Genomic DNA, 57,308 nt, shown 5'->3' with positions numbered 1-57,308 from the left:
TTTTTCAAATAGGTCGATTTTCCGGTTTTTCTTGCGCCCCAAAGAAACGCCGACTGTCCTGGGGGAAGAGCCATTTCGAGCAGTCTCTTGATCGGTTCCATGCCAGGACTCTATTCCGAAATAGTCGAACTATTTCGTAGTCTAGTCCGAATAGGTAAAACACTCAACCGGCCACTTTCAACCACTACGGGTCCAATTTCCAGCGCTCTGATTCGTGGATCTCTCGATTCTGGATTGTTCGGTCACCGCATCACTCTGTCGGCCCTCGCCAGCACGTTGGGCGGAACCGTGAGGCCGATTTGCTTCGCTACGCTCACCAGAGGTCGAAAATCCAAAATTCCCTTACGTCAGCTCAAAGCACGGCAGCTTGATCTCCGGATTGTGCGTCTGCTCGTAGCGCACCTTTACTCGGTCGCCGATTTTTATATTTTCCTTATTTTCGCCGAGTAAGCGGCTCTCGATAATGACTCCTTCATCCAAGATCACGTTGATGTAATAGATCGGCAGCTCATCTTTAAACGCCGGGTTACGCGGCACTCGCACGAGAGTAAAAGTATGGATCTTGCCGGTGCCCTTCGCCTCGATCCAGTCCAATTCGCCGAAGCAGTCGACGCAGGCGACGCGCGGAAAAAACTGCACCTTGCCGCAGCTCTTGCATTTCTGGAGGAGAAACTTTCCGTTCGCCGCCCCTTCCCAGAACGGCCGGTCGACGGGATTGATCTTCGGCAAACTTTTTTGCGGCGCTCTTGCTTCAGCCATTACTTTCTCCTTTCCATGACGAGCGCGGCGGTGGTGCCGAGATTGCGCCCGTAGTTGAGCCAGCCGATGCCCGTGACCAGCGCGCGCCCCGCTTTCTTGACTTGATGACCGTCAGCCTCGCCGCGCAGTTGCCTGAGCGCTTCGACGACGTGGAGAAAGCCGCCGGCGAGACCCGCCTGACCGACCGACAATTCACCGCCGCCCGTGTTCACGGGGAAGTCGCCGTTGTAAGTCAGATCATGCGCGTCGGCGAATTTGCCGCCGTCGCCCTTCTCGCAGTAGCCGAGATCTTCGATCTGGATCATCACCGCGATCGGATAGTCGTCGTAAATCTCGAAGAGATCGATATCTTCGCGTTTCACTTCGGAAAAGATTTTCTCGCCCACCACTTTCATCCCGAATGTAGTCTTCTCCGGCAGCATGTTGGCGACTTGATAATGCACCTTCTCGGCGTCCGTAACTAAATAAACGAGTTTGTCGGTGATCTGCTTCGCTTTCTCCTCCGAGGCGAGAACCAGACATTCCGCGCCCGAGCATGGCATGACACAATCGAAGAGCCGGATCGGATCGGAGATCATCCGCGAGTTGAGATAGTCCTGGATCGTCATCGGCTCGCGAAACAGCGCTTGCGGGTTGTTCATCGCGTTGAAGCGTTGCGCCATGGCGATCTTACCGATCTGCTCCAGCGTGGTACCGAAGTTTTCCATGTGCAGCCGTTGGATCAGCGCCATCAAGGAATTGGGACCGCCGTAGCCGTAAACATCGACAAAATTGCCGCGCTGATATTCCAACGGCCGCTGGTGCGCCACGCTCCGGTCGAAAGAATTGCCGCCGACCAATAGCGCGACGTCGAGATGGCCGCATTCGATGGCATCCGCGGCGCGCCGCACCGCGCCGACCCCGCCGGCGCCACCGTAATCGGCGTTCAATACCCAATCCAATTCAAAACCCAGCTGCTCCGCCACATGCGGCGCGGTATCCGGACTCGCCTGGGTCGTGATCGACAGCCCATGAATGTCTTTCTTGTTGAGGCCGGTCTGATTCAACGCAGCGCGAATCGCCGTCGCATAATGACCGAGTTGCGACTCCTCGGATTTCCGCGAATATTCAGTCGAACCGTAACCGACAAAACAAACTCGCTTCCGCCTCAAGTCTCTCTCCTCTCTGCGCTCTGCCCTCAGCTTTCAGCAATTAGCCATCAGCCAACCCTCACCCTTGCCCTCTCCCTCAGGGAGAGGGTTGGGTGAGGGAGTCCTCCACTCCGAATTTCGCCTCTCCCATCCTCCTATCGATCTCCGCTTCCCGTCCATAGAGCAGGCGCATCAGCCGCGCTTGGCGGTAAAAACTCTCGAAAGGGAATTCTTTGGCAACGCCGTAGCCGCCGTGGATCTGGATCGCCGTATCCGCCGCCTCGAACGCCATTCGCGCCGCGCGTTTTTTGGCTAACGCCGCGTCGTGAAAGTAAGGCAACCCCTGGTCCGCCTTCCACGCCGCTTCCAGCGTCAGCCAGGTGCAGGTGCGGAGACCGACCGCGAGGTCGGCCAACATCCACTGGATCGCCTGCCTGGAAGAGAGCGGCCTGCCGAAGGTGACGCGGTTGCGCGCGTGTTCGAGCGAGTCGTCCAGGCAGCGCATCCCTATGCCCAGCGAGCGGGCGGCGATGCGAAGCTGCTCCGAGGCGATGATTCCTTCGACGTCCTCGCCGGTACCGACGTAGCGATCGCTCGCCAAACCGCAAGCATGTAGCGTAAGGCGCGCCACAGTCTGGTCGTCGGTGAGGTCGGTGTCGCCTTCGATCCGGACTCCAGGCGCGTTTTTCTCCAGGAGAAAAACGCCGGCGTCGTCGCCGCCCTCATATTCCACCGCCGGCAGCAGAAAGAGATCGGCGTCGGGATGGATGACGTCCATGCCGTCGCTGTAAAGCTCATAACTATCCGCGCCGCGCCGGTAAGCGGCGCGGATCGCGCTCAAATTCCCCGTCTTGTGAACTTCGTCGAAAGCGAGCGTGAGGGATAGCTCGCCGTTGACGAGCTTGAGCGCGTAAGGACTGCGCGCGACTACGGCTGGAATCGAAGGAGGCTCGAACGGCAGCGCCGTCCTGCCGAACTCGCGGTAGATGAGAACTCGCGCGACTTGCCCGACATACGATCCGCCGGCGGTTTCGGGCAGCTCTAGAGCCCAGAGCCCGATGCGCTTCGCCTTCTCGATGAGAGACTTTTTGATCTCGCCGTCGAGCTCTCTTCGCGCTGGGTCGCCGGGAGGGACGAAAGCCTCCTTCTGTTTGAGAAACGCCCCCTCGCGCGACAACAGCTCCTTCGCTACGAACTGAGCCGCGGTGTCGCGGACGAGTCTTTCCTCTTCGCTCAATCTCAGATCCATGGTCTAGTCTAGGACGGCTACGTCGTAACCAAATGGGAGTATCTCGCGCAAAGGCGCAAAGGCCGCCAAGAAAAATTTCTTTTAACTTTGCGTTCTTGGCGTCTTGGCGCGAGTAAATTCTCGTGTTGCACTGTCAGGAATACCCTACTCCAATTCCATGCACGCTATCCCTTCCCTAAACAGCGCCCGCTGGAGCATGTGGCGCTGGATTTCAGAGGCGCCCTCAACGATCCGCCGCGGCCGGGCATAGCGGAAGGCGCGCGCGATGGCGTGCTCTTTTCTGAACGCTTCGGGACCGGCTGCCTCCAGGGCAAAATCGACCACGCGGTGGAGCAGCTCGGTGCCGAAGAGCTTCACGCAGGCCGCTTCAAAGCGAACGTCGAGCCCATGATCGGCCTTCCACGAGCCATGATAGGTGATGCTGCGAAGCGCCTGCAGCTCGCCCCAGAAGTGGCCAAGAGAAGGCGAGAAGCTCTCGCGTTCGCGTGCGTCTCGCCGGAGCAACTCTCCGACGCGGCGCAAAACGCGCTGCGCGGTCCCATGGCAGCGGATTCCAACTTGAAAACGCCGGGCGCCGAGCCAGGCTTGGTTCAACTCCCAACCTTTGCCCACCTCGCCCAGGACTTGGCTTTTCGGAACCCGGCAGTTGTCGAAGACCAGCTCGCAGGGCTCGCTTCCCGCGATGGTTTCAATGCTGCGCACGACCCGATAGCCGGGATGGCCCGTGTCCACCAGAAAACAGGTGACCCCTTCGCGCCCTTTCGTTTCCGGCAATCTGGCAAAGACCTGGACAAAGTCGGCGACGTCGCCGAACGTGGGAAACATCTTGGTTCCGTTGATCGCGAAATAGTCTCCGTCGGGAGTGGCGGTGGCCGCCATCATTGAAGGATCGGAACCGGCCCCAGGCTCCGTGAGGCCGAAGCAGGCGGTCTTCTCTCCCCTGATGCACGGCAGCAGAAAGCGCTCTACCTGCTCGCCCTTGCAGGCGTAAAGAATATTGGAGACATGGTTGCCGAGTTCGAAGGGCACCGATGCCTTTTCCAACTCCTCCGTGACGGCGATCATCGCCACGTTGCTGACTTCCCGCCCGCCGTACCTCTTTGGCACGTCCAGATGCCAAAGATCTCTGGCTTCCGCCTTTTTCTTCAGCCCTTCCATGATGGCGATGTAGCGCTGTACCTCCGGGTCGCGGCTGAGTTTAGCCCGGCTTTTCCAGCGACTTCCCTCAAAGATATCGGGCGCGCCGTCGAAAACAGGCTCCAACGGGATAAGCTCCTCGCGCACAAACTCCTCAACCTCTCGGCGTAGCGCTTCTTCTTCCGGACTCAGGCGGAAATCCATGGCCGACCTATAAATTTTCCAGCCCCCTCCTATCACACCCTTATAGGCCCTGAAAAGCTAGCGGAGGCCTGGTGATGGACGATCTATTGACGCGGAGCTAGCTTGACAAGCAGCGCTGCTTATTGAAGAATCTCGGAGGCTTCGCAAACGTTCTGTCAAGGAGGCACATATGTCGAGCGCAAATGTTCATTTACAACCTTCGGAGGCGGCTCAAGAGACGACTCCGATCAAAATCAAGAAGATCGGTCACGTGGTGTTGAGCGTGAGCGACATCGAGCGCAGCACCAGGTTCTGGACCGAGATCATGGGATTTAAATTCTCCGATAAGAACGAAAACGGCATGATGTTTTTTCGCAACGCGACGGACCATCACACGGTCGCGCTGATCCAAGCCAAGGAGAAAAACGAGCTGCCCAAGCGCGGGCAGGTGGGCTTCGACCATATGGCGCTCGAGGTCGCGACCGTTTCGGAGCTTTTCAAGGTTCGCGATTTTCTCCGTTCCAAGGGCGTCGAGATTTTTTACGAAGGGCGCCGCGGGCCGGGCGGCAATCCGGGCGTCGAGTTCTACGATCCCGACGGCTACAAGATCGAGATCTATGCCGCGATGGATCAAATCGGCGCCGACGGCAAGAGCCGGCCGTCCAACGAGTGGGCGCGCGCTAAGACGCTAGAAGAGGCTATGGCCAACCCACTCCCGGGCGCGAAATACACATAGGCTGAACCACAATGTCGTTGCGCACGTGTCCTCCGGTTCCCTCTCCCGATACGGGAGAGGGCGAGGGTGAGGGTTACATGCGTGCGCACCACCCTCACCTCTATCCTCTCCCTCCGAAGGAGGGCGAGGAAGTTATAAAATAGCCAAGTCGCAAGTCTGCGATGAGATACACAGCGGCGCGATGATCTCGGTACATAATCTCACCAAACAGTTCGCCGTCAGCGGCGGCAAGGTAGCCGCCATCAAAGATCTAAGTTTCGAAGTCGCCGAGGGCGAATTCTTCGTCATCGTCGGCGCCAGCGGCTCGGGCAAAACGACGCTACTCCGCTCGGTCGCCGGCCTGGAGCTTCCCGATCGAGGCGCGATACGCATCGCCGGCCAGGTCGTTTCGGCGGACGATCCGCCGACGTGGATTCCACCGCAGCAGCGCAAGCTCGGGATGGTCTTTCAATCCTACGCCGTGTGGCCCCATCTCACAGTGTATGAAAACGTGGCGCTGCCTCTCGCCGAAGGGGCGCAGCGCGTGCGTCGGAGCGAGGTCGCTAGCCGCGCGCGCGAGGCGCTCCGTCTGGTCCAGCTCGAAGAAGTCGCCGACCGTCCGGCGACGCTGCTTTCCGGCGGGCAGCAGCAGCGGGTCGCGCTGGCGCGCGCCATCGCCGTCAATCCGAGAATTCTTCTGATGGACGAGCCGCTCTCCAACCTCGACGCGCGCCTGCGTGAAGAGGTGAGGGGGAAAATCCGCGAGCTGGCCAAGCAGCTCGGCTCCACGGTCCTTTATGTGACGCACGACCAGGTCGAGGCGATGGCGATCGCGGACCGGATCGCGTTGATGCAGGCGGGAGAATTCCTCCAGGTCGGATCTCCGACGGAGCTTTACCGCGATCCGGCCGGAGCCGAGGTGGCGGAGTTTTTCGGTCTAATCAACTGGGTGAAGGGAACGATCACGCAGCCCGGATTGGCCGAGACGCCGATCGGACCGTTGCGCTTCAACGGAGTCGCCATCGCCACAGGCGAGGTCCTTCTCGGGTTTCGTCCTGAATGCGTCGCGATTTTGGAACAGAATTCTCATCCCGCAGCGAATGCCTTTCGGGCCACGCTCCGTTCGAGCATGTTTCTGGGCGACCAATTGATCTGTCATGTCGCAGTGGGCGACCATCTTTTTGCGGGAAAGTGCCGCACCGTTGCCGTGACTTCCGGCGGCGGCGTACAGATCCATGTCGATCCTGACGACGTGATGGTTTTTTCCGCCGGTCATCGAATCGGCCGGGAAGAAGCTGCCGCGCAGCCATTGGCTTCCCTCACGACAGCCGGTTAAGCGAGCGTTGCATTCCCGCCCGCCTTCGCGATAAGGTCCCGCCAGAACGCACTGATTATTAAGGAGGGCTTCCGTATGTCCGCACAACGTCATAGCGCAAAACGGATGCTGATTTCCGCGACGGTTTCAGCGTCGGTCTTTTTGACTTTAGCGCTGCCCGCGCGCGCGGCGGCCCCCGCCCAGCTCGCGCAGACGATCGAAGGCGCAAAGAAAGAAGGCACGATCCGGGGCCAGTGGTCGCAAAACAGCTACGGCGGCAGCGAAGGCTTCGCGGAAATCGTCGCCGGTATGAACAAGAAATACGGTCTCAACCTCAAAGGCCAGTTCACGCCGGGCCCGGACATGCAGGCGCTGATGGTGCGCATCGTGCAGGAGGCGGCCGCGGGGCAGCCGGCCAGCACCGACGTCTATCTGGGAAACGCCCAGGCGATGCTCGAAGCGCAGAAGAGCCAGGTGCTGAAGCCCGTGGAATGGGCGGCAATTCTGGACCGGCGCCCGCCGGGCGAGACCGGATTCGACGCAATCGCGTCCGATCCCAGCAGCGTCGCTTTCGCCACCGCGGTCGTCGGCATCCAATACAACACGAACTTCGTCAAGGGAGCGGACGTGCCGAAAAAGTTGGAGGACGTTCTCAATCCCAAGTGGAAGGGGAAGATCGCTTCGACGCCGTACGCGGCGGGGATGCGCGAGCTCGCGATGCCGGGACTCTTGGGACGCGAATACATCGTCGAGTTCACCAAAAAACTTTCTCAGCAGATCGGCGGGCTCACCCGCTGCGGCGAAGCGGAGCGGCTCACGAGCGGGGAATTCGTCATGCTCGTGTTGACCTGCGGCGGCAACGATTCCACGGTGCTGCAAAGAAAAGGCGCGCCGCTCGCCCATACGGTGGTTCAGGAAGGCACGATCCTTCATATGAGATACGGCGGTGTGCCGAAGAATTCTCGATCGCCGAACGCAGCCGCCCTGTTCGCGTCCTATTTGCTTACGCCCGAAGGACAAGCCCTGCTCTGGAAGCACGACGGCCTGGATCTGCATCTCTTTCCCGATTCCCACATGAAGAAAGACGTGGACGCGGTCCGCGCCGCCGGCGGCAAGGTCGTCGTCAACACGCCGCAGTGGCTCGGGTCGCTCAAGGGCTACCAGGAGATGCAGAAGGAACTGGAGAAGATTCTGAGAGAAGGCGGAAAATAAAAAGGACTGAGCAATGAGTGCTGAGCAATGAGGTGAGAGACTGAATATTCCGTAACTCAGCACTCAGTCCTCAGCACTCAGCACTTCCATGAAGCAAGCTGCACTCAAGCTGCCGGTCACTTTCGCCTGGAGACTGCAAACCTCCCCCGCGCTGCTCGGACTCGCGGCGCTGCCGATCGTTGTCATTCTTGTCCTCGTCGCCGTGATGCTCTGGGTCAGCATCCAGCGCGGCATCCTGGGCACGGCCCAGGCGATCTACACGCTGGAAAATTACGCGAGCATCGTCGCCGATCCGTTTCTCTATCGCGTGCTCTGGAACACTGCGATCTTCACTTTCACGACGACGTGCGTCGCGCTCCTCATAGGTCTTCCCATCGCATGGCTGGCCGAGAGAACTACCATACCAGGCAAGACGTTGATCTACGCCGTCATGACTCTCGGCCTCTTGATCCCAGGCATCTACACGGCGATGGGATGGACGTTTATCGCCCATCCGCGGATCGGATTCCTGAACCGCTGGCTGGTCGATCTGTTCGCTCTCGAAAACGCGCCCATCAATATCGCCACGCCGATCGGCATGGGGTTTGTCCAGGGGCTCAATCTCGCCGCGGTGACGTTCATCCTCACGGCGCAGATGTTTCGCGCGATGAACCCAACGCTGGAAGAAGCGGCGCGCGTGCACGGCATGAGCTTCGGCAAAACGCTCCGCCGGGTCACTCTGCCTCTGGCGCTCCCGGGCATTCTCGCCGCGGTGATTTATATCGTCACGATCGGCATCGCCACGTTCGATATCCCGGCGATTCTCGGCCTCGGCAACCGCGTGTACATGCTGAGCACCTTCATCTACATCAAGGTCCACCCGCAGGGGAGCGGGCTCCCTGAATACGGCATCACCGGCGCGGTCGGAACTTTCATGATCGTCGTCGCCGGTCTGCTCACGGTTTTGTATAGCCGGGTGCTCAGCAGCGGCCACCGCTTCGAAGTGGTGACGGGCAAGGGCTACCGTCCCGCGCTGCTCCAGCTCGGCGGCTGGACGATCGCCGGCTGGTGCTTCATCGGCTTGTACGCGTTCGTTTCCAAGCTGTTGCCACTGCTGCTCATCGCCTACGCGGCGCTGACGCCTTACTTCGCGCCGCCGTCGGCCGAGATGATGCGGCAGCTTTCGCTGGAGCACTTTTACAACATGGACTGGGAGCTGGTGCTCCGCGGCGCGCGCAACACGGCGCTGCTGGTGTTCGTCGTCCCGCTTCTCGTGCTGCTTTTTTCTTTTTCGATTTCCTGGCTGGTGGTGCGCTCGCGGAGCCGCGCGCGCTACGCGCTCGAATTTTGCGCTTTCCTCCCGCAGGCGCTGCCGGAAGTGATTCTCGCGATCGGTGCTCTGCTGCTCGCGCTCTTTGTCCTGGGCGACCATGTGCCGCTCTACGGTTCGGTCTGGCTGATCGCCGTCGTCTACGTTGCGGCGCGGCTGGCGTTCGCGACGCGCGCTTTCAACGGCTCGCTCTTGCAGATTCACAAGGAGCTTGAAGAGGCCGCGTTCGTCTCCGGCCTCTCTACGCTCCGCACCGCGCGGCGCGTGCTGTTGCCGTTGCTCCGCCCGACGCTGTTGTCCGTGTGGATCTGGACGGCGTTGCTGGTCTATCGCGAGCTGACCGTCGCGGTGTTTCTCGGCGTGCACGACAACATTACTTTTCCGGCGGTCATCTGGAGCTACTGGTACGCTGGCGGAATGAACAAGGCATCGGCGGTGACCTTGCTCATGACGGTGTTGCTCGCGCCGCTGATCGTCGCGTTCTGGTGGTTCGGCCGTCGCAGCCAGGTCGCGGGGCAGTGAGGAATAATGTTGCGGCCTATTCAGCCGGTTTAGTTTCAGGGACACAATTACGATTGAAGCTTGACAGACGGCAGGCTGTTATCTACCCTTAGACTGAACGCCTCCGAAGGAAGTGGCGCGATGAAACCTGCAAGAAAAATATCTCCGGAAGATTACATTCTCGCCGTGCTCTCGCCGAAAGAAAGGCTTGATGCCGCTTTCAACGTCGCCCGGGAAGCCTTTAAGGATACCACCCTAAAACCTGCCCACGTTCGAGCGGCTGTAAAAAAGGTAAGGAAAAAAGTCTACGCGGAAAGGCAAAAGAAAGCCCCGAGCCGTCGTTGATACCAACGTTCTGGTGTCGGCTTTTGCCTTTGGCGGAAGACCATACCAAGCAATCTCCCGTCTATTGGTCGATACCGCAATTTGGGTGTCGCCGGACTTACTGAGCGAGTACCGTCAGGTTCCGGTCGAGCTTGAACATTCGGAGAAAATTTCCAGACAACAAACTAAAAGTCTCCTGGCAGGCATTGCCGCGTTTGTAGCCGAAGCAACCGTTTGCAATCCGAGAAAGAGAGTCATCGTCTGTAGAGACCCGGAGGACAACATGCTTCTGGAGTGTTGTCTTGCCGCCGCCGCCGACCTCCTTGTGACTGGAGATCGCGATCTACTGGATATCCCACGGAATGCGCTAACGGCGGGGGGCTTGCGAAAATTGCGGATCCTTCGCCCAGGCCAGTATCTACGTTAGGACAATTGCGCCTGTCATCTGGAGCTACTGGTACGCTGGCGGAATGAACAAGGCATCGGCGGTGACCTTGCTCATGACGGTGTTGCTCGCGCCGCTGATCGTCGCGTTCTGGTGGTTCGGAAGACGGAGCCAGGTAGCGGGGCAGTGAGAGGACAATCAAAATAATCTAGCGCTTGGGAACGACGACGGTCGGAGAGTGCGCTTCGGCTTTGGATGCGAGTTCGCTTAGACTTGCCTTATCTTCCTCCGTCAGATTGGTTAGACCTGGACACGAATCGTTATTCTCAGCCTTCTTGACCCGTTTTTGCAAACGCAAAGCAAGACCTTTCGTGGCAGGAGCTTCACTACCAAGCAATAAGCTTGGTCTGATGGGGCGAAGGCGAAGCACCCGGCGTGCGATATCGGACGACTGGCAGGCCAGTTTTTCCATTTCCGGCAGAAAAAGCTCTCGAAAGTGCTCGGGCGAAAGATCCTTGCACCGCACCTGGGTTCCTTTATTCCGAAGACACCGGCCGATCTGCGGCCGCGCTAAAACAGCCACCGCTGCTTCTTGAATTGCTTCGTTAAATTTATCCAGTTGGTACAACTTCAATGGGCGCTTCACTATGGCCCATGCCCAAGCAAGTTGCGCCTCTCGCAGCCGCTTCAGTTCTTTCGAGGGGAGTGGTTGCCATTTCAAGCCTCGCGCGTCAACTAACTCAACAACTGTTTTGTCTATTGATTTTGAGTAGATTATCGCTTCCCTCAAATTCGCGCCCTGCAAGTTCGCTCTCGCCAAATTCGCGCCCTGCAACTTCGCCCCCGATAGATCTGCGCCCTGCAAGTTCGCTCTCGCCAAATCCGCGCCCTGCAACTCCGCCCGCCACAAGTACGCGCCTTTTAACTGCGCTTCTGGCAATATCGCGGCCCACAACTGTGCCCACAACAACTCTGCGCCCTCCAACCGCGCCCCCGATAAATCCGCGCCTTGCAACTGCGCTCCCGATAAATCTACGCCCTGCAAGTTCGCCCTCTCCAAATCTGCGCCGTGCAACTGTGCCTGCCGCAAGTTCGCGCCCTGCAACTGCGCCTCACGCAAATCCGCGCTCTGCAATTGGGTTGGCTGCCGGGCCCTACGCTCTACCAGGCCCACTTTTAATTTCTGGCCTACTTTTGCAGCTTGCACCAATATCTTCACCAATTCCTTCTCCGAAGCCGCACGCTGCAACGGGTCCCTATCTTCTAACTGTCCTGGGCTCAAGTCTGCACCTTGTAGCGATGCCTGACGCAAATTAGCGCCCTGCAACTCGGCACCACGGAGATCCGCCTTTGGCAGGAGTACGCTTGATAAATTGGCCCCGCGCAAGCTGCGGTTCTGCAAGTCGATAGGCTGGATAGATCGCAGGGCGGTTTCTCTTTTAGCCGGATCTGCACGGCGCAAGTCGGCGATAATCTCAGGCGGTGCCGGCTTCGCGAGCAAGACTCTTTCATGGAGATCCAGGTGGCGCAATGACTCCAATATATGTGTGCCAAATGCATCCGGCCGGTCGATTTTCTCGCCGTCGACAACGAGCATCAGCGGCAGCGGCAAACCAAGCATCAGCGTTGCCACAAGTCCGGGTACGCCCAAGCTCGGGGTCGTTACTATAGAGGATGCCGCAAAGTGGTGCCCACGACGTAGCCGACGAATTACCCAGTGCACACCACGCTCCAACGCATGCGAGAAAAGCGATAGCAGGAGGCACGCAATGAGCAGACTGAACAACCACTGGTCAGCCACCCATACCAGATATGTTTCCCGCTCACCCGTCTTTCCCCCGATCGATGGCGCCAGCTTTTCATCCATCTCCATCACGAACAACAACCAGAGTGCAATCAAGAATCCGGTAAGTCCCGACAGCGAGCGTAGCCGTTGAAACGGCCCGCGTTGCCAAGTGCAACGGATGTAATTCCACCACCTATGACGCCGGTCCATGATTACAGGCCACAACGTAACCACCAAGATGACATCGAACCATATGGCAGTTCGTTGCATCCATGTGACTGCTTCGCTTTGGTAGGCCAGGAAGCGAGCTTGCAGAGTTAGTAGAGCAGCAAGAGGCAATAGCAGGATAGTGATGGTCACGACCAGTGCGAGAAAGTTCTTCACCAGCCGGCTTGGTCGGCCCACCAAGTAATAGTTGAAGGGAAAGATATTTAGCTGATCGTACAAGCCGTCGGTGTTCGCTTTCTTGTGCGCGGCATCATCGAACGCATAGAGCTTGTGCGACAGCAACTGTAAGGAAAGCAGTAAATTAAAATGGAATAAGACCAACAAGAAGGGAACTACGGCGTAAAAACCCACAATCGGAACTTCCACGTCTACCACTGGCAGCTTCACGCCTTTGCCGATGAGAAGGTCCATGTCGGTGGTGCTGAAAACGATCACCAGGATGTAGGCACAGAGAGCGAGGAACGCGATATGCAGAACGGCGACCTTTTCGGAGGCGCTATTGGCTGCGTCGAGCAGCGCTTTAGCATCGGGCGCCGCCGGTGGCCTGCTAGTTGTACTGGTTGGCTCCGGCTCTTCCATGATTCCTCTGTGTCATGGCCGTGGCTTTCAATTGGCGAAGGCTATCTGAAAAGCGTTAACGTTGTCAAATCTAGCCCAATCGCTTCTAAGTCGTGCACGGCTGGATTTAACGTCGAAGTTTGATTATAGTCCAGAAATCACTTGTAGAACCTTTCTCCGGAAGAATCACATCTTTGTCGGACGCTCCAACGATAACTTCCCACGTGTCACGCTCTACAGAACTTTCCAACCGCGTCAACCGTGTGCTCTTGGCCACTGCGCTCCTGGGAACGTTTTTCTCCGGCACGGCAGGACGGATCTTCAACATCTCGATGCCGACGGTGGCAAGCGATCTCGGCACCGATCTCCTCGGCATCTCCTGGGCTTTGCTCTCTTACCAGCTCACGAACATCGGCCTCTCGATGATATTCGGCCGGCTGGGAGACTTTTGGGGGCGCGAAAAAGTTTTCGTCCTCGGTTTCTTGATTTTTTCCGTCACGTCGCTTCTTTGCGGCCTGTCTCAAAGCGTGCTGCAGCTCGTGAGTTTCCGCTTGCTCGAAGGCGTCGGCTCGGCGATGCTTCAGTCGTCGGCGCGAGCGTTGGCCGCCGAGGCCGTGCCGGAGGAGCTGGCCGGCAGAGCGCAAGGGTTCATGACCACCGCGCACCACACCGGGTTCTTGCTCGGTCCGGCCTACGGCGGATTCATGATCGACTACTTCAGCTGGCGCTGGGCGTTTTTCTCTCTGGTGCCGATCAGCTTGATCGGCGCCATTTCGACATTGCCGAGCTTGAAGCGCGCCAAAAGGCCGGCCGAACGCCGTCCGGTGGATCACCTGGGGGCGGTTCTCGTCTTCGTGATCATGAGCACGCTGCTTTTAGTTCTCGACCGGCGCGCGCTGGAGATCCTCGGGGCGCAAGCTAAAGTTGTATTCGCGGCCGTCTTTTGCGCCGCGCTCGTGAGCTTTCTGATTCACGAGCGGCGCACGTCGAGTCCGTTCATCGATCTGTCGCTGTTCAAAGTCCGGATGTTCAGCATGGCCGCGGTGAGCCTCGTCATCGTCTCGTCATGTTACGTCCTCACGGGCTTTCTGTTGCCGTTTTACCTCCAGGAAGTTCTTCATTTGAAGCCGTCCTTTATCGGGCTTCTCTTCATGGTGCCCGCAGCCATCACGCTTTCTCTCGCGCCGGTGAGCGGCTACCTGGCCGACCGGCTGGGGCCGCGGCTTCCGGCGAGCGCGGGAGTTCTGTTCTTGACCGCTTCGTTTTTTATCGGCGGATTCTTGCGGCTCGACTCCCACTGGCTGTTGCCGACCTTCATGATCGCCTTCGGCGGCATCACCAACGGAATGTTCAACCCGGCGAATTCGGTCAGCATGATCAGCATGATGCCGAGGGAGCATCGCGGCTTTGCGTCCAGCGTGAATCACGTGGCTTTCGGATTGGGGGGCGTCTTGGGCGTGACGCTCGGCGGGCTCATCATGAGCTTTGCGTTCGAACATCACACGGGGATTTCCGGAGCGAGCCCGACCACGGCGAATCCAGCGGCGTTTGTCGCAGCGCTCAACACGACCTTGCTCATCGGCATGGCCGCCAGCGCCGTCGCGATTTTTACCTCGGCGATGAGAGGGGAGAAGCGATAGAGCGGCCAGAGCTCTATCGTAAGCGGCTTCGTGACGGCCGAGGTTGCTTCGGCTTCGACCCGAACGCCGCGGCCATAAGTTTGTAGCGGCGCTTCACTTCAGAGAGGAATCGCTTCTGCGTTCTTGGGCCGGCGCCGATCGATATCTCGACCGGCGCCGGCCAAACTTTTCCCGCCCGCACGTCGGCCGAGCGAACTCCGTCCTTGAGATGAAAGTGAAGAAACGCTGTGCGGCCGAGATAGAAAATTCCGGGCTTCGGCTCGACGATGCCGGACCAGCGACGAATCGCCGCGAGGCAATCTTTCAGATCGGCGAGATTCTTGTACGGGCAGTGCATAAAGATTCACTCGTAAGTGGACTGTCTCTAAAATAGCTTTACAGAGTCCGTTCGCCCTGAGCACGTCGAAGGGCGAGATATTTCAGTGGGTTCCGTTCATGGTTCGACAAGCTCACCACGAACGGAACGTTAACGTAATTTGAGGCGCTGCATTAAGTTTTACCGCGCTCGCGCAGCGCTTTCGCGATCTCCTGCCAATCGCGGTAGCGGCCGATCAGCACGTGCTCGCCGTCCATCTGATTCCACGGACGATCCAGAAGCGCGACGGGGACCTTCATCTCCACCGCCAGGAACCTCGCCATCGTCGGCGAATCCTCGACCGCGAAACAAAACGAGCGGGTGGCCAGCTCGGGTAATGTAATCGCCATCGTGTTCTCGGTGGCAAAGCGTCCGTATTTATCGACCATGATGAAGGTATGGTAAGGCAGTCGATGGCGAGTGAGCCATTCGATCGACGCTTCAAAGGTCGGCGGCGGCCGTCCCGTAACGATCGCAATTTCGTGCCCGGCTTCAGACCATTGCTTCAACACCGAGACTGCTTCTTCGATCGGCGCCATTCCGAGAAGCTCGTCGGGATGGTGCGCCAGGCGAAACAGCTCCTGAATCTCGCGAGTCTCCAACCCGCACGCCTCACCGACTTCGAAAGTGTTCAGTTGATCGTAACGGATCGTCTTGCCGAATTCCCGCTCGGCGATGGCAAGCAGCGCCCTCGCCGTCTCGCACAGCACGTCGTCCAGATCGACGTAGATGGTTTTTGGCGCGATCATTATTCGGTGGACGACCAGAAATCGGCGACTTTATCGTCGGATGTCAGCGCGAACGTGTAGTAACGCGTTTCCGACCCGGCGACCATTTTGTAATAGCAAGCGCGGCTGACTGCTGCGCCGAAGCGCTCGAGGACTCTTCCTTTGATTTCATCGCAGGCGAGGAAAGTAAATGACCTGAGTTCTTGCAACCGTTTTTCCAACTGGTCATCCGGAAAGCGGGTATATTCGGTCCCCGTAACGCCCGTGTGCGTGATGATCCGGTGCCCGCGGCTCTCATCGAAGAACCAACCAAATCCATACGGGAACGAGCTGCCGCCGTTCAACTTCACCGGCGTCCACGTTTGTTCCAAGCTCGACGGCTTCACGACTTTTCCTGTCGCGAGCGCGTTGTCCCATTTCACCAAGTCTTTTACGGTTGAGAAAATGCCGTAGTCAGAAGGAAGCTCGACTTGCGTAACGCGCCTGATATTAATGAGCTCTCCATCTCGTAGTGTGTATCCGGCAGCGCGGTTCTTCAGGATCGTCCATTGATCGGGAACGGAGGTTGAAGTCATTGCCAATGGTCCAAAGAAACGGTCCGTCAAAAAATCGCGATAACTCCGGCCGCTGGCTTTTTCTATGATCATGCCGAGCAGAAAATAACCCACGTTGCTGTATTGCCACCGGTCTCCGGGAGTGAAACTCATCGGATCTTTCGTCGCCGCTTCGAACATCTGCGCGGTTGTGAGATCCGTTCGTCCGCCATCTTGGTGCAGGGCCTCGAAACCCGCCCACATGCCGGCGAGACCGGCGGTGTGAGTTAAGAGATGGCGCACGGTAATTGCTTTCCAGTTTTCCGGAGAGCTGGGCAAATATCGATTGATCGGATCGTCTAGTTTGATTTTGCCCTCTTCGACCAGGGCCATGATGGCGGTCGCAGTGAACTGCTTGGTGACTGAGGCAAGCTCAAAGACGGTGTCCGGTGTCGCCGGCACGTCGTGCTCAAGGTTGGCGAAGCCGTAGCCTTTTATTTTTACAACCTCGCCATTCTTGATGACGACGAGCGCGAGGCCGGGGATCATCCGGCTCTTCATCTCGGCCTGAATATACCGATCGATGGGGTCGGTTTGTGCGGAAAGGATTGGCGCGCCGGACAGGTGGACCAGGAGTAAAAAAAGAAAAGTGACCGAAGCGTAGCGCTTCATGTAATCATCCTAGAGTCCACTCTCTCGCTCGCGTGCCCATTCGACCCGCAACTTGGGCCAATGCTCCAGCCAGCGCTTGCTGCGAATGCGCTCATTGTACAATGCGGCCGGGTATGGAACCAACGGGTTGGGAGTCACTCGGAGAGACCAATTCACTTCCAGGCCGTAGGGCGCGGCGATTTTCAAATGCCCGTCCGGTTCGATTCGGATCGCAACGCAGGTCGGAGTCTCGGGCCAATGAGCGACGGCGTGCGCGCTGTCCCGATAGGGATCGTGGCCGCTCTTGGTATGCATCCGAGCTTGATTCCTGACTTCCCAGTTCACCTCCGGGAAGCGGGCGCGTAAGTCAGCTTCGATTTGCGGCTCGGCCGCTCCCGGTGGGTCGCTCGGGTCGTAATACACCACGTCAACGTCGTTCAGCGGCGTGCGCGATGGCTTCTCGTGTAAAAAATCCCAGATGGCATTGCGCAGAAACCCCGCCGCCAAGTACCAATCGGGGAGCCGCATCCCTTCGACCGTCCGAAGGCACTCGATCATCCATGAATCGGAGCAAACTAACTGGATGGTTTTGTTTAGCATCGCCCCCCGCTGAGTCATCCGCTACGACTTGGTCTCCGACGCAAGCCGCTTCAACGCATCTCCTGTTACCCGATACACGGTCCACTCGTCCATCGCCCGCGCGCCGAGTTTTTTGTAAAAATCGATCGCGGTCTCGTTCCAATCGAGAACCGACCATTCGAGGCGTCCGCATCCTCGCGCGACGGCTTGCTGCGCGATGTAACGCAACAACTGCGTGCCAAGACCGCGTCGGCGCCACTGCGGCAATACAAATAAGTCTTCGAGGTATATGCCTGGCCGGCCGAGAAACGTCGAGTAGTTGTGGAAGAAGACCGCGAAGCCGACGGCTTCCGCTCCCGCGGAGCCGAGTATGACTTCTGCGACGCGGCGCTGGCCGAAGAGCGACTCGCGCAGGCTTTCTTCCGTTGCAACCACTTCGTGGGAGAGCTTCTCGTATTCGGCGAGGCCTTTGATCAGGCTTAAGATGACCGGGATGTCGCCTGCTGTTGCCGGCTGGATGCGGAATTCCAGGTGTGTCGTCATCATTCCAATATCGATCAATCGGGCTCAAAAACCGCCGCAACTTGGTTTTCATGTTTCAACGAAAATTTGCCGTTGCGGGAAAGATAAGAGTACAGCCGAGCGTCCACGGGCTTGAGCACAACGACATACTTCGCCTTAAAATGTTCCTTGATCACCGTGTACGGATCTTGTTGTCCATAGTCCGTGAGCCGTCCGACGTTGCCCAGGCTCAAATCGCGCGCTTCTCCATAAAGTGCCAGGTCGTAGGCGTATTGGAAGATCGGATCCATACCGCTCGTATAATAATTCTTTTTATTCCAGAAGAATAACTCCGGGAAGTACTCCCATCGGGTATTGAAGACGATCTCTCCCGGAGCAGAATTTGCCTCGAGCCACTGCGCGACGCTTCGAAAACGATCCGGGTCCCAGCCGAACGATAGCGCGCGGTTGCGCAATGGAACGGCATAGACAACCATGAAGATGAAAACCGCGGCGAGGGCGATGCGCGCCGCCCGGCTCCGGTATAAAAATTCGGAAAAGACCAGGGCGATAAAAATAACGCCGAACCCGGAGGCAAAATCGAACGCGCGCCTGGCCAATAGAAGCGCCATCACAAAGAAGATGACTGATAACGCTCCGCTCGCACACACGACGGTCCGTGAGGTGGCGGAAAGCGGCGTACGTTTGACGAAGACTTTCCACAACAAAAACAGGATGACGCCGAGGCAAAGCACGGTGAATGGCAAATAATTGCTGCGAACGTTGAAGCTCAAGGGCAGGATCTCGGAGCCGAAATCGAGCGGCGTGCCTCGGAGCTTTTCGATAGTCAGCTGGAAAATTTGGATATACGCGATCTTGGCGGCGCCCCAAGGATCGGGGCGCAACATCCATCCGGCGGCTATGCCCGCCAAGAGCGCGAGACCTTCGCGCCACGGATAGTTTCTCTCGCTCAAAGCTTTGGTCGCGGCAAAGACCCCGAAGAGAAGAATGGAAATAGGGAATAGGCTCAAGTGCAAAAAAGTCAAAGCGAGCGCCGCGGCGAATACGCCCCGGAGGTTCCCCGCGGCTAGCAGCGCAAGAAGCAAGATATCGAGTGCCAAAGAAAGCACGTGCGGGCGCAGCATGGCGACGCGATGAAGCAAGAAGGCGGAGGAAAAGATCAAAAAAAACGGCCAGAAAGCGGCCGGCCTGAGTTTGAGCGACAGGGCTGCCGCATAGTAAGTCATCAAAAACGCCGACGTGACGAGCACGCCTGCGAGTCTCAACCCGAGATTGGAATCCTCTATCCACGTAAGCGGGACGATGAGAAGGTGGAAGCCGTACCAAATATCGGACGCGAACTTGCCGATGACCGAATAGGGGAGCCAGGGAAAGCTCGCGTCGAAAATACCCGCGGCCCCGGAGCTGCCATAAATTTGCGCGTGGCGAAAATGATAAAAAACGTCCGGGTCGGGAAATTTATCCGGAATGAGATGCAGGCACGCCGCCACGACCAGCGACACGAAAAGGAAAATCAGAACGTCTTGTGCGGCCGACCGCGTCCGAGGAGTCTCACGTTCTCGTGAGCCAGCCGCGTTCGCGCGCGCGCGCGGAGCCTTGGTTTTTTTCTTGGCCATATCCTGGAAATTATTTGAGTGCGTGAGACTATCCGACGGGGAGGCGTTCGTCAACGGTCTGCGGCGACGCCTCATAGGTCGTCGGTTAGAAAAAGCTCGTAGTACTGAGCGCCCTTCAACGGGTTATACCGATAGGCCGGGATCGGACGAAAGCCCAACGAAACGTAGAGATTATTTGCGGCTTCCATGGACGAGACGGTATCCAGCCGCATGCGCCGGTATCCCATCTCTTTCGCTCGAAGGATCACCGCCTCCGCCAGCTTCCTGCCGATGCCCTTTCCTCGCGCCTCCGGTATCAAGTAAAGCCGCTTCATCTCTGAGATCGTTTCATCCCACTTACGTAACGCCACGCAGCCGACGACGTTCTCGTTTTGTCTTGCGAGCACAATACAGCCGTTCGGCAGCGCGTACTCGCCGGGTAGATTCTGCAATTCCGCCGCAAAATCCTGAAAGCCGAGGTCGAAGCCGAGCGATTTAGCGTATTGTTCGAAGAGATCGCGCGCGCTCTGGAAATCGTTGCGAGTCGTGGCTTCAAAAATCTCGGCCATCGGTAAAGCCCCTATAAGGCTAAGATGGGATGCCATTCGCTTCAACGAGCAGAGCTTCTCCTTCAGTCCTAAGCAAGTAGGGCCAGGTGTTTGCTTCCCAGTCCGTTTTATCGGGCTCAAGCGAGTGCGCGCAGCGCGCGCCGTACGCGATCGCGTAAACGCAGGCAGCAAAGAGCGAGCTTCGCTCGCGCTTCGAAAAAGGGCGGCCGCGCGCCGCCTCATAGTCTGCAACATACGCGCGAATATCGTCCGCCGTAGGAATGCGCCGAACGCCTTCGAGCGTCCAATCGGCAGTGAACCCGTGAGCGGAGATGCCGACAAGCTCTGTCTCTGGACGGAACGCCAAAGAATCCCAGTCATACGTGGCGGCAATCCGGCCATCACGAAAGCACAGGTGCTCGACTCTCCAGTCGGCGTGCCCGAGAAGCGGCTCGCCTTCATGAGCTTCAGCATCACGAGACCGTTTCGCGAACGCATCGATCCACTCGGCGCCTGCGGCCGTGTTTTTAAAATCGAACAGTTTGCTATGTGGCTGCGGGTAAAGAGACTCGGCTCTTTGGAAGTGTTTCAAACAAAAGACTCTCCCGTTAAAAGACCGGAGGAGTCCGATCAATTCTGCAAACCTCGACGCGATTAGTTTGCGGCATGCCGGATCAAAGCCGTCGCCGCGCTGGCCTTGATCCAATAATTCTTCAACGGTCGCCAAGCTCTTTGCCAATGGCGTCGGCCCAACGATCGGTCTTGGACACGGATATCCACGATCGGCCAACCAGTTCATCACACGGCAAATACTTTCCAGTGGCGCGCGATCGAAACTTAGATACGGATTCGTCTCTGCAGGCGGCCGAACTTTGATGACAAGCTCCCGGCCGTCTTCAAGCCGGACTCCATGGGTGCTCCCGACGCTTGAACCATAGAACAGGTATCCGCCGATCTTGCTGCCAAAATGAGTCCGACAAAATTCGTCGATCAACTCCGCGATCCGCTCGGCGCTGTCCGTGCCGAAACAATCTAATTCGACAAAGGGAGTGCCCCATGTATTGAGGCTCGTTTGAAGCATTTCAACCGGGTCGTGGATGATTTTCATCTGTAGCTGCGATGAACCCGAAGATGTCAGTGAAGTCGCCGAAGATCACCGTTGGCTCAAGATCCAAGCGTCCATTTTTGCTTCGAGCAAATCCAGCGGCAGGGCGCCATCCTTGAGCAGCTCGTCATGAAAGGCCCGGATATCGAACTTCGAGCCCAGAGCCTTTTCAGCCTTCGCGCGAATGGCGGAGATTTTTAATTGGCCAATCTTATAGGCGAGCGCCTGTCCCGGCCACGAGATATAACGGTCGACTTCGTTCACGATATCCGACTCCGGCCGGGCCGTGTTTTCGAGGAAGAAGTCGATCGCTTTCTGCCGATCCCAGCGCATGTGATGAATTCCAGTATCCACGACCAAACGCACCGCGCGCCACATTTCAAACGTCAGTTGCCCGAATTTCGAATAAGGATCGTCATACAGTCCCAATGCATCGCCGAGCGATTCGGCGTACAGTCCCCATCCCTCTACGAATGCCGTGTAACCGCCATAGCGCCTGAAGTTAGGAAGCGCCTCTTGCTCCATCGCCAGGGCGATTTGTAAATGATGTCCCGGCACGCCTTCGTGAAGCGACAAGGCCATCATTTCGTGCTTCGGCCTGGTTTCCGGTTTGTAGAGATTGACGAAGTACGTCCCCGCGCGCGAGCCGTCTGCGGCCGGCCCACGATAGTAAGCGGTCGTCGTATCCGGAGCGATATTCGCCGGCACCGGTTCCACTCCATACGGTATGCGTGGAAGAGTTTTAAAAAGTTTCACCAGCAGCGGATCGATGCGGCGCGACAGGGCTCTGTACGCGGCGAGCAATTCTTCCGGCGTCCGGTAGTAAAATTGGGAATCGCTGCGCAAGAAGGCCGCAAATTCTTTGAAAGACCCTTTGGTGCCGACCTTGTCGATGATCGTCTGCATCTCGGCTCGGATGCGCTTCACTTCGCTCAAGCCGATCTCATGAATCTCTTCCGGCGTCATTTTGGTCGTCGTGTGCCGGCGAGCGACAAATCTGTACAGGGCCTCGCCTTGAGGCAGTTTCCAGACGCCCACTGGGTCCAAAGCCGCGGGTAGATATTCCCCCACGAAAAATTGCTTTAGCCGGCGAAAGGCGGGAACCACGGAATCCAGGATCGCCTTCTCCGCCGGCAGAGCGAGTCGCGAGCGATCCGCTTCGGAAATCGACGCGGAAAATCGTTTGAAGGGTTTGTAGAACGAGCTCGCCTTCGGGTCAGCAACAATTTGATGGTCGATTTGTGCCGGTATCCGCTCCAGAACAACCTTTGGGAGAATCATCCCCGCTTTCACGCCCTCGCGCATGAGCGCGATCGTCTGCTCGATATAAGTGGGCAGAGACCGAAGCCGCGCTATCCAGTCTTCGTAGTCCTTGACGGTCTCGAAGCGCAGCGCGTCGGCGAGCTCGTCCGCGGTCTGGACTCCGCCGCGTTGGTTGAGGGGAATCAGATACCAGCGATACTTATGACCTTCGACTTCCTCTTCATAATCTCTAACGAACAGGTCGTAATTCAGCCGGTCAAAAGACGAAAGCGATGCACGATCCATGGCTCTGAGCTTGGCCAGAACTCCGATATTATGAGACTGTCGTTTATCGATGGCATCGAGGTTTCGGTTTTCCCAGCGGTCGTTCCAACGGCGATCTCCCAATCTGGAAGCCCAGGTAGGATATTGTTCCATCCAGTAGTCCCATTCGGAGGCGAAGAGATCATGAAGCGCCTTCGTTGCTTCATTGACGCGAGGTTCCTGTGCTTCAAGAGGAGCGCAGACAAGCGACAACGCCATAAAAATAGATCCGATGACTTGGAACGGTCGTGACATTGGGTCTTTCATTGGCCATCCAGCTTTTCGCGCAGAAACGATTTGATGTCTTCCAAGTAATAGCCGGCGCCGTGGAAGAGTTCATGCCCGCCGCCGCGATTGTAACGGATGCTCTTCACCTCTTTTTTGTGCTCTCGCAGGAGACGGTCCACGGTGTCGAAAATTTCCTGATGCTCGGCCGTATCGCCTTTCTCGATCAAAAGCAGCACGGGCGCTTCCAGCGAGGCGACGTGGGGCAAGGTCGCGGACAGGTTCGACCCGACCGCCGCCAGGGCCATGACGACGAGCGCTTTCACTCCTTTCTGTTCGACGCCTACCATGAGCGTCAGCAGGGCGCCGCGCGAGTTGCCGGCGACCGCAACTCGAGACGGGTCTACATCCGGCAGACTCTTTACGTGATCGATCGCTTGTAACACCTGCGCTTTGTGCGATGGAAGTGTCAGGGGCCCCGGGCCTCCTCGCCTGATAGGAATGAATGTTACGAATCCGCCGGCCGCGAGCTCTTTGCAAATCGCGGGCAGGTTGTAACCGCGTGCCACGGCTTTTTCGTAGCCCTGGATGTCAACTCCGACACCGTGGTTATGAACTATGGCCGGGAACGGGCCCTTTCCCTCGGGCCGGCAAAGCAGAGCATCCGGATTCCAGCCTCCGATACGGTAGCCTCCTGAAGAAACTACACCGCCGCACCCTTGGATCGAGACGAAGAGGAAGAAAGCAGCGTGGCGGATTGTCTTTAGCGCCATTTGTCACTCAGCCGACGGCGGTGAAGTATAAACGATCTTACGCCCGGTTTGGTTGTCACAACGTCAGGAGCCGATACGCCGGCCGACGATGATCAGATCGCGCTCAACTCCATCGAGTTCGGCGACCCGCGGCAAAACTCCCCAGCGCTCGAAGCTGAAGCTCTCGAACAACTTGAGGCTTCGCTCGTTGTGGCCGAAGATGAAGCCGAGGAGAGTCTTCAAGCCGAGTCGCGGAGCTTGCTCGACGGCCCGCGCCAGCAACGCGCGGCCGATACCGGCGCGCTGCCGACTCGGGGCAACGTAGATGCTGATCTCCGCGGTGGCGTGATACGCCGGCCGTCCGTAGAACGATTGAAAGCTGAGCCACCCGACGATCGCTCCGTTCTCTTCCGCAACCCAAAGCGGGCGCCGGTCGGGGTGATGCTCGCAGAACCAGGCGTACCGGTTCTCGACCGCAACCGGCTGCGTGTCCGCCGTGGCCTTACGGCCTGGAATCGCCGCGTTGTAAATCTCGACGATCGCAGGAAGGTCGGCTTCCGTCGCATCGCGAATCGTCATCTAAATTCTCGCCGCGTTGCGTCTGACTAGCCCGGCTTATTCACCGCCGAGGCGCGGAGGACACGTCCTTCGACAAGGCTCAGGATGCGCGGCGTTGAAGAGTTCCGTTCGTGGTGAGCTTGTCGAACCATGCGAACTCTGTGTCTCCGTGGTGAGTACGCTTCCAACAGTCTGCGGTGATTTGTCCTTGTACCATGACTAAAGCGCGTTAGGAATTTAGAATCTCCAAAACTCGAGGATGCAGGGTCTTATTCGCGGCGACGCATGAGTCGCCGTGCGCCGCGTCTCCGCCCGACCACGTGGTAATCACGCCTCCGGCCCCCTGGATGACGGGAATCAGCGGCACGATATCCCACGGATTCATGATCGGGTCGAGCATGATATCCGCGCCGCCGCACGCGACCAGCAAGTAGCCGTAACAATCTCCCCACGTGCGAAACAGGTGCGTTTGCGCAAGCAATTTTTCGAAGCCGTCTTTATTTTGATATTTGGCGATACCGGCGACATCCGTAGTCAGGAGCATGGCTTCCGAAAGTTGCCGCGTATCCCGGAGCTTCACGGCGCGGCTGTTAAACTTGGTCTGCGTGTTATCACCTATGCACAACTGGCCGAGTACGGGATTGTGGATCGCCCCCAAGACGGGTTTCCCGGCCTGGAGCAGGCCGATCAGCGTTCCGAACAACGGGCATCCGTGCGCAAACGAGATGGTTCCATCGATCGGGTCCAGAGTCCAAACATACTCGGCCGATTCATTCTCCGGTCCGAACTCCTCTCCAAGGATGCCGTGGCGCGGATACGCTTTTCGAATCATCTGCCGCATCAACGTTTCGGCTTCCCGGTCCGCCTGCGTCACGATGGTTTTATCTTCCTTGGTTTCTACCGCAAGAGTCGCCTGGGCAAAGTACGGCTTGATGACTTCGCCGCTCTTTACGGCCAACGCGCGGATGAAGTCGGTAAATTCTTTTAGCTGTTTATCAGGCATTTTAATCGGACCGCCTTGGAAACCATGCCATGGAGATCTCATCGACGAACCAGCCATCCGGCAACCTAACACCTTCGCGAAGGCGGCCTTCCTCGACGAAGCCAAATTTCCGGTAAAGCGACAGCGCGCGTTCATTCGTTGAGCGAACAAGCAGTTCGACTTTATGCACTCTAGGAGAGCGTGTCGCCCAGTTACAAACCGCCTGCATTAAGGAGGTTCCAATACCTCGGCCGCTTTCCCCTGGATGAACGACAATAGTTAGCCGGAACACATGCGAGACGGCGACCAGATCCATGGGATTTAGCAGCGCATGGCCGACCGCGAGGCCGTCCTCCTCGGCAACGAAATAGCACCCAACGCCGTCGCTCAGTTTCTCGATCAACGCGGCGAAAGTTCTAGGATGCAGTTCTTCGGGCCGGGAGATAAGTAAGCCCGGTGTTCGCGCGATCGCCTGCTCGGCCGCGCAGAGCGTCGCGGCGTCATCGACACGAGCTGAACGCACGCCAATCATCGTTCGCAGGTATCCATGAGCTTACTTTTCACGACGTTCCATAACAAAGTGCGTTGCCGTTTCGCCTGTGCAGCGAAATCCGAGTCTTTCGTACAGCGCCCGCGCCCGAGAGTTGACTTTCAGGACCTGCAGCTTAAGCGGCAGGCGCTTCGCTTCGGCTCTCGCGACCAGTGTCCGAATGATTCGTGTGCCGATGCCGCGGCTCTGATAGTGCGGCGCGATCTCGATGTTCTCTAGATAAAAACAATCTTGGCGCTCGATGATATCGACAAACCCAATCGGCTGACCTTCGAGGTCGATGACCGAGCGCGCCGCCGGCCTAAAACTCCTTCGAAAATGTTCAAGCTGCCATGCTTCGTCCCAACCCCACGTTGCAGCTATGTAATCGCCCATGGCCGCTCGATGAATTACAAACAAGGCATCAAAATCGGCAGCTCTGGCCCGCCGGAGAGAAAAATCTGGCAGCTCTGATGGCATTAGACCCACTGTCAACGAAGCCGCTTCCCCATGCCGACTCGTTCTTCGACTTCGTAGCCGAGGGTTCTGTAGAACGCGATGGCTTCGGCGTTTGCCGGTCTCACCTGCAAGTTGATTTTCGGGCAGCCGAGCCGCGCCAATCCGGCTTCCGCTGCGCGCATCATTCGCGTCGCGATTCCCCGGCGTCGTCGTGATGGGGTTACGGCGAGGTGATGAATCCATCCTCTCACTCCGTCGAATCCCGCCAGAACCGTAGCGACGACTTTTCCCGCTATAGCTCCGACGAGGAACAGCTCAGGCTGCACGGCGAGCTTGCGCCGAATCATCGCTTCCGGCGCGTTCCACGACGGTTCGTTCACAAAGACTTCTAGCCAGAGAGCAACTACGGCGCCGCGATCGGACTCAGAGTACGGGCGAATCTGTAATTCGGTGCCTTCCACCGGATCCTCTTCTAAGTCGTATAGTAAGCGTTCTCCTTTATATACCCCTCGGTGAGATCACACCCCCAGACGCGCGCGGATCTTTTGCCGATGCCGAGATCGACGGCGATCAGAGCTTCGGCCTGGCCGAGATAGCCGCGCAGCGCCTCGAGATCGCACTCCACCGGGGCGCCCAGTTCGAATACTCTTGTGTTGCCGAAGCGGATGGTGACGCGGCCGGGTTCGATGTTCTTGTCAAAGGTCTTGCCGACGGCCATGATCACGCGGCCCCAGTTGGGATCTGAGCCGTAGACGGCGGTTTTGACCAACGGCGAATTGACCACCGACTTGGCGACGCGCTTTGCTTGTGCCTCGCTCTTCGCGCCCGTGACCTCCACGGTGATGAGCTTCGTTGCGCCCTCGCCGCTGCGCGCGATTTCGCGGGCGAGGTGCTCGCAAACTTCGTATAGACCGGCTTCAAACTGACGCGCATCGACGGGTCCCGCCAGGCCGTTGGCCATCAGGACCACGGTGTCGCTCGTGCTCGTGTCGGTGTCGATGCTCAGCGAATTGAACGTCGGGTCCACGACCCGGCGCAGCATGCGCCGCAGCGACGCGGCCGGCAGCTCGGCGTCCGTCATCAGATAAACCAGCATCGTCGCCATATTCGGCTCGATCATCCCCGCGCCCTTGGCAATCCCCGCGATGACGCCGGCGCCCACTTTACGGGAAACGTATTTGGGATAGCGGTCGGTTGTCATGATCGCGCGCGCGGCCAGCTCGAGATTATTCGGCTTGAGCTCGTCGCGGATGCCCTTCAGTCCGTCCCGGATCTTATACATCGGCAAGCGCCGGCCGATCACGCCGGTCGAGAAGGGGAGAACGTCCCGGTAGTCGATGTCCAGCTCTCCGGCAACCAGACGGCACATCTCGGTGGCGTCGTCGATGCCCTGCTGGCCCATGGCGACGTTGGCGTTCTTGCTGTTGACGACCAGCGCCTGGACGAAGCCGTCGGCGATGTGCTCTCGCCCGACGATCACCGGCGCGCCGGGAAAGCGGTTCTGCGTGAACATCGCCGCGCCGCGCGCGCGTGCGGTCGAGTAGATCACGGTAAGATCGAGCGTGTCGTCTTTGATCCCGGCGTTCTTCGCCGCCGACAAAAATCCCTGCGGCTGTAAAAATTCCTGCGGTGCGGTCTTATTTTCCATCTCCACTGATCCTCCGATATCCTGCTCGCCAATTATGCTCCAGAAATAAACGTGACGCCATAAAAAAAGCCCGACCAGGCGGAGCCGGTCGGGCTTTTAAGTCAGACACAGCTCTTTCCTATACGTTCACGATCGCCACACCCTTCGGCTCCAGGTAGTAATCCAACGCCTCGGGGCCGTGCTCGCGGCCGACGCCGCTCTGCTTGACGCCGCCGAACGGCAGCTCGTCGTAGCCGTAGTGGAGCGAGTTGACCCAGACGTTGCCCGCCTGAAGCTTGTCGATCGCCCTGTTGGCGTGGACGAGATTCCTGGTCCAAATCGACGAGCCGAGGCCGAAGATCGAGTTGTTCGCTTTCTCGATCGCCTCGTCCAGCGTTTTAAAGGTGAAAACGGGCAGCACAGGGCCGAAAGTCTCCTCCACGCTGACGCGGGCGTCTTCAGGCACGTTGGTGAGCAGCGTCGGCAGGTAAAAATACCCCTTGTCGAGATCGCCGCCGCCCTTGGGCCTTTCGCCGCCGAAGATGACTTTCGCGCCGCGCGCCTTCGCATCCTCGACCTGCTCTTCGATCTCTTTGCGCTGCGATTCGATGTGGATCGGGCCCATGCGCGTTTCCTTGCTGGCGCCGTTGCCGACGGTTTTCGTCTTCAGTATCTCCGCCAGCTTGCCGACGAAAGATTCGGCGACCGACTCCTGGACGAAGAGCCGCTTGACGCCGAGGCACATCTGGCCGCAGTTGAAGTAGCGACCGATGTCGGCCATCTTGATCGCTACGTCGAGATTGGCGTCGTCCATGACGATCATCGGATCGCTGCCGCCGAGCTCGAGCGTGACTCTCTTGATCTCCCGGCCCGCTACTTCCATGACGTGCTTGCCGACCAGAGTGGAGCCGGTAAACGCGATGCGCCGAATGCGCGGATTCTTTAAAATTTCTTCGCCGACGGTGCTGCCCGGGCCAGTGACCACGTTGACCGCTCCCTTGGGCAAAGTTTTCTGCGCCTTGCCCTCGCCGTACGTGGCTTTCTGAATTTGCTCGATGGCGATGAGCGTCGCAAGCGGCGTCGTGCTCGCCGGCTTGATGATGATCGTGTTTCCCGCCGCGAGCGCCGGGCCCAGCTTCGTTCCCATGAGCGTCAGCGGGAAATTCCACGGCACGATGCCGGCGCAGACGCCGATCGGCTGGCGCACGACCATGCCGTAGGCGTTTTTCTGCGGCAGCGGAACGTGAGCGCCGCGGACTTTAGATGCGAGGCCGGCGTAAAATTCCAGGCCGTGCAGCAGGTGGTGAATTTCCAGGCCCGCTTCGAAGAGCGTCTTGCCCTGTTCCTTCGTCAGCGCCTGGGCGATGTCGCCGCTCTTCTGCTTGATCAGCTCGCAGGCGTTCATGAGCATCTTGCCGCGGTCCTCTGCCGTGACGTCGGACCACTCCTTGAACGCGCTCTCGGCCGCCTGGATCGCCTGCTGGACGTCCTTCTCGTTTCCTTTCGGGACGGTGTCCACAACCTCGCCGGTCGCCGGGTTACGAACCTCGTAAGTCTGCCCGCTCACCGAATCGACTTGCTCGCCGCCGATCAACATTTTCATTATTCGCCCTCCGAAGTGTAATTGTTAGCTCAGAAGCTCTCAGCGGTCAGCGATCAGCAAAAACGAATCTCACGGCTGATAGCTGATGGCTGATAGCTATCTACCTTTATACTGCGCGGTTCTTTTTTCCAGGTAGGCCTTCACGCCCTCGGCGGCGTCTTCGCTGCCGAAGGCCTGCGCCAGCACTTCCCGCTCGAAGGCGAGACCGTCGGGAAGCGACAGTTCCAAGCCGGTCTGAACGGCGCGCTTTACTTTGCCGACGGCCATGCTCGCTTTGTTGGGCGTGACGAATTGCTTGGCATAGTCCATGACGCGATCGAGAAAGTTTTCCTTCTCATAGATGAAATTGACGAGGCCCATCTCCAGCGCCTCTTCGAAGGCGATGGTTCTCCCGGTCGCGCACAGCTCCATCGCGCGCCCTTTGCCGACCAGCCGCGGCAGCCGCTGCGTGCCGCCCATGCCGGGCATGACGCCGAGATTGATCTCCGCCAGGCCGAGCTTCCCGCCTTCTTTTTTGGCGATGCGGATGTCGCAGGCCATGGCGATCTCGAGGCCGCCGCCGACCGCGTGTCCGTTGACCGCGGCGATCACGAGCTTGGGCGTGTTTTCCAGGCGCATCAGGACTTCGTGGCCGTGCAGCGCGAAGTTGTTTTTGTAAGCGAGAGGCTTGTTGGCGAGCATGTTGATGTCGGCGCCCGCGGAGAAGAACTTTTCCCCCTTGCCGGTAATCACCAGCGCGTGAACGTTGTCGTCGAAGCGCGCCTGCAAAATGGCGTCGTCCAGCTCGCGCAAAAGCTCGTGCGTGTAGCTGTTCACCGGCGGGCGGTTGAGCTCCACAAGCGCCACCCCGTTATCGGCTTTGTATTCGACTGTTTTCTCGTTCGCCATGATCCAACCTCCACCAATCGTTGTGAATTTTCTTTCCTTATCTGGCAACTCCGCGCAAGTCAAGGCCGAGTGAAACCTCTGGATAACGCGCTCGAATTGTCTTATGATTCCCTTGCTCCCATGACAGCCGCTTTGCAAGCAATGGCCAAAAGGAAGACGGTAAAAATCATGCGTTTCGGTTGGATCCATCCCGCGGTCGCCATTTTTTGCCTCATGCTCTCCGCCTGCGCCACCACCGGGCCCAAGATCAGCGCCGAAGAGGAAAAAAAGTTCAAGGAAGCGTTGCTGGCCGAGTCCAAGGCCTGGCAGAAAAAACAACAGGAGAGGATCGAAGAGGTGGCGAGCCGGCTGCTCGAAGCGACGGACACGCAGAGCGTGATCCGGTTCGTCTTCGCCGCCAGCTCCGAGCAAACCGGCGCGCGCGTGAATCTCGACGCGGCCAATGCCTGGACCGACGGCGGCACGGTGTGGGTCACTCGCGGCATGATGCGCTTTCTCAAGAACGACGACGAGCTCGCCGCCGTCCTGGGACATGAGATCGCCCATGCGCTCCGAGGCCACATGAGATATCTCTGGGCGCAGAATATCCTGGGCATGGCGGTGGCCGTCCCCGCCGGAATCTACGGCGGCCAGATCGGCGGCGAAGCCGCCGCGCGCATGGTGCAGCTCGCGACGGCCAAGTTCGACCGCGACCGCGAGCGCGAGGCCGATCTCTACGGTCTCATGTGGGCCCACCGCGCCGGCTTCAACGTCGACGACGGCAAAGAAGTTTTCCGGAGAATCGCCATCGAAATGCCCGGCAGTACGGAAAGAGGGTTTCTCTCCACGCACCCGACCGCGCCGGAAAGGTTCCTGGCGCTGGACAAGATCGCTGCGACGCTCAAGGCGGGACAGGACCCGCTCAAGGTTTTCGGTCCGAAGCCGGAAACGGACGAAAAGAAAACCCAAGACGAAAAGAAGGGCGAAGTGACCGCTGAAGAAGATCTCGCAAAACGGAATTCCGCCGAGCGGTAATTGCGATCGCTTTGGATGACCCCGCTCCAGGCCATGGCCATCGCTAGAGTCGCGGCGCTCGCGCTAATGGGGCTTTTGCTGCCGCCGCTGCCCGTGCCGGCCCAGGCTCCCGCCCGTCCGCTCCGCGTCGCTACTCGGGTGGTCCCGCCGTTCGTGTTTGAAGATAAGGGCAAGCTCGCCGGCTTCAGCATCGATCTCTGGCAGAATATTTCCGAAGAAATAAAGGCGAGATCAGAACTGGCGGAGCATCCCACCGTGGTCGATCTGCTCGCCGCGGTAAAATCGGGTAAAAGCGATCTGGGAATCGCCGCGATCTCCATCACCGCCGAGCGCAGCCGGGAGTTCGATTTTTCCCAGCCGATGTTCGACTCCGGCCTGCAGATTCTGGTCCGCGATCAGCCCGGCGGAGGCAGTTCGGTGCGTCAGACGTTGTCGCTTCTGCTTTCCTCCGCCGCTCTGCCGTTTGTGGGACTGACGCTCCTCTTCGTTCTCGTGCCGGCGCACATCGTCTGGCTCTCCGAACGGCGCCACCCGCGCGGCATGATCGAGTCCCGTTCTTATTTTCCCGGCATCTTCGAGGCTTGCTGGTGGGCGGCGTCGACTCTGGCGACGCAGGCCGATCAAATGCCGCGGAGCGCGCTCGGCCGGGCGATGGCGATCCTCTGGATGTTCACCGCCGTTTTGTTCGTCGCCTACTTTACCGCGACCGTGACCAGCTCGCTGACCGTCCAGCAGCTTCAAGGCGACATCAACGGCCCGGAAGATTTGCCCGGCAAACAGGTGGCGACGACGACCGGCAGCACGTCGGCCGCTTACCTTCGCCAGCATAATATCGAGACGCTGGAATTCCCACGCATTGAGCAGGCCTACGAAGCTTTGCTCAAGGGGCAGGCCGACGCGGTCGTATTCGATGCTCCGGTCCTGCTCTTCTACGCGGCGCGCGAGGGAAAAGGAAAGGTGAACGTCGTTGGATCGGTCTTCCGCAAGGAAAGCTACGGCATCGTTTTTCCGCAGAACAGTCCTTACCGCAGGCCGGTGAACGCGGCGTTGCTGAAGCTCAAAGAGGACGGCACCTATCAGCGCCTCTACGACAAATGGTTCGCGGCGGGCCGATAAACTTCGCCTAACTTCGTTTCATCGCCCCTCGCGCTCCCTGCGGCGTACAAAACAAAGTACGCCTCAGTCGGCTCGGGGCTCGCGCCATAGCCCGCCCGCGAGTCTCTCTCCGGGCCGATGCGATACGTCCGGTGTTACGCGGCACGAGTTTCCGAGGAGAAATTCTGAAGTACGTTTGGCGTTCCTCGTCCAACGCATCGGCCCTTCGAGAAACCCCCGGGCGGGCGTTACGATGGGCATGCTCGTTTCTCGGCCCGCCGCACGATAAGTCTGGACTTACCTGTATGTTCCGAGCGCCGTGATGCTTGGAAAGTGTATGTCGTTGTGGCAAAGGTAGGATCACTTCGACAGTAGGAGGAACTCATGAAGCGCAAGAGAAAGCCGATCAAATGGCCCGATGGCGCGCGCATCGCGATCACGCCCTGCGTCGCGTTCGAGACCTGGCCGGAGGATTTGGGCGGCCCCGGGTCGATGCAGCAGGAAAACCGGCGCGGCTATCCGAAAAACGCCGTGACGAAGAAAAGCCTCGCCAGCATCACCGACCGCGAGTTCGGCGAGCGCGTCGGCGTCTTTCGCTTCCTCGATCTTTTTAAGAAAGAGGGCATAAGGACGACGTGGTTCCCGACCGGCATCACGGTCCAGAATTATCCCGATGTGATTAAAGAAGCGGTGGCCGACGGCCACGAGATCGGCACCGAGACCTGGATTCACGACTACAACTACATGAAAAAAAGAGACCAGGAGAAAAAGGACCTGCAACGGACCGTGCAGATCGTCAAAGACGTGGTCGGAGAGGCGCCTAAAGGCTATCTTTCAACCGGCGTGGCGCCGGGCGCGGACACCGTCGATATCATCGCCGAGCTCGGCTACACCTACTGGATGGACCCGCAGCACGAGGAGACCCCCTATACGCTCAAAGTGAAGAACAAGGAGCTGACGGTCCTGTCATATTTTACAGATCTCAACGACTATTCCAGCTACCAGCGCGCCGGGCGCACGCCGCGCGACCTTCTGCAAATGTGGAAAGACACCTTCGATTGCATGTACGAGGAAGGGGAGACCGACCCGAAGTTCATGATCTGGGGAAACCATCCGTTCGTGGGCGGCCGGCCGTTTCGCGCCGTGCTGCTCAGGGAATTTATCCGCTACGCCAAGGGCCATTCCAAAGTTTGGTTCGCGCGCGCCGGCGACATCGCCAAATGGTATCGGGAAAATTATCGCGACGCGCAGGTCGAAGAGTGGCCCAATTTCACCATCGCCGGCAGACCCGGCAAAAAGTCCGACTTGTTAAAACTTTGAAGAATCTGTCGGAGAGATCCTTCACTTTGTTCAGGATGATGGACTCTTTTTTATGTCCCATTCTGAGCGGAGCGAAGAATCTCGTTTTAAGTAAAAACAGAAAATTCAGCATGTCAAAGAAAGACGCACGAGAGGCAGCGCTCAAAACAGGACTCGATCGGCTACGGGAGTCCGGAATCGACACAGAGAATGCTTCAGCTACGGCACTGGGCGCGCTTACGAATCATCTCGGCAAGGGACACGACACGGATCTCGCCGTCGCGTTTCTTCTCGGCCGCGTCGCCGATCCCGCCGCCGTCGCCGCGTTGACCGAGTTGGAGCGGACCGCCGCTTCGAAGGACATCAAGCGCGAGGCACGCCGCTCGCTTTTCAAGCTCGCGCAGAGAGGCATGACGATTCCGCGCGCCGAGGATGCCGGCATCGCGAAGCCGCGGCCCGCGCTCAAGCTCGGTCCCGAGATCGAGGGATATATCTCATCGGTGGACGGCGCCGGGGTGCGGCTCGTGTGGTTGACGAGGCCGCAACCCGACGGCGGTCTCCAGTTGCTTCAGGGAATGGTGAGCGACCGGACCGGCCTGGAGCGCGCGAGCGGCGCGCTGATCAAACGGAAAGAGCTACGCGAGCAGGCCCAGGCGATCAAGGAGAGTCACGGCATTCAGATGATCTCGGTGCCGTGGGAATACGCCGATCAGATGCTTTACGAGAGTTATGAAAAGGCCAAGTCTCTCGGCCAGGGCAGGACCGAACATTTCTCTTCGCTGAGAGCCGCTTTCAATCCGCTGAAACCCAAGCCCGCGCCGCACCCGATCCACAGCCGCCTGAGCCCCGACGGGGCGCGCGCCGAGGCGTGGCGCGAGCGCTCGCGGCGGCTTCTCGACGAGCCTGAGTTTCGTTTCTGGATTCTCGACGATGATTGGATGGCGCCCTACCTGGAGCGGGTCGAGCAGGCGCGGGAGAGCCGCCTGGTCTTGAACGAGGTCCAGAAAGAGGAGCGCGTCTCGGCCATCGTCCGCGACGCCGCGCGGGAAATTTTCGCCGGGGAAACCGGCCGCGTCTTCGCGCGCAGGATGGAGGACATGGCGCTCTATCTGCTCGAGACCGGACGCGAGGAGCCGGCTAAACTGGCGCTCGCCGTCGCGCTGCAGCTCGCGGAAGGCGAAGCGGGGCTCCTGGATATTTCCTTTCTCACCGGCCTGGCGCAAAAAAGCCTCGCCTTCTATCTCAGCCAGGCGAAAGAAAAAGCGGCGGCAGAGCCGTCCTTCATCGTCAAGCCGTAGCGGATTGTCGAAATGTCTTTTCTTGCCCGTTCCAACGGAGATGCCCGGTCAACGCTGCCCGGGGGATAAAACCAACGAGGACATTTAGGGCCTGGAGCCGCACGTGAAGGAAATAACAGTCTGCTGAAGGCTTTCCCGGCATTTTTTGGAAAGCGCGTTAGCGGAAAGGTCAAGCGCGCCCCTCAAGCAGCGCGGGTAAACGAGGAGCGAGAGCCGATTCTCATCGGCCTTGACGTTTTTCGGAAGCGGGTTGTTACAAGCCCTCTTGTTTTCAAAGTAGAAGAAGTTCCTTATCTGCCGACCCGGCTCCATGACGCTCCAAGGGTCCATGGTAAACTCTCTGGCATGGATTCTGCTCCCTGTGCTATACATGATTTTCACAAAGGAGGTTATTATGCGTTCGAAAAAAATGACCCTGTTCATGGCCATCCTGATGGCCGCTTTTATGACGGGCTCTATTCATGTTCGCGCCCAGGTCGTGCCGCCGCCCGTTGATACCGACGGGGACGGCGTACCCGACACCGAGGACGAATGCCCCGCCACCGATCCTGCCGCGCTGACCGGCACGCTGGTCATCGACGGCATCGACACCGGAGTCGCGAACACGCTTTTCGCCAATGGATGCAGCCTCGCCGACCTGATCCTCGAGTGCGCCGAAGGCGCAACCAATCACGGGCGGTTTGTGCGTTGCGTCGCCCATCTCACCAACAGTCTAAAACGCCAGCATGTTCTGAGCGGCAAGCAGAAGGGCAAAATTCAAAGCGCCGCCGCGCACGCCGACATTCCGTAGCTTTTCTCACTCCTGAGTCGCCACGGCTCCTTTGCCGGCGGCGCTCGAAAGGGGTCAGCTCCCCGATCTGCCGTCGGCAGGAAAGGGAGCTGACCCGGTCTTATTCGCGTCCTTGTACCTAATTCTCAATCAATTTTGAAGCTCATCAGCGCCTGCTCGAGCGGGCCCTCGTCGCGGTAAATCCTGCTTTTGACAAACCACCTGGCCCGCGGCGCGTACCACTGCTCCGAGATCAGCTCGCCGGTCTGGGTGTCGTAGGTCTCGATCCGGAAGGCCTCGAAAATGCCGGCCGGCACGCGGATCTCTTCCAGCGCCGCGACCACCACCTCGGTGTCGATTCTTTGCGTGCGCTTGCGCTCGGCATCCTCAGACACGTAAGAATTCCTCCATTGCTTTCCCGTTTCGAGCGGCCAGGCGAGCGGCAGAGAGGGTGGATCGTTTTTGTTGATCGTCTTGCCGCCGGAAAGAGTCGCCAGCACGCCGAGATTGTTTTTCGCGTGCGGGTATTCGTTCTTGCCGATGGCGAGCACGTAGCTCGGCGACGTCTCGAAAACTTCTTCCCTTGCGACCTGGTTCACGACCGTGCCTTTGACGCCGGGGGCCGCGAATAGATATTGCCATCGATAGCCGGCCTTCCACTCGGGGGCCCGCGCCTGGCGGCCGTCGCCGCGCGGCCGATGCGCCGCGGCGAGCGCGTTGACGCTTTGCTGCAGATCGCGCTGGAAGTCTTCCAGCGTCATGCCGAAGCTCTGAAGAAAATTTTTCGCTTGGAAGTAGTCCATCATTTTTGCCGCGCCGCTCTTCTCGATGAGCTTGTGCACGGCGAGAAACGACAAGTCGTGCGTTCCCACTCTGCCCTTCGGGCGCTCGAGAACCCACAACCAATGGCCGGTCCTGTCGAGCTCTTCGAACCGCGGCAGATAAGGTCCGTAACGCGCCAGCTCGCGCTCGGCGCGCGACAGCGACGACGCGTAACTCTCCCAACCGAGGGCGTCCATGACTTTCGCGGCGATCCAATCGGCGAAGCCTTCCCTCATCCAGTGGCCCGCCGGCTTCGCGCCGCCCCTCAAGACAAATTCGAGATTGTGACCATACTCGTGAGCCAGGAGACGCAAGAGCATGCCCCAGGGCCGTCCGCTGGCGGCTTCCATATTGACGTGAAGCCGGTTCTCGTGCGGCACGGCCAAGCTCTGGCGTATCTTGTCCGTGCGGAGCCGCGGCAATCCGTCCGTGTAATACGAATAAGCGTTGGCGTCGTCATAAACGTGGAGATGGAAAGGATAGACGGGGGGGAAGCCGAGGTCTCGGGTGCACACCGTCATGATCGCGGCCACCGCCTCCTCGAGAGTTTTTACCTGCTCGGGGCTCGCCGGCCGGAAGACGGGAGGGTTGCTGACGGGCACAAGCCGCGGCGGCTCGTGCAGCCCGCAGCCCGAAGCGCCGACCGTCAAAAGGATTAAAAACAAGCCGCAGAGCCGGCGCTTCGATGGAGGAAGCATTATTGTTTCGCGGTTTTTCAAGATCGTCAATCGATTTTGAAGCTCTGCAGCTCCTGTTCGATAACGCCTTCCTGACGGTAGTCTTTCGATTTTACAACCCATTTTACCCGCGGCGCGTACCACTGCTCGAACATTAGCTCGCCGGTGTGAAAGTTGTAGGTCTCGATCCGGTAAGCTTCAAACCTGCCTGCCGGGACAAGGATCTCTTCAACGCCCGCCACGACTGTTTCTACGTCCATCCTTTGCGATGATTTTTGCTCAAGGTTCTCCACCACGGAGGTGTTTCTCCACTCCTTGCTCGCGGCGAGGGGCCAGGATAGCCACAGAAGGGGAGGGCTATTTTTCGTGATTGTCTTTCCTCCGGATAGAGTCGCCGACAAGGCCAGGGTGTCCTTGGTGTGGATATAGTCATTCGCTCCGAGCCGTAAGATGTAAGCAGGGACGCCGTCGAAGATCTCCTCTCTTACAACTTCGTTCGTGGACCTTCCTCTAGCCCCGAGGCCTTTGACCGCATACTGCCATTGATAGCCGCTCTTCCATTCGGGCCTGGGTTCGGCCTTTAGGCCGCTTTTCTTGGCGGTATTGCGCGCGACAAGATCCTTGACGACGCCTTCCATCTCGCGCTCGAAGTCGCCCCATGACAGGCCGAAACTGGCGGAAAAATTTTCCGAGCGGAAGTATTCCCTCATCCCCGCCACGCCTTTCTTTTCAATGAGCCGATGCACGGCGAGAAGGGCCAAGCCGTAAGCCTGTATTTTGCCCTTGGGGCGATCGACGACGCGTACCCACTGCCGCGTCTGTTCAAGCTCGGAAAACTTCGGCAAGGAAGCGCCGTGACGCGCGAGCGCGCGCTCGGTGCGGGCCAATGACGACGCGTAACTCTCCCAGCCCAGCGAGTCCATCACCTTGGCGGCGACCCAGTCGGCGAAGCCTTCTCTGATCCACTGGTTCCAGCCGTGCGTGCCGCCGATGACCACGTCTTCGATATTGTGCGCGTATTCGTGAGCCAGGAATCTCAGCAGCGTTCCCCAGGATACTCCTCCGAGGCGTTCCAGGTTGACGTGCAGGCGAGTCTCTTGTGGCTGGGCCCAGGTGAGGCGGACCATACTTTGGTCCATCCGGGCAAATCCATAGGTATAGGCGGCGTAGGCGTTCGCATCTTTGTAGAGATGAAGATAATACGGTTCGATGACGGGCAGCCCGAGATCTTTCGTGCACACGGTCATGACGGCCGCTATGGCATCCTCTAGGCTCTTGACCTCCTGCGGCGTTTTCGGGCGGAAAGCGGGAGGCTTTGAGATAACAACGAGTTGGCCGGGCTCGGGAATGCTGCAAGCCGAGACGGCTAATGAGATCAGTATAAACCACAGCCAGGAGGCAAACGTTTTCACTGCTTTTTATAGACCTCCGGGCCGCTCGCGGCTGCAGATGTCGAGCGCGACGAGCGCATAGATCTGCGCCGCTTTGACCATATCGTCGATCCGGATCTCCTCAGCGCGCGGGCCGATGCGTTTGCCGCGCGGGCCGATCTTGACCGCGGGAATGCCGAGCTCGTTGTAAACGTTCGTGTCGGTCCAGATGCTGGCGCGGTCGGCGGCCTCGTGCGTGAGCTTCGAGCCGAAAAGAAACTGGTGGATCTCTTCGAGCGATTCGACCAGAGGCTCGACGCCTTTGCCCTCGTGGCCGAGGAGCGATTTGTACGCTTCCATCTCGTATTCGACGCCGAGCGCGGCGAGCGTCTTTTCCACCTCGTGTTGGACGGTGACGGGTCTCACCTGCGGCGGCGTGCGGATATCGACGTAGATGCTGCACACGCCTGGAAAATAATTCGGCCGGTAAGGCGCGCCGCCCTCGATCGCGCCGATGTTAACCTTGGGATAGAGCGGGCCGGTGGGCGAGTTGTAAATATATTTTTCTTCGAAGCGCTCGGCCCATTGCTCCAGGGCGTTGATCATCTTCGTCATCTTGACGATCGCGTTTAATTTTTCCATCGGGTGTGTCGATCGCTTGCTGCCCCACGCCGCCTCGGCCTTGCCGAAAGTGGTGATCTTAATCTGCACGACCCCGGTCTGGGTCCAGACGATGTTCAAGTCCGAGCCGTCGGCGACGACGGCGTAGTCGGTGTGCATGCCGTGGGTCAGCAGGTGTCTCGTGCCGGCGCCCTCGCCGCGGTACTCTTTGGTTTGCCACGGGCCGATCGGCGTGCGCGAGATCTCGCCCACGACGGCGGCGAAGACCGCGTCGCCTTTGAGCGTGACGCCGCTTTTCTTGAGCGCCTTTGCCGCCATCATGAACGCCGCCACGCCGCCTTTCATGTTCGAGATGCCGAGGCCGCGCACTTTGCCGCCGGCGATCGAACCGCGAAGCTCGGATTCCGGCTCGATGTTGGCGACCATGCGGAGATCTTCGCTGGTGCCGGTAAAGCTCGTGTCCATGTGGCCGTTGAAGCCGAGACTCAACCCGCTGCCGGCGCCTTTGAGCACGCCGACGGCGTTGGGCCGATCGACTTCGACCTCCTGCCGGATCGCTTTGAGGCCGTTCGCCTGAAACCAATTGAGAATAAATTCCGCGACCGCTTTCTCCTGTCCGGTCGGACTCGGATGGTTGACGAGGTCGCAGCCGAGCTGCGCCAGCTCGTCGCGATCGATTTGCGCCAGGACTTTTTGCGCCAATTCTTTGTTGACGGGCATTGTCTTTCTCCTCCCGCGAACATACGTTTCACCGGCGGCGGAGTCAACATCCGTTGGTCTATAGGGATCGAATCATTTCCAGAGAGATCCTTCACTTCGTTCATCAGGATGACAAATCCAGGAGTGTCATTCTGATTAATATGAAAGCGATGAATTCCGTAACGGCGGTTATTAAAATGACGAGTCGAGGAGGGGAACAGTTATGGAATACATCGCATTGGATGTTCATAAGAAATACACCTGGGCACGGGTCGAGAGTCAAGTAGGAGAACGGTTGTTCGAATGCCGACTGGCGCACGACCGAGGGACGATCAAGGGCTTTGTAAGCAAGTGGTCCGAGGGAGCGCCAGTAGCGGTGGAGACGGTAGGCAACTGGTACTGGGTGGTCGATGAGATCGAGGCGGGCGGAGGAAAGCCACAGCTGGTCAACGCGCGATTGGCGAAACTGATGATGGGCAGCGTGAATAAGAGCGACAAGCTCGATGCTAAAGGGATGAACCGGTTGCAAAGAACGGGGACTCTCCCGACGGTTTGGATCCCTTCCTCTTCGGTGCGCGATGCCCGCGAGCTGCCGCGAACGCGCATGGTGCTCAGTGGACAGCGCACGCAACTGAAGAACCGAGTTCATGCCACTCTGGGCAAGTACGGGTATACGGTGGAAGGGGCGAGTGATGCCTTTGGCAAAAAAGGCCGTAAAATCGTGGAGGAGTTTCTGCCTAAGCTTCCGCCCCATACCGAACAAGCGCTTCGACGTGTGCTCGATCAGTTGGATTACGTGGGCGAGAATCTCAAAGCGATCGAACAAAAAATGATCGAGGTTTTTACTCCGTGTCCCGAGACGAACTGGCTTAAGACTTTGCCCGGCGTGGGCGATATCCTGGCGGTGGTGATTTGGACCGAGATCGGCACCGTTGAGCGCTTCGGCCGTGCCGAGCAATTGGCGAGCTACAGCGGGTTGGTGGCGCGGGAGCACTCCAGCGGGGGCTTAAGAAAGGAGAACCCTATCGGGAACCGATGTCGTCCACGCAACGGTAAGCGCGCTACGCTCATGGGTCCACTGAGACCCGCATGCTGATTGCGACACCGTTGCGGAATATTTCTCTGCCGCACAAGACGGCGAATAGATGAGTCCGATAACATCGGGTAAGAATTACGGGCGGCCAGTAGAGATTTGTCCAAAAACATTTGACCGAATACAGACTCGTGAATAACCGCTCTTGACAAAGCTTTCATAGATGAGCGACGCGAAGCATCTCTCTTTTTATCCGGTCAGGGCAGGGTCCGCGAACATTGTCCTTCCTGCGCGCAATCTAAAATGTCTCAGCTTGACAGGGTGGTGGGTGGAGCATAGATATGTCACTGAAACTCAGCAAACTTTTTGATGGAGGTTGACGATGACCGATCGCTTCGAAGACCACTGCTGGAAAGACGTCGTCAGCGAAGAGATCATGGAAATTTACCGGCACTATCGCCGTGAGACGTACATCGGGCAGCGCCCCGCGCTGCTTGCAATAGATCTTTACAATCTGGCTTTCGAAGGCGGCCAACGGCCCGTCAGTGAAGTCGTGAAAGAATTTCCCAGCGCGTGCGGCATTCACGCCTGGAATGCGGTCAAGTCGATTCAAGAGCTGTTCGCCGCCGCGCGCTCGCGCGGTCTGCCGGTGATCTACACCACGACCGAGACGCGCGGTGAGGCCAAGCCCGTGAACGTTCACGCGACCAATCGGCGGATACAAAAAATCGACCCTCGCGCTTATGAAATCTACGAGGCGTTCAAGCCCGAGCCCGGCGATCTCGTCATCTACAAAGAGCGCGCGAGCGGTTTTTTCGGCACGCCGCTGATCGCGCATTTAACCATGCTCGGAGTCGACAGCCTGATCGTCTGCGGCGAGACCACTAGCGGCTGCGTGCGTGCGAGCGTGGTCGACGCCTACTCGAACGGCTTCCACACGGTCGTGGTCGAGGAATGCGTTTTCGACCGCAGCGTTCTCTCGCACAAAGTCAACCTCTTCGACCTGCATCATAAGTACGCCGACGTCATGCATCTCGACGAAGTGAAAGGCCACTTGCTGCCGGAGGCGGTTCGACGGGCGCTTTGAACGCCGCCTGCCGGCAGTGATCCGTTTTGATTCGCACGATCATTCAAATACGCTCCGTCACTTCCCGCGCGCAGGAAAGTTAAGCCACCGAGGAATTCGCGCCGCCGGAGATCGCCCATGTCTTTAAAAGGAACATCGCGGCTCGCGCTGAGGAGGTCTATGGATATCTCTACGTTGATCATGATGGCGGTGGCGCTGGCGCTCCTCGCCGGACTTTATCTGAAGGCCCCGGAGCTTGCGGGCAAGGGGACGGGCGCGGGCGTCGCTCTGATGCTGGAGGTTTTGCCGCGCATGGTCGCGGCATTTCTCATAGCCGGTATCATTCAGGCGGTCGTCCCCGAGGAAGTCATCGCCCGGTGGATGGGCGCCGAGTCCGGGTGGAAGGGGCTCGTGATCGCGATGGGGCTTGGGGCGGTCACTCCGGGCGGTCCGATGATGCAATTCCCTATTGTCGCGTCATTGTACAAAACAGGGGTCGGTGTCGGGCCGCTGATTTCTTATCTCACCTCGTGGTCCGTTCTGGGCGTTCATCGCGCTATCGTCTGGGAAGTTCCGTTCCTGGGAGCGCGCGTCGTCGCTCTGCGCCTGGCGGTGAGCCTCGCGTTTCCATTGTTCGCGGGATGGCTTTCCGCTCTCCTCTGGAAAGACTGGGGCTCGTGAAACAAAACTGAACGATCGCGATGCAACTCTCACGACGCGCCTTCCTTCGACTAGCGGGCAAAGCCGGCCTGGCAGCTCCGTTTGCATTCGGCGCGTCGGCGTGCGCTCTGGGAACCGCCGGCCGCTTCGATGCCGACACCGGTCTCTCGCTTGGATACGTCACGGGCGACGTGACGCCGGACGGAGCGGTCGTCTGGCTCCGCGCCCAACCGGAGAGCTCGGTTTCAATCCAATACGGTAAGGACGCGACGCTTGTCTCATCTGCTTCCGCCGGCCCGATACGGGTCGCCGGCGACTCCGATTTTACCGCGAAGCTCCTGCTCAGCCGTCTCGATCCCGCTACGGTTTATTACTACCGCGCCGCGGTTGCCGGAAAAAAGCCGGGACTGGTGGGAAAATTCGTCACGGCACCGACAGCGGATGCAACGGCCGTCGTGAAGTTTTGTTTTGGCGGAGATACGCGCGAAGGCTACCGACCCTTCACCATCATGGACGCAATCCGCGCCAAGCGGCCGGATTTTTTTGTTCACCTGGGCGACACGATTTACGCCGACCGCAACTTCATAGCCTCCGAACTTCCCCAGTTTTGGTCGAAGTATCGCACCAATCGCGACGATCCTCCGAGCCAAAGGCTGTTTTCCGAGACCAGCGTCTACGCCATCTGGGACGATCACGAAGTCAGGGACAACTATGAAGCGGGCCATCCCCTGGCGGCCATCGGGCAACGAGCGTTCCTGGATTATTGGCCGGTGCGCCGCGATGGCAGCGAACCGAATCGCATCTACCGCTCGTTTCGCTGGGGCAGGGCGCTCGAGCTTTTTCTTCTCGACGGGAGGCAGTACCGCGAGCGCGCCAAAGGGACGATGCTCGGAAGCCGGCAAAAAGAATGGCTCCTGGACGGGCTCGCGCGGTCATCCGCCCTGTTCAAGATTGTAGCGACGCCCGTGCCTTTTTACGGCGGCGGCCGGGACCGATGGGAGGCGTATGCGCGCGAACGGTCGGATGTGATGCGATGGATCGAGGAGAAAAAAATCACAGGCGTCGTTTTTGTCAGCGCCGACCTGCATTACGCCGCCGTGGCGCGGATCCCGGGCCGCTTGGGCCTAAAAGAGATCGTGACGGGCCCGCTGGCCGCGCAGCTGAACGTTTTCGGCGTCGGCTACTCCGAGAGCGTGGAATTTTTCGCCAACAAGACGTTCAACTATGCCATGATCACGATCGACCCCGAAGCCGCTCCGTCTCAGATGCTGGTCGAAATTCTCGACGAAGAAAACCGAAGCCTGTACAAAACGAGAATCGACGCACTGTGAGCGATCAACTATCAGCGAATGCAATTCCCTCACCCTCGCCCTCTCCCTCAGGGAGAGGGTAGGGGTGAGGGTTTTTTGCGGCGCTGGAGCGCCTCGGGATTGACCGCGCGTGTGAGCTTGCCGTCCATGTAGCTCAAAATATTTTCCACGGCGTGTTCGGCAAAACCATGAAAGCCGGCGTCAGTCGGCCAGCCGAGATGCGGCGCGAGAACGACGTTGTCGAGCTTCGTGAGCGGGCTCGCCGCCGGCAAAGGCTCTTCGACGAACACGTCCAGCGCCGCGCCCGCGATGGCGTGCTCCCGGAGAATTTTCGCCAGCGCCTCCTCGTCGACGATCGCGCCGCGCGCCGTGTTGACGAGGTAGGCGGGTTTTTTCATGAGGCGCAGCTTCGTTTCGTCGAGCAATCCCTTGCTTTGATCTGACAGCTTGAGATGAACGGACACGACGTCACTGGTCTTCATGACTTCTTCCAGCGACATGTAGTCCGCGCCGGATTTTTCCGCCCGCTCTTTTGTCAGTGTCGGTCCCCAGGCGACGACCCTCATGCCGAAGGCCTGGGCGATGCGTGCCACTTCGGCGCCCACTTTGCCAAGACCCAGGATGCCGAGAGTTTTCCCCCGGAGAACGTAGCCCAGCACCAACGGCCACTCGCCGCGGCGCATCGCCTGATCGCTCTGCGGGATGCGGCGCATCGCGGCGATCATGAGTCCGATGGTCAGCTCTGTGACTCCGGTGCCGGCGGGAGCCATCGCGACGACGATTCCCGCGGCGGTCGCCGCTTCCATGTCTATGTGGTAGGCGTGGTTTCCCGTTTGGGCGATGATCTCGAGATCGGCGAGAGCCTTGAGCAACGGAGCGGGAAACTTAGTTCGCTCGCGGATCGGAATGATCGCCTGTGATCCCTTGAGCGCTTGAATTAATTTTTCTTCGGACGCGAACTTCTCGGTGAAGATTTCTACTTGCGCCTTCTGCCGCAGCCGCTCGATCGCCGGGGAGCTTGCAAACGCGTGCTGGTAGTCATCGAGGACGGTAACCTTCATTTTTGGAGAACCCTTCGACAAGCTCAGGGTGAACGGATTGTGGTGGTGCGGAGTCCGCTGTGTCCCGTTCGTGCTGAGCCTGTCGAAGCATGAACGGAAACGTTGCTAAACTCCGTTCACAGCACCGCGATGCCGTTGATCTCGATCAGGTAATCCGGGTGCGCGAGTCCCGTTATGATGACGAGCGTGCTCGTCGGCGAATTCTTCTTGTACTGCTGCATCCGCACCTTGTTATAACCCTCGCGATACTTTCGGTCGGTGATATACGTCGTGGTCATGACCAGATTGTCGAGCGATCCGCCGGCCTCTTCCAGCACCGCGCGCAGATTCTTGAAGACCTGCTGTGTTTGCGCTTCGATGTCGCCTTTGCCGACCACGTTGCCGTCTTTATCGGATGCGGTTTGTCCGGCGACGAAAAGCAGCCTGCCGCCCTCGGCGAGAATTCCCTGCGAGTATCTCGGCCGCGGATCGGACAAACTCTTGGGCTGAATTACTTTGGTTGCCATTATACTTCCTCCGTCGTTCTTATTTCAGCTTTCATCCCTTCGACTCCGCTCAGGACAGGCTTTCCGGTTTCATCCTTTATTTCGTCGGGTACCGCTTTGCCATTTCGTTGAAGAAGTTCTCCTTCTCCAGCTCCTGGAGAAAGCTTAAATCGACGAACTGCTCCGGCTTGGCGTTTTTTGCCTGCGGCATCTTCTCGGACAGCATGTCGAGCATGAATTGGATGCCCTTCAGCGTCGGATAGGGCTTCTTCGGGATCGACTTGATGTAGCCGTTATACGAATCTTCGAGCACGTCCGGATCGTTGGTGCGCATGTATTTGGCGAAAACTTTCTGGGTCTCTTTCTTGTTGGCATAAATGAAATAAATCGCCTCGACGAATCCCTTCAACGCGTTTTTGACCACGTCGCGATTGGTCTTTACGTAATCGCGCGAGGTGGCGAAACCGTTTCCCTGGACTTCGACTCCCAGGTCACCGATCTGCAGCAGCTCGACGAAGCCGGATTTTCTCGCCGGCGCCGCGGCCGAAGAAGTGAACAGGGTGGCGTCGAGTTTGCCGGCGATCATGGCGGCGAGCCGTTCCGCGTCGGGTCCGGTCGGCAGGAGCGTCATGTCTTTGGGATCGATGTTCAGGTGCTTCAACAAGATAAGCGTAGCGTAATGAGTCGCGGATCCAAACCCACTGATACCGAATCTTTTTCCTTTGAGTTGCTCCAGCTTGGCGATGCCGGGGCGGGCGAACACGATCTGGTCGTATTGCGTCTCCACCGCGGCGACGAGCACGAGGCTAAAGCCGGTCAGATTGGCCTGCACCACCGTGCCGATGTTCACGATCGGCGGATCGCCGCCGGCCAGCGCCTGCGTCGCGATCTGCCCGCCGCGAAGAAAAACCGGGTCCACGTCCAGGCCGTATTTCTTGAACAGGCCGACTTCTCTTGCCACCCAGACGTTGCTCTGCCGGAAGCTCAACGACGGATACCCGATTCTGATCTTCTTCAGTTCCTGAGCCGGGAGCTTACCGGAAGCGCAGAGCTGAACAAGCGCGATCAACGTCACGGTCTGGAAAAATATTTTCATAGGTGCACCTTTCGACAAAATTATTTCCATCCAAGCTGCTTTTTAGCCTCCTCCACAAGAGTCATATCGACATAGCCGGTATACGAAGGGGCTTTCTTGCCTTCGTATCTTCCCGCTTTTTCCCTCAAATCAAAGGTCTTTTCAATCGCCTGCTTGTTAATAGCGCCATCGACTGGGAACGGTTTAAACTCTTCGATCATGTAGCGGTAATCAGCCTCAGCCGCTTCTCGTGTGCTCTTCAAAAGCTTGACGTAAATGGCCAGGGACTCTTCCTTGTTTTTGGGATCGTACAGCCACCGGGTCGCCTCAGCCATCCCCTTTAAGACCTTGACAACCTCGGCTCGGTTGGATTTGAGATAATCGTCATGGACGAACTGGACTACAAATTGGATAGGGCCGAGATACTTATGGAAGTCAGTGAGTTTTGTGAAACCCTCTTTCTCCGCGCGCAAATTGAACGGAGGACCCATGAAAGTAGCTTGGACCGAGCCTCCTTTGAGGGCCGCGTATCGGTCCGGCGAGGTTCCCACGACGAGAAGCTTGTAGTCATTCTGTTTTAGTCCGAACGCTTTTTCCGTTACCTCCCAAAGCATTAGGGTGGTCCCGCCGGTAAGGCTATCGACCCCGATCGTTTTTCCTTTGAGGGCCGCGCCGTTCTTGATCTCCGGGCGCCCCACGAGATCGTATGGCAACTTTTCCATCGCGCCCGAGGCGATTTTTACGTGCGCGCCCTTCTCCATCGCGTCGATCACGTAGTCAGGGTTAATCCGCCCGATGGGAATCGTATTGCTAAGAACGGCGCGTGTTACGTTGGTGCCCCCGCGGATGATGATCTCTTCCAGATAAATTCCGTTTTTTTGAAAGAACTTCTTCTCTTCGCCGACGAACAGGGGCCAACTCGACGCGGTGCGGCCGCTCTGGACGAAGCGGACGGTGGGAAGGCCGGCTTCGCCGGCTTCCGAAGAAGGCGGTAGGCAGTAGGCGATAGGCAGTAGGAAGATGAAAATCCAAACTTTTACGCTGTGAGATGCCATAAAACCTCCGTTGAACATTACTCCATCACTCCAGTGCTCCAGCACTCCATCTTTCTTAGATGGGGCCGCCTTCGCGGGCGGCCTTGACCTCTTCCTCGATCTGTTTCCAGACGACGTTTTCCAGCTCGACGAAGCGAGGATCGGATTTTATATCGAGATTTCTCGGGCGCGCAAGCGGGACCGCGTACTCGGAACGCACGCGCCCCGGACGATGGCTGAAGACGACGACGCGGTCCGAGAGCAGGATCGCCTCCGAAATCATGTGGGTGATGAAAATGACCGTCTTCTTCGTCTGCCACCAGATTCTCAGCAGCTCCAACTGCATGAAAGTCCGCGTCTGCGCATCGAGCGCGGCGAAGGGCTCGTCCATGAGCAGAATTCTCGGATCGACGACCAGCGCGCGCGCCAGATTGACGCGCTGCTGCATGCCGCCGGAGAGCTGATGCGGGTAATGGTTCTCGAAGCCGGAGAGCCCGACGAGGTTCAAATAACGGCGCGCGGTCTCTTCCGCCTCCCTGGAGGATTTTCTTCCTTCCACGCCGAGAAGAACGTTCTTCAGGCTCGTGCGCCACGGCAGCAGCGAGGCCCCCTGGAAAACAAACCCCATCACTAGATCGTTGCCGGCGCCGCTCTGCTCTTTGCCGTCGAGGAATATCTGTCCGCCGGACTGCGGCAGCAGGCCGTTGATGACGCGGAGCAGAGTCGTTTTTCCGCAGCCGCTCGGCCCCACGATGCTGACGAACTCGCCCTCTCTGACGGTCAGATTGATGTCCTTGAAAATGACGAACGGGTGTTGATTCCCGGTCGGCACTTCTTTGGTAAGATTTCTCAGCTCAAGTACGGGCCCGGCCATAACTATTTTATCGCCAGCTCCTTTCTCCACGGGCTGGCGAAGTCTTCGATGATTCTGAGCAACTGAAAACCGAGAATGCCGAGGATGGCGAAGACCGCCACGCCGACGAAGAGAATGGGGATGTTGAGCGTCTGCCCGGCGAAGAAGATCAGGTAGCCCAAACCCTCGGTCGCGCCGAACCACTCGGCGATCGCCACGCCGGTGAGTCCGCGGCCGACGGCGAGCCGTAGTCCGGACAGAATGAACGGGACCGATGCGGGCAACAGAATTTTTAGGAAGAGCCTGCCGCGAGACAGGCGGAAGGAACGGCCCACCTCGACAAACTCCCGGCTCACCACTCTCATTCCGTAAAAGGAATTGATGAGAATGGGAAAGACGCAGCCGAGAAAGACGATGATGACTTTGGACAAGAGGTCGATGCCGAACCAGAGCAGGATGACGGGCGCGAAGGCGATGCGCGGCGTCGTGTAGAGCGCGGTCATCCACGGCGTCAAATAGTCTCTCACGACCGGGCTCAGCGCCATTACAAAGCCGATGGGGACGCCGACTACGGTGGCGAGAAGCATGCCCTGGAGAAAAATCCACGAGCTGGCGTAAAGGTGCGGGTAGAGATCCGCGGTGACGAACAGCATGTCATAGCCTTTGGCGACCACGACCAGCGGCGAAACGAGAAGAGTCGCGTCGTTGACGACGCGCGTCGCCAGGACGTGCCAGAGGACGAAGCCGGCCAGCACCGAAATCGGCTTCAACAAGCTTCTCATGATCACCACTCGGCGGTCTCGCGCCAGGGCGCGAGCTTCTGCTCGCCCTTTTTTATCAACGTGAAGCTTCCCATCCCCAACGCCGCCAGGAGGACTACGGTCACAAAGAGCTTGGGGCTGTCCCAGGTCTCCGACGCGTCGCGCAACATATAGCCCAATCCGGCGTTGGCGGCCATCAGCTCGGCGACGATCACTCCGAGCAGCGCGCGGCCGACTCCGAGTCGCATTCCCGTGATGATGTAAGGCATGGCCGCCGGCAGGCGGACTTTAAACGTGGTCTCCCACGGATTCAGCCGCAGGGATTTCGAGAGCTCCAGGAACGTGGGGTCGATGTTTTTGATTCCCGCCGCGGTGTTCAGCATGATCGCGACGGCAGTGATCTTGAAAACCACGATGACCTTAGAGAAAAGTCCGATGCCGAACCAGATAATAATGAAAGGCACGAAGGCGATGACGGGAACGGAATAGAGCGTCGCGATCCACGGATCCATGACGTCGTCGAACCATTTATACCGGCCCATGAGATAGCCGAGCAGAATGCCGACGAAGCAAGCCGTGCCGAAGCCGCAGGTGAATTCGAAGAGCGTTGCGGAGAGGTGCTTGTTGAGCTGGCCGCTCGCGGCCAATTTCATAAGAGCGCGGAGGACGCTGCTCGGCGGCGGGATCAGAAGCTCGTTCTCCAGCAAGAGGCGAGTCAAAATTTCCCACAGGACGAGGCCGGCGACGATGGAGACGAATCCGCGGCCGAAAGTTTTTTTAAGCAAGAAACCCTCAGGTGGACGGCTGCGACATAGCTCGGATCAGCGGAAGAGTTCCTGATCGTTGCCCTTGTCCTGGGAGAGGTGGATCTTGGGAAAGAGGGAAACGCGGCCCGGCCGGCCCTGAACCATGAAATCTACCGGGATGAAGCCTTGCAGCAGCGGAATCGGGAGCAGCACGCCGGCAAAAGGACTTCCTTGATCGGCGCCGATCATCAGCTTGTCGCCCCATAGTCCGGCGGGCAGCCCGCCGGTGACGTTGAACTGGCTGGCCGAGATGCTGCCTTGGATGGGCGGCAGCTTGAATCTCGTGGTGGGATCTCTTTCGGCCTCCGTCTGGAGATGGGTGTCGAGTCCTCCAGGGGAGGTCGCCGTCGAGGGCGCGCCGACCTCGCGCACGAACCTAAGCGTGGTGTCGCCCGTGTCCGTCTCCGACGGCTTCTTCGCCAGGTTGCCCGCGAGCAGCGCGCGCGGCACGTTTTTTATTCCGCCCTGGCTGTTCTTCGCTCTCGTGTCCACGTCCGCCATCGCCAGGTCGTAGTTTCGTTGTCTCACCGCCATCTGAAAACGGTTGCTGGTGTCGTCGTTGATGCGATAGACCTGGCTGCGCACGCCCCAGGGAGTCTGGTAATTGAGCAGCACCTCGTTGTCGCCGATAAGGCTCACGCCCTTGTCCGCCAGCTCCATGTTGCTCAAGTTGCCGTCGAAGAGGGACGGCTTCAGCGCCAGTCCCTGCGCGCCGTAAAGGTCCGGGTTTTCCAGCAAAAATTTCTTGCTCATCCTGAGGCCCTGATTTGCCATCTTGGTCATGCGCGAAAGCCGCTGCATCGCGTCTTTGGCGGCCTCGCTGTCCTCATAAATATCGAGGATCTGTTTCAAGTAGTGTTCTTGCGCGCCGCGGTCGCCGGTTTTGGCGGCGGCTTGCAGCAGCTCTTTCGCGGCTTTTTCTTTGAGGTCGGCGAGTTTTTTCTCCGAGGCCTTGCCGGACATCTCGTGATAAGCGATCGCCTTGTCGTACATGCCCGCGTCTTCGTAAACGCCGGCGAGAACGCTGTAGACGTCGATTGCCGACTCGGGGTGATTGCGGATGTAGTCGACTCCTTTATCGACGACGTTCTGGTGCGAGATCGGGTTGTTGGTCAGCACCTGAAAGAGATTGGTGCCGATGATCATGACGTTCGCCGCCGCGACCGAGCCGGCGCCGGCCGGCCCGGCGGCCGCGAGCGGCGCGACGCCGATGAGCAGATTTTTCTTGAGGAAGTCGTCGCCCAGGAGAACGAATTTGACCGTGTCGAGGCTCCGCTCGGTGCGCGCCCGCTCGAACGAGGCCAGCAGATTATAATCCGGACTGTCGAGGAGCGACTGCGCCCGCCGGCGCTCGTGCGGCGCGTTCGAGTCGGCGACCTGCCGCAAAATCTTCTTGGCGTCCTCGTGCCGGCCTTTGATCTCCAATCCGACGGCGGCGGCGTCGCGCGCCGCTTCGGCCGCCGGCTTGCCGCGGTGCTTCTTTTCCAGCGCCGCGGCCTGGGACTGAATTTTTTCCGCATCTCGCAGCGTGAGCGCGTAGAGAAGATCCGTCCTATCTTGCATGCCGCGGTCTTCAGGCGCGGCGGCGGTTTGCTTGGACGGCGCTCCGGCAAGCGCTTTCTTTCTTTCCTGCTCCTCCGCCTGGGCGCGCTCCTTCAGCTTCCCGAGGCCCGCTTCCGCCGGGCGCGACAGCGGGTCGATCACGGCAGCGACCTCGTAATGGAACTCGGCCTTGGAAAAATCTTTTTTCTTGATCGCCTCCTCCGCCTTGTCGATCTGCTTTCCGGCCAGGAAGCGCTGCTTCTTTTTTTCCAGCGCCTCGATCTGCTTTCGGATCTCGGGATTTTTAGGATCGTCGGGGTGGCGCTTGACGTGCTCGTTGAGCAGCGCGAGCGCGCGGCGCTCTTCGGTCGGCATCTCCGACGAGCCCAGGAAAACGATTTGCTGCATGGCGGAATCGACGCCGGCGCCGATGTAATTTCCCGTGGCGACGTTCGCCAGGTCCACCGAGGTCAGCATGCGGTTCAAGATGCCGCCCCATTTGTTGTGCGCGGCCTTTTTGAGCTGCTCGTTGGCCTGGTTCAAGTCGTCGTTCTTGATGCGCGACTCGATGAGCTGCTTGTGCTGCGGCGAGGCGACGAACGTGAGGGCCTGTCGCTGCGCCTCCAGATAGCGCTCGCGATCCTGAATCGTGTTGTTGGTGAGATCGCGGACCTGATCCGTAAGGCCGGTGATCGTGCCGCGCTCTTTTTTCAGCCGGGCGTCGCGCTCGGTGAAGAAGCGGAGGTCGTCCGCGAGATTCTCGCTCTTGCCGGTGAGCGCGCCGATCATTGCGGCGCGCGCGCGCTTGTCCACCTCGTCGGGAAAAAATTGCGGCGCGGCAGGCGGCTTGTCGAAGGGATCGAACTCGGGCAGAGGGTTGAGAATCCGCTCGGCGAGATCCGGGTTCTCTTGCGCCGCAATTTGCCCGCCGCCAAAGGCGAGCCAGGCCAGCATGCACAAGGCGCACAACAGCGCAGGTTTATAGATGCGTCTCACCGGCTGAGTCTCCGGATTCTTTCCGTCTGTCCTCTCAGCGCCTCGACCTTGCCCTGGGCTTCGATTTTCTCCACGATTCCGTCCACGTCCGCCACTTCCGTATAAAACCTTAGAGCGGACTTTGCAAGCTGCTCATAGACCGGGAGCTCGAACGCCAGACCCTCGGGATCGTTCTGCGCCGTGTACTCGCGCGCCAGACGGAGATAGAAGTCGCCGAAGTCCAGAAGATAGCGGTAATAATTCTTGCTCTGGCGGTGCTTGGTGATGAGCTGGCTGTAGGCCAGGATGGTGAGCTGGTTGCCCTCGGTCAAGCGGTAGCGGTTTAGCTCGACGAAGGCGACCTTGGCCCGGTCGATCCTCTCTTCCTCGACGCGGGCGAGGTATTCGTACGGCGTGCCCTGATGCTGCTTGACCATTTCATTCCAGGCCTCGACCTTTTCGTCGAGGCCTTTGATATAGGCGAACGGGTCCTCGGTGGAAAGCGGTTTGTCCAGAATGTTATTGAACGATTCCAGGACCTCGATATTTTTCTTCGCCTCGGCGCCGAGCGCGCCGTCCAGCTCGGCGACCTTGCGGTAATTGGCGAGCGCCGGCTCATACTCTCTCAGCCGCTCGTAGGCGACGGCCCGGCTGAACTGGATGATGTCGGTAAATTGTTTTGGATTTTTCCTTTCGTAGTCGTCGAGGCGGACGAGAGTCGCCTTCATGATGTTGACGCCGGTCACGTCCTTGGCGATCGGGAAGCGGTAAACGTCCTCGCGCGCGAGGCGCTGGAAGTCCTTGACGATGTCCATGAGGTTCTGCGCCGGGACGTACTGCCTCTCGACGGCGAGCTTGGAGGAGCAGGAGGCCAAAAAAAGGGGAACGACTATCCAAAGATATTTGAAATTCCCCCTTGAATTTGGCTTACAGAATCGGAATAAGAATGCCTCGCGCCAAGACGCAAAGCACGCCAAGTCCAGAGAAATATTTCTTTCTTTGCGTTCTTGGCGTCTTGGCGCGATAAATTTTCTTGAAGTCGTTCTGTTCAGCATTTCAAAAGTAAGTATCTAAGGCGAAAAGAGGTATCAAGGTTGAAGGGTTTAAAGGTTGTCATCGGAGAAGTCAGCCGGTCTTGATCAGCGAATAGAACAACACCAGCTCGCCGGTTTTTCCCGCGGCGAAGTCGTGCGGCGTCCGCTTGGGAATGTGGCAAAGCGTGCCCGGCGCGAGCGCGATCCTGCGGCCGTTGACCTTGAGCCGGCCGCGTCCCTTGAGCACCTGGCAGAGAACGTCGCGATCGCTGTGCTCGATTTGTTTCGCATCCGCGCGCTTTCTTGGTCTGAAAGAGATGATGCCGGAACTGAAGCCGCGCCCCTCCGCCACGGACGTGTAGCGAATTTCATCGTTGATTTTTTTTAGCTGTGTAAGAGCTTTCTTGATCGTGATAATTTTTAACTCTCGCCTCATGCCTGTCCTGAGCTCGTCGAAGGGCCTTTCGCCTCACGCCTACTCTTTGATCTCTTCAAAGATCTCCTGCACGTGCTTGTCGGCATCGCTGCTCGGCACGCGGCAGGAGCCGACCACGCGGTGCCCGCCGCCGCCGTGCTTTTCCATCAACGCGCCGACGTTGACCTTGGAGGTCGAGCCGAAGATGTTGTAGCCCACGGAAATCGCCGTCGTGTTCGGTCGTTGGAGATCGTCGGCAACTTTCAGAGAGATGTTGCCCTTGGGGAACAGCGTGTAGACCAAAAAACGGTTGCCGTCGGGAATATTCTTGACGCCGCGCAGGTCGGTGAAAATGACGTTGCCTTTGAGCGTCGTCCGCTCGAGGAGGATTTTCTTGAACTTCTCCTGTACGTCGAGAATTGTCTGGCAACGTTTTTTTACTTCGGGATCGCTCAGCGTCTCTTCTAAAGATTTGTCGCGCAGCAAGTCGATCAGCCGGCGCCAATAGGGCTCGTCCTCGGCGTATTTGCCGTCGATCGTCATCGAGATCAGCACGTATCCGGCCGGATGGAGTACGTCCTCGGACGTGAGCTTTGCGGCGTCGATCTTGTCCGCCTCATCGAGCATGTATTTGATCCGCTCTGATCCCAGCACTTTAGTCTTTTCTTGAATCTTACTCTCGTCTCTCGCCTCATCCTTCGATGGGCTGGGGATGACCCTGAGCGAGGTCGAAGGGTCACGCCTCACGTCTTCCGTGGTGTAATATTCATACACGACCCGCGCGGCGCTCGGCGCGATGCGGAATCCACCTTTGCCGGGAACGATGGTTTCCTCTCCTGACGTTCCCGAATGTTTTTCCCACGCCGGCGCGTTCGTGATGTGATGGTCGAACCAGAGCGTGCAGTTCGGATGGTAGGGGAGGTTGGCGATGATGTCACCGCTGCGAATGTCCACCATGCCGTCCTGCATGAATTTGGGTTCGACGAAGAGAAAAGAATCGACGGTATCTTCCATGAGCGTGATGACGGCGCCGCAGGCGAGCCCGTCGAAATCCGCGCGCGTGACGAGCCTCATGCTGCGATCGCCTCCGCCAGCGCCGTGGCTTTCAGTCCGAATGCCGCGGCCACCCCTTCGTGCGTGATCTTCCCATGGTACGTGTTGAGGCCCTTGGCGAGCGCCCGGTCTTCCTTGAGCGCTCGCGGAATTCCCTTGTCTGCGAGCAGAAGCCCGTAAGAGAGCGTCGCGTTGGTGAGCGCGTAGGTGGAAGTGTTGGGAACGATGGCGGGCATGTTGGTGACGCAGTAGTGAACGACTTCCTCTTCGACGTAAATCGGATGGCGGTGCGTCGTCGGACGGGAGGTCTCGGCGCAGCCTCCCTGATCGATCGAGATATCGATGAACGCCGCTCCCGGCTTCATCCTCTTAATGAGCGCGCGCGACAGCAGCTTCGGCGTCTTCGCCCCCGGAATCAGGACCGTGCCGATCACGAGATCGGCATCCACGACTTCTTCCTCGATGTTCGCGCGGTTCGACATCAGCGTCGTGACGTGGCCGCCGAGAATATCGTGGACGTAGCGGAGCTTCGACGGATTCACGTCGAGAATGCTGACATAGGCGCCCATGCCTTCGGCCACTCTGCAAGCGTTCGAGCCGGCGATCCCGGCTCCCAGGATCGCCACTTTGCCGGGACGCACGCCGGAGGCGCCGCCGAGGAGAATTCCCCGCCCTCCGTTCTCCGCCTGCAGGCACCAGGCGCCGACCTGGAGCGAAAGCCGACCGGCGACTTCGCTCATCGGCGTCAAGAGCGGCAGCGAACCGTCGTCCAGTTGGATCGTTTCATAGGCGATCGCCGTGACTTTTTTTTCTCGAAGTATTCGGGTCAACTCCTCGTTCGCCGCCAGGTGAAGATAGGTGAAGAGAATCAACCCTGCGCGGAGAAAAGGGTATTCGGAGCGAAGCGGCTCCTTCACCTTCATCACGAGATCGGATCGTTGCCAAACTTCGGCCGCGGAGTCTACGATCGTCGCGCCCGCGCCTTCATAAGATCGATCCAGGATGCCGCTGCCGGTCCCCGCGCCCTTTTGCATCAGCACCTGATGGCCGTGAGCGATGAACGCCGCGACTCCGGTCGGGGTGATCGCGACGCGATTTTCTTCCTCTTTTATTTCCTTCGGGACCCCGATGATCATGAGTAGGATCAGTTTAATCTAGGTGGAGAGTTATGTCCATAACGATGGCTGTGCGTTGGAGTAGTATTGGAGTGGTGGAGTCATGGAGTCATGGAGTAATGGGTTTAACCCAAATTCCAATACCCCTTTACTTCATTACTCCATTCTTGCGGGAATCGGCGGATCAGATCAGCGCCAGACGGACCATGCGAGAAGAAGCCATGCGAGTAAGAAGGCGAGGCCTCCTATGGGGGTGATCGCTCCGAGCCAGCGCGGGCCGCCGAGGGCGAGGAGGTAAAGGCTGCCGGAGAAGACGACCGTGCCGAAGATGAACAGCCAGCCGGCGGCGGTAGCGGAAGATCCCGGCCAGCGCGTCGACGCCCACGCGACGGCGAGCAAGGCGAGCGCGTGATACATATGATAACGCACGCCGACTTCGAAGGTGGCGAACATGTCCGCCGTCAACTTGCCTTTGAGCCCGTGCGCGGCAAACGCGCCGAGCGCGACGGCGAGAAAGGCGGAGATAGAGCCGGCGGCGAAGAAAAAACGGTCCATGTGTCGCTTCGCGAATCTCAAATCTCAGATCTCATATTTCAAACGAAAGAGGGCTTCAGGATTCGCTTTCCGGTTTGCGGGACTTTCTTCGCTCCTCCGCGGCTTCTTCATTGATCCGACGAATCTGCTCTAGAAATTCTTCTCGATCCCGCTTCCCGGCGTATCGTGTCCTCGCTTTTTCGTCCAGATGACGCTGCCCTGAGATATCCGACTCTTTCAGCTTTTCGATCCAACCGTAAAGCTGCCGCGATATGTTTTCGCTCCGGTTTTTGAGATCTGAAATTTGAGATTTGAAATCGTCCAGCGTTGGCCAGCCTTCGATAACCAGCAGCATCGAGCGCACCTCGCCCGCCGAGCCGCGTGCGATAAACAGGAAAGCCAGCAGCTCGCTCGTCGAGCCGCGCTCGAAGCCTTCGGCGATGTTGTTCGAGATCGACAACGCGGCGCGTTCGAGCTGGTCCCGGAGTCCAGGATGGCGTCGCAAAGGCTCTATTGACGTGAACTCGTACATCGCCCGCGCGAGGCCGGCGGAATCCTGCCAGACGGGCAGTTCTTCAAAGCGACGATACTTCATG

55 protein-coding genes and 1 pseudogene (1 of these 56 running past the window's edge) are annotated in these 57,308 nt (G+C 58.7%); 15 read left to right on the top strand and 41 right to left on the bottom strand.

From position 1 onward, the window contains the following. From VGL70_11575 to VGL70_11555, 5 genes are all read right to left on the bottom strand, one after another. On the bottom strand, positions 1–101 hold the 5' portion of the coding sequence (locus VGL70_11575) for an AAA family ATPase (protein HEY3304162.1). The gene continues 1,060 nt to the left of window position 1, outside the view; the window shows 101 of its 1,161 coding nt (coding positions 1–101); its start codon is at positions 99–101; its stop codon lies off the left edge, out of view. Between the two features lie 241 nt (positions 102–342). Continuing rightward, positions 343–759, bottom strand: a complete 417-nt coding sequence (locus tag VGL70_11570; protein ID HEY3304161.1) for a Zn-ribbon domain-containing OB-fold protein — start codon at positions 757–759, stop codon at positions 343–345. Then, entirely contained in the window at positions 759–1,910 is a 1,152-nt protein-coding gene (locus VGL70_11565; GenBank protein HEY3304160.1) for a thiolase family protein, read from the bottom strand. Before VGL70_11565 ends, VGL70_11570 begins: the two co-directional genes overlap by 1 nt. A 76-nt stretch (positions 1,911–1,986) precedes the next feature. Beyond that, the gene (locus VGL70_11560; GenBank protein HEY3304159.1) at positions 1,987–3,138 is read right to left on the bottom strand and encodes an acyl-CoA dehydrogenase family protein; all 1,152 of its coding nucleotides are present in this window, start codon (positions 3,136–3,138) and stop codon (positions 1,987–1,989) included. A 144-nt stretch (positions 3,139–3,282) separates the two neighbouring features. After that, positions 3,283–4,479, bottom strand: a complete 1,197-nt coding sequence (locus tag VGL70_11555) for an acyl-CoA dehydrogenase family protein (protein ID HEY3304158.1) — start codon at positions 4,477–4,479, stop codon at positions 3,283–3,285. 169 nt (positions 4,480–4,648) lie between these two features. Between VGL70_11555 and VGL70_11550 the strand changes: the two genes are divergently transcribed. The 5 genes and pseudogenes from VGL70_11550 (at position 4,649) to VGL70_11530 (ending at position 10,261) form a co-directional block, all read left to right on the top strand. Continuing rightward, positions 4,649–5,194, top strand: a complete 546-nt coding sequence (locus tag VGL70_11550; GenBank protein ID HEY3304157.1) for a VOC family protein — start codon at positions 4,649–4,651, stop codon at positions 5,192–5,194. 181 nt (positions 5,195–5,375) lie between these two features. Continuing rightward, complete coding sequence (locus tag VGL70_11545; protein ID HEY3304156.1) at positions 5,376–6,509, top strand: ABC transporter ATP-binding protein; 1,134 nt, start codon at positions 5,376–5,378, stop codon at positions 6,507–6,509. A 75-nt stretch (positions 6,510–6,584) separates the two neighbouring features. Further along, positions 6,585–7,700 (top strand): ABC transporter substrate-binding protein, encoded by a 1,116-nt coding sequence (locus tag VGL70_11540; GenBank protein ID HEY3304155.1) that lies wholly within the window; start codon positions 6,585–6,587, stop codon positions 7,698–7,700. A gap of 88 nt (positions 7,701–7,788) precedes the next feature. Beyond that, on the top strand, positions 7,789–9,531 hold the full coding sequence (locus VGL70_11535) for an ABC transporter permease subunit (protein ID HEY3304154.1): 1,743 nt from the start codon (positions 7,789–7,791) through the stop codon (positions 9,529–9,531). A gap of 322 nt (positions 9,532–9,853) precedes the next feature. Continuing rightward, positions 9,854–10,261: pseudogene (locus VGL70_11530) on the top strand (putative toxin-antitoxin system toxin component, PIN family). Between the two features lie 166 nt (positions 10,262–10,427). Here the strand turns inward: VGL70_11530 and VGL70_11525 are convergent. Then, positions 10,428–12,812, bottom strand: a complete 2,385-nt coding sequence (locus VGL70_11525) for a pentapeptide repeat-containing protein (protein ID HEY3304153.1) — start codon at positions 12,810–12,812, stop codon at positions 10,428–10,430. A 203-nt stretch (positions 12,813–13,015) separates the two neighbouring features. Between VGL70_11525 and VGL70_11520 the strand changes: the two genes are divergently transcribed. Next, positions 13,016–14,431: an MFS transporter gene (locus tag VGL70_11520; GenBank protein ID HEY3304152.1), complete on the top strand. Its 1,416-nt coding sequence runs from the start codon at positions 13,016–13,018 to the stop codon at positions 14,429–14,431. 13 nt (positions 14,432–14,444) lie between these two features. Here VGL70_11520 and VGL70_11515 read toward each other — a convergent pair whose 3' ends face one another. The 18 genes from VGL70_11515 to VGL70_11430 all read right to left on the bottom strand — a co-directional run bounded on the left by VGL70_11515 (position 14,445) and on the right by VGL70_11430 (position 30,236). Beyond that, positions 14,445–14,768, bottom strand: coding sequence for a hypothetical protein (locus VGL70_11515; GenBank protein HEY3304151.1), 324 nt, complete (start codon positions 14,766–14,768; stop codon positions 14,445–14,447). 152 nt (positions 14,769–14,920) lie between these two features. Continuing rightward, complete coding sequence (locus VGL70_11510; GenBank protein ID HEY3304150.1) at positions 14,921–15,535, bottom strand: bifunctional metallophosphatase/5'-nucleotidase; 615 nt, start codon at positions 15,533–15,535, stop codon at positions 14,921–14,923. Next, positions 15,535–16,719, bottom strand: a complete 1,185-nt coding sequence (locus VGL70_11505) for a serine hydrolase domain-containing protein (protein ID HEY3304149.1) — start codon at positions 16,717–16,719, stop codon at positions 15,535–15,537. The genes VGL70_11510 and VGL70_11505 overlap by 1 nt, the downstream gene beginning before the upstream one ends. Before the next feature lie 9 nt (positions 16,720–16,728). Next, positions 16,729–17,298, bottom strand: coding sequence for a nucleotidyltransferase family protein (locus VGL70_11500; GenBank protein ID HEY3304148.1), 570 nt, complete (start codon positions 17,296–17,298; stop codon positions 16,729–16,731). 21 nt (positions 17,299–17,319) lie between these two features. Continuing rightward, positions 17,320–17,820 carry a GNAT family N-acetyltransferase gene (locus VGL70_11495; protein ID HEY3304147.1) on the bottom strand — a complete coding sequence of 167 codons (501 nt, stop codon included), beginning with the start codon at positions 17,818–17,820 and terminating at the stop codon, positions 17,320–17,322. A 14-nt stretch (positions 17,821–17,834) separates the two neighbouring features. Next, entirely contained in the window at positions 17,835–19,415 is a 1,581-nt protein-coding gene (locus tag VGL70_11490; protein ID HEY3304146.1) for a hypothetical protein, read from the bottom strand. A gap of 71 nt (positions 19,416–19,486) precedes the next feature. After that, positions 19,487–19,963, bottom strand: a complete 477-nt coding sequence (locus VGL70_11485; protein HEY3304145.1) for a GNAT family N-acetyltransferase — start codon at positions 19,961–19,963, stop codon at positions 19,487–19,489. 19 nt (positions 19,964–19,982) lie between these two features. Continuing rightward, on the bottom strand, positions 19,983–21,050 hold the full coding sequence (locus tag VGL70_11480) for a hypothetical protein (protein HEY3304144.1): 1,068 nt from the start codon (positions 21,048–21,050) through the stop codon (positions 19,983–19,985). Between the two features lie 45 nt (positions 21,051–21,095). Next, positions 21,096–22,727 (bottom strand): DUF885 domain-containing protein, encoded by a 1,632-nt coding sequence (locus VGL70_11475; protein HEY3304143.1) that lies wholly within the window; start codon positions 22,725–22,727, stop codon positions 21,096–21,098. 149 nt (positions 22,728–22,876) lie between these two features. Further along, positions 22,877–23,611: an acyl-CoA thioester hydrolase/BAAT C-terminal domain-containing protein gene (locus tag VGL70_11470; GenBank protein ID HEY3304142.1), complete on the bottom strand. Its 735-nt coding sequence runs from the start codon at positions 23,609–23,611 to the stop codon at positions 22,877–22,879. Positions 23,612–23,674: 63 nt separating this feature from the next. Then, positions 23,675–24,169, bottom strand: a complete 495-nt coding sequence (locus VGL70_11465) for a GNAT family N-acetyltransferase (GenBank protein ID HEY3304141.1) — start codon at positions 24,167–24,169, stop codon at positions 23,675–23,677. A 208-nt stretch (positions 24,170–24,377) separates the two neighbouring features. Then, positions 24,378–25,151, bottom strand: coding sequence for a histidinol-phosphatase (gene hisN, locus VGL70_11460; GenBank protein ID HEY3304140.1), 774 nt, complete (start codon positions 25,149–25,151; stop codon positions 24,378–24,380). 1 nt (position 25,152) lies between these two features. Continuing rightward, the gene (locus tag VGL70_11455) at positions 25,153–25,662 is read right to left on the bottom strand and encodes a GNAT family N-acetyltransferase (protein HEY3304139.1); all 510 of its coding nucleotides are present in this window, start codon (positions 25,660–25,662) and stop codon (positions 25,153–25,155) included. Between the two features lie 21 nt (positions 25,663–25,683). Beyond that, complete coding sequence (locus VGL70_11450) at positions 25,684–26,139, bottom strand: GNAT family N-acetyltransferase (protein HEY3304138.1); 456 nt, start codon at positions 26,137–26,139, stop codon at positions 25,684–25,686. Between the two features lie 11 nt (positions 26,140–26,150). After that, a complete protein-coding gene (locus VGL70_11445; GenBank protein HEY3304137.1) occupies positions 26,151–26,579 on the bottom strand; it encodes a GNAT family acetyltransferase in 429 nt (142 codons plus the stop codon). 11 nt (positions 26,580–26,590) lie between these two features. Beyond that, positions 26,591–27,766, bottom strand: a complete 1,176-nt coding sequence (argJ, locus tag VGL70_11440; GenBank protein ID HEY3304136.1) for a bifunctional glutamate N-acetyltransferase/amino-acid acetyltransferase ArgJ — start codon at positions 27,764–27,766, stop codon at positions 26,591–26,593. A 118-nt stretch (positions 27,767–27,884) separates the two neighbouring features. Then, a complete protein-coding gene (locus VGL70_11435) occupies positions 27,885–29,348 on the bottom strand; it encodes an aldehyde dehydrogenase family protein (protein ID HEY3304135.1) in 1,464 nt (487 codons plus the stop codon). Between the two features lie 96 nt (positions 29,349–29,444). After that, entirely contained in the window at positions 29,445–30,236 is a 792-nt protein-coding gene (locus tag VGL70_11430) for an enoyl-CoA hydratase-related protein (protein HEY3304134.1), read from the bottom strand. Between the two features lie 168 nt (positions 30,237–30,404). Between VGL70_11430 and VGL70_11425 the strand changes: the two genes are divergently transcribed. From VGL70_11425 to VGL70_11405, 5 genes are all read left to right on the top strand, one after another. After that, positions 30,405–31,250 (top strand): M48 family metalloprotease, encoded by an 846-nt coding sequence (locus tag VGL70_11425; protein ID HEY3304133.1) that lies wholly within the window; start codon positions 30,405–30,407, stop codon positions 31,248–31,250. Positions 31,251–31,283: 33 nt separating this feature from the next. Continuing rightward, the gene (locus VGL70_11420; GenBank protein ID HEY3304132.1) at positions 31,284–32,366 is read left to right on the top strand and encodes a transporter substrate-binding domain-containing protein; all 1,083 of its coding nucleotides are present in this window, start codon (positions 31,284–31,286) and stop codon (positions 32,364–32,366) included. A gap of 363 nt (positions 32,367–32,729) precedes the next feature. Then, the gene (locus tag VGL70_11415) at positions 32,730–33,665 is read left to right on the top strand and encodes a polysaccharide deacetylase family protein (GenBank protein ID HEY3304131.1); all 936 of its coding nucleotides are present in this window, start codon (positions 32,730–32,732) and stop codon (positions 33,663–33,665) included. 110 nt (positions 33,666–33,775) lie between these two features. Continuing rightward, positions 33,776–34,942, top strand: a complete 1,167-nt coding sequence (locus VGL70_11410; protein ID HEY3304130.1) for a hypothetical protein — start codon at positions 33,776–33,778, stop codon at positions 34,940–34,942. A 394-nt stretch (positions 34,943–35,336) separates the two neighbouring features. Beyond that, the gene (locus VGL70_11405) at positions 35,337–35,732 is read left to right on the top strand and encodes a hypothetical protein (protein ID HEY3304129.1); all 396 of its coding nucleotides are present in this window, start codon (positions 35,337–35,339) and stop codon (positions 35,730–35,732) included. Positions 35,733–35,857: 125 nt separating this feature from the next. Here VGL70_11405 and VGL70_11400 read toward each other — a convergent pair whose 3' ends face one another. Genes VGL70_11400 through VGL70_11390 form a run of 3 tightly spaced genes read right to left on the bottom strand, consistent with a single transcriptional unit; the run spans position 35,858 to position 39,921 of the window. Next, entirely contained in the window at positions 35,858–37,231 is a 1,374-nt protein-coding gene (locus VGL70_11400) for a hypothetical protein (protein ID HEY3304128.1), read from the bottom strand. A gap of 26 nt (positions 37,232–37,257) precedes the next feature. Next, a complete protein-coding gene (locus tag VGL70_11395) occupies positions 37,258–38,622 on the bottom strand; it encodes a hypothetical protein (GenBank protein HEY3304127.1) in 1,365 nt (454 codons plus the stop codon). Positions 38,623–38,628: 6 nt separating this feature from the next. After that, a complete protein-coding gene (locus VGL70_11390; protein ID HEY3304126.1) occupies positions 38,629–39,921 on the bottom strand; it encodes a M20/M25/M40 family metallo-hydrolase in 1,293 nt (430 codons plus the stop codon). A 202-nt stretch (positions 39,922–40,123) separates the two neighbouring features. Between VGL70_11390 and VGL70_11385 the strand changes: the two genes are divergently transcribed. The 4 genes from VGL70_11385 (at position 40,124) to VGL70_11370 (ending at position 43,990) form a co-directional block, all read left to right on the top strand. Next, positions 40,124–40,996 carry an IS110 family transposase gene (locus VGL70_11385; GenBank protein HEY3304125.1) on the top strand — a complete coding sequence of 291 codons (873 nt, stop codon included), beginning with the start codon at positions 40,124–40,126 and terminating at the stop codon, positions 40,994–40,996. 319 nt (positions 40,997–41,315) lie between these two features. Then, positions 41,316–42,020: an isochorismatase family protein gene (locus tag VGL70_11380; protein HEY3304124.1), complete on the top strand. Its 705-nt coding sequence runs from the start codon at positions 41,316–41,318 to the stop codon at positions 42,018–42,020. A 159-nt stretch (positions 42,021–42,179) separates the two neighbouring features. Beyond that, positions 42,180–42,680, top strand: coding sequence for a permease (locus VGL70_11375; GenBank protein HEY3304123.1), 501 nt, complete (start codon positions 42,180–42,182; stop codon positions 42,678–42,680). Positions 42,681–42,700: 20 nt separating this feature from the next. Next, on the top strand, positions 42,701–43,990 hold the full coding sequence (locus VGL70_11370) for an alkaline phosphatase D family protein (GenBank protein HEY3304122.1): 1,290 nt from the start codon (positions 42,701–42,703) through the stop codon (positions 43,988–43,990). A 47-nt stretch (positions 43,991–44,037) separates the two neighbouring features. Here VGL70_11370 and VGL70_11365 read toward each other — a convergent pair whose 3' ends face one another. The 14 genes from VGL70_11365 to VGL70_11300 form a co-directional block, all read right to left on the bottom strand. Further along, positions 44,038–45,030, bottom strand: coding sequence for a D-2-hydroxyacid dehydrogenase family protein (locus VGL70_11365; GenBank protein ID HEY3304121.1), 993 nt, complete (start codon positions 45,028–45,030; stop codon positions 44,038–44,040). A gap of 116 nt (positions 45,031–45,146) precedes the next feature. Further along, the gene (locus VGL70_11360) at positions 45,147–45,536 is read right to left on the bottom strand and encodes a RidA family protein (GenBank protein HEY3304120.1); all 390 of its coding nucleotides are present in this window, start codon (positions 45,534–45,536) and stop codon (positions 45,147–45,149) included. 76 nt (positions 45,537–45,612) lie between these two features. Next, positions 45,613–46,611: an ABC transporter substrate-binding protein gene (locus VGL70_11355; GenBank protein HEY3304119.1), complete on the bottom strand. Its 999-nt coding sequence runs from the start codon at positions 46,609–46,611 to the stop codon at positions 45,613–45,615. Positions 46,612–46,631: 20 nt separating this feature from the next. After that, the gene (locus VGL70_11350; protein ID HEY3304118.1) at positions 46,632–47,645 is read right to left on the bottom strand and encodes an ABC transporter substrate-binding protein; all 1,014 of its coding nucleotides are present in this window, start codon (positions 47,643–47,645) and stop codon (positions 46,632–46,634) included. Between the two features lie 55 nt (positions 47,646–47,700). After that, entirely contained in the window at positions 47,701–48,498 is a 798-nt protein-coding gene (locus tag VGL70_11345; protein HEY3304117.1) for an ABC transporter ATP-binding protein, read from the bottom strand. Positions 48,499–48,500: 2 nt separating this feature from the next. Next, on the bottom strand, positions 48,501–49,259 hold the full coding sequence (locus VGL70_11340; protein ID HEY3304116.1) for an ABC transporter permease: 759 nt from the start codon (positions 49,257–49,259) through the stop codon (positions 48,501–48,503). A gap of 2 nt (positions 49,260–49,261) precedes the next feature. Further along, positions 49,262–50,023: an ABC transporter permease gene (locus VGL70_11335; GenBank protein HEY3304115.1), complete on the bottom strand. Its 762-nt coding sequence runs from the start codon at positions 50,021–50,023 to the stop codon at positions 49,262–49,264. Between the two features lie 36 nt (positions 50,024–50,059). Continuing rightward, positions 50,060–52,582, bottom strand: coding sequence for a hypothetical protein (locus tag VGL70_11330; GenBank protein ID HEY3304114.1), 2,523 nt, complete (start codon positions 52,580–52,582; stop codon positions 50,060–50,062). Beyond that, positions 52,579–53,436, bottom strand: a complete 858-nt coding sequence (locus VGL70_11325; protein HEY3304113.1) for a hypothetical protein — start codon at positions 53,434–53,436, stop codon at positions 52,579–52,581. Before VGL70_11325 ends, VGL70_11330 begins: the two co-directional genes overlap by 4 nt. A 250-nt stretch (positions 53,437–53,686) precedes the next feature. After that, entirely contained in the window at positions 53,687–54,031 is a 345-nt protein-coding gene (locus tag VGL70_11320; protein ID HEY3304112.1) for a cupin domain-containing protein, read from the bottom strand. Positions 54,032–54,070: 39 nt separating this feature from the next. Then, complete coding sequence (locus VGL70_11315; GenBank protein ID HEY3304111.1) at positions 54,071–55,084, bottom strand: hypothetical protein; 1,014 nt, start codon at positions 55,082–55,084, stop codon at positions 54,071–54,073. Further along, on the bottom strand, positions 55,081–56,199 hold the full coding sequence (gene ald / locus VGL70_11310) for an alanine dehydrogenase (protein HEY3304110.1): 1,119 nt from the start codon (positions 56,197–56,199) through the stop codon (positions 55,081–55,083). The genes VGL70_11315 and ald overlap by 4 nt, the downstream gene beginning before the upstream one ends. Positions 56,200–56,367: 168 nt before the next feature. Next, positions 56,368–56,733 (bottom strand): DUF423 domain-containing protein, encoded by a 366-nt coding sequence (locus VGL70_11305; GenBank protein ID HEY3304109.1) that lies wholly within the window; start codon positions 56,731–56,733, stop codon positions 56,368–56,370. 55 nt (positions 56,734–56,788) lie between these two features. Then, positions 56,789–57,308 (bottom strand): four helix bundle protein (locus tag VGL70_11300; GenBank protein HEY3304108.1); only part of this gene is annotated, 520 nt, incomplete at its 5' end.

Source organism: Candidatus Binatia bacterium (genome assembly GCA_036504975.1).
Lineage (GTDB): Bacteria > Desulfobacterota > Binatia > UBA9968 > UBA9968 > JAJPJQ01.
This window is presented reverse-complemented; position numbering and strand designations above follow the sequence as displayed.

Bases quoted from the DNA above. Each gene is read 5' to 3' on its own strand.
- VGL70_11485 (HEY3304145.1), bottom strand. From the start codon at position 19,963: ATGGCCGAGATTTTTGAAGCCACGACTCGCAACGATTTCCAGAGCGCG.
- VGL70_11415 (HEY3304131.1), top strand. From the start codon at position 32,730: ATGAAGCGCAAGAGAAAGCCGATCAAATGGCCCGATGGCGCGCGCATC.
- VGL70_11500 (HEY3304148.1), bottom strand. From the start codon at position 17,298: ATGCTAAACAAAACCATCCAGTTAGTTTGCTCCGATTCATGGATGATC.
- VGL70_11450 (HEY3304138.1), bottom strand. From the start codon at position 26,139: ATGCCATCAGAGCTGCCAGATTTTTCTCTCCGGCGGGCCAGAGCTGCC.
- VGL70_11360 (HEY3304120.1), bottom strand. From the start codon at position 45,536: ATGGCAACCAAAGTAATTCAGCCCAAGAGTTTGTCCGATCCGCGGCCG.
- argJ (HEY3304136.1), bottom strand. From the start codon at position 27,766: ATGGAAAATAAGACCGCACCGCAGGAATTTTTACAGCCGCAGGGATTT.
- VGL70_11505 (HEY3304149.1), bottom strand. From the start codon at position 16,719: ATGAAGCGCTACGCTTCGGTCACTTTTCTTTTTTTACTCCTGGTCCAC.
- VGL70_11320 (HEY3304112.1), bottom strand. From the start codon at position 54,031: ATGAGGCGAGAGTTAAAAATTATCACGATCAAGAAAGCTCTTACACAG.
- VGL70_11570 (HEY3304161.1), bottom strand. From the start codon at position 759: ATGGCTGAAGCAAGAGCGCCGCAAAAAAGTTTGCCGAAGATCAATCCC.
- VGL70_11410 (HEY3304130.1), top strand. From the start codon at position 33,776: ATGTCAAAGAAAGACGCACGAGAGGCAGCGCTCAAAACAGGACTCGAT.
- VGL70_11400 (HEY3304128.1), bottom strand. From the start codon at position 37,231: ATGCTTCCTCCATCGAAGCGCCGGCTCTGCGGCTTGTTTTTAATCCTT.
- VGL70_11525 (HEY3304153.1), bottom strand. From the start codon at position 12,812: ATGGAAGAGCCGGAGCCAACCAGTACAACTAGCAGGCCACCGGCGGCG.
- VGL70_11365 (HEY3304121.1), bottom strand. From the start codon at position 45,030: ATGAAGGTTACCGTCCTCGATGACTACCAGCACGCGTTTGCAAGCTCC.
- VGL70_11380 (HEY3304124.1), top strand. From the start codon at position 41,316: ATGACCGATCGCTTCGAAGACCACTGCTGGAAAGACGTCGTCAGCGAA.
- VGL70_11435 (HEY3304135.1), bottom strand. From the start codon at position 29,348: ATGAAAATGTTGATCGGCGGCGAGCAAGTCGATTCGGTGAGCGGGCAG.
- VGL70_11305 (HEY3304109.1), bottom strand. From the start codon at position 56,733: ATGGACCGTTTTTTCTTCGCCGCCGGCTCTATCTCCGCCTTTCTCGCC.
- ald (HEY3304110.1), bottom strand. From the start codon at position 56,199: ATGATCATCGGGGTCCCGAAGGAAATAAAAGAGGAAGAAAATCGCGTC.
- VGL70_11475 (HEY3304143.1), bottom strand. From the start codon at position 22,727: ATGGAACAATATCCTACCTGGGCTTCCAGATTGGGAGATCGCCGTTGG.
- VGL70_11510 (HEY3304150.1), bottom strand. From the start codon at position 15,535: ATGATCGCGCCAAAAACCATCTACGTCGATCTGGACGACGTGCTGTGC.
- VGL70_11355 (HEY3304119.1), bottom strand. From the start codon at position 46,611: ATGAAAATATTTTTCCAGACCGTGACGTTGATCGCGCTTGTTCAGCTC.
- VGL70_11550 (HEY3304157.1), top strand. From the start codon at position 4,649: ATGTCGAGCGCAAATGTTCATTTACAACCTTCGGAGGCGGCTCAAGAG.
- VGL70_11490 (HEY3304146.1), bottom strand. From the start codon at position 19,415: ATGGCCAAGAAAAAAACCAAGGCTCCGCGCGCGCGCGCGAACGCGGCT.
- VGL70_11560 (HEY3304159.1), bottom strand. From the start codon at position 3,138: ATGGATCTGAGATTGAGCGAAGAGGAAAGACTCGTCCGCGACACCGCG.
- VGL70_11430 (HEY3304134.1), bottom strand. From the start codon at position 30,236: ATGGCGAACGAGAAAACAGTCGAATACAAAGCCGATAACGGGGTGGCG.
- VGL70_11385 (HEY3304125.1), top strand. From the start codon at position 40,124: ATGGAATACATCGCATTGGATGTTCATAAGAAATACACCTGGGCACGG.
- VGL70_11535 (HEY3304154.1), top strand. From the start codon at position 7,789: ATGAAGCAAGCTGCACTCAAGCTGCCGGTCACTTTCGCCTGGAGACTG.
- VGL70_11340 (HEY3304116.1), bottom strand. From the start codon at position 49,259: ATGAGAAGCTTGTTGAAGCCGATTTCGGTGCTGGCCGGCTTCGTCCTC.
- VGL70_11425 (HEY3304133.1), top strand. From the start codon at position 30,405: ATGCGTTTCGGTTGGATCCATCCCGCGGTCGCCATTTTTTGCCTCATG.
- VGL70_11390 (HEY3304126.1), bottom strand. From the start codon at position 39,921: ATGCCCGTCAACAAAGAATTGGCGCAAAAAGTCCTGGCGCAAATCGAT.
- VGL70_11455 (HEY3304139.1), bottom strand. From the start codon at position 25,662: ATGATTGGCGTGCGTTCAGCTCGTGTCGATGACGCCGCGACGCTCTGC.
- VGL70_11470 (HEY3304142.1), bottom strand. From the start codon at position 23,611: ATGGCGCTAAAGACAATCCGCCACGCTGCTTTCTTCCTCTTCGTCTCG.
- VGL70_11345 (HEY3304117.1), bottom strand. From the start codon at position 48,498: ATGGCCGGGCCCGTACTTGAGCTGAGAAATCTTACCAAAGAAGTGCCG.
- VGL70_11545 (HEY3304156.1), top strand. From the start codon at position 5,376: ATGATCTCGGTACATAATCTCACCAAACAGTTCGCCGTCAGCGGCGGC.
- VGL70_11375 (HEY3304123.1), top strand. From the start codon at position 42,180: ATGGATATCTCTACGTTGATCATGATGGCGGTGGCGCTGGCGCTCCTC.
- VGL70_11350 (HEY3304118.1), bottom strand. From the start codon at position 47,645: ATGGCATCTCACAGCGTAAAAGTTTGGATTTTCATCTTCCTACTGCCT.
- VGL70_11540 (HEY3304155.1), top strand. From the start codon at position 6,585: ATGTCCGCACAACGTCATAGCGCAAAACGGATGCTGATTTCCGCGACG.
- hisN (HEY3304140.1), bottom strand. From the start codon at position 25,151: ATGCCTGATAAACAGCTAAAAGAATTTACCGACTTCATCCGCGCGTTG.
- VGL70_11515 (HEY3304151.1), bottom strand. From the start codon at position 14,768: ATGCACTGCCCGTACAAGAATCTCGCCGATCTGAAAGATTGCCTCGCG.
- VGL70_11465 (HEY3304141.1), bottom strand. From the start codon at position 24,169: ATGACGATTCGCGATGCGACGGAAGCCGACCTTCCTGCGATCGTCGAG.
- VGL70_11555 (HEY3304158.1), bottom strand. From the start codon at position 4,479: ATGGATTTCCGCCTGAGTCCGGAAGAAGAAGCGCTACGCCGAGAGGTT.
- VGL70_11315 (HEY3304111.1), bottom strand. From the start codon at position 55,084: ATGAGGCTCGTCACGCGCGCGGATTTCGACGGGCTCGCCTGCGGCGCC.
- VGL70_11370 (HEY3304122.1), top strand. From the start codon at position 42,701: ATGCAACTCTCACGACGCGCCTTCCTTCGACTAGCGGGCAAAGCCGGC.
- VGL70_11495 (HEY3304147.1), bottom strand. From the start codon at position 17,820: ATGACGACACACCTGGAATTCCGCATCCAGCCGGCAACAGCAGGCGAC.
- VGL70_11420 (HEY3304132.1), top strand. From the start codon at position 31,284: ATGGCCATCGCTAGAGTCGCGGCGCTCGCGCTAATGGGGCTTTTGCTG.
- VGL70_11405 (HEY3304129.1), top strand. From the start codon at position 35,337: ATGCGTTCGAAAAAAATGACCCTGTTCATGGCCATCCTGATGGCCGCT.
- VGL70_11480 (HEY3304144.1), bottom strand. From the start codon at position 21,050: ATGAAAATCATCCACGACCCGGTTGAAATGCTTCAAACGAGCCTCAAT.